The 56,104-nt window shown below is 65.6% G+C and carries 52 protein-coding genes and 1 pseudogene (1 of these 53 cut by a window edge); 24 read left to right on the top strand and 29 right to left on the bottom strand.

Annotated features, from left to right (window positions below; translation table 11 throughout):
- The 5 genes from E8F12_RS10120 to cysB form a co-directional block, all read left to right on the top strand.
- Positions 1-16, top strand: the end of a protein-coding gene (locus E8F12_RS10120) for a thioredoxin family protein (protein WP_280325107.1). Its footprint begins 371 nt before the window's first position; 16 of the gene's 387 nt are visible here — the last part of the coding sequence; its start codon lies beyond the left edge, outside the window; its stop codon occupies positions 14-16.
- Entirely contained in the window at positions 17-970 is a 954-nt protein-coding gene (locus E8F12_RS10115) for a putative 2-dehydropantoate 2-reductase (protein ID WP_280325106.1), read from the top strand. It abuts the gene before it with no gap.
- A gap of 11 nt (positions 971-981) precedes the next feature.
- On the top strand, positions 982-1,887 hold the full coding sequence (locus tag E8F12_RS10110; RefSeq protein WP_280286931.1) for a 5'-nucleotidase: 906 nt from the start codon (positions 982-984) through the stop codon (positions 1,885-1,887).
- A 44-nt stretch (positions 1,888-1,931) separates the two neighbouring features.
- Positions 1,932-2,432 carry a universal stress protein gene (locus tag E8F12_RS10105; protein ID WP_280325105.1) on the top strand — a complete coding sequence of 167 codons (501 nt, stop codon included), beginning with the start codon at positions 1,932-1,934 and terminating at the stop codon, positions 2,430-2,432.
- Positions 2,433-2,551: 119 nt separating this feature from the next.
- The gene (cysB, locus tag E8F12_RS10100) at positions 2,552-3,526 is read left to right on the top strand and encodes an HTH-type transcriptional regulator CysB (protein WP_280286933.1); all 975 of its coding nucleotides are present in this window, start codon (positions 2,552-2,554) and stop codon (positions 3,524-3,526) included.
- 247 nt (positions 3,527-3,773) lie between these two features.
- Here the strand turns inward: cysB and E8F12_RS10095 are convergent, their stop codons facing one another.
- Both E8F12_RS10095 and E8F12_RS10090 read right to left on the bottom strand, forming a co-directional pair.
- A complete protein-coding gene (locus tag E8F12_RS10095; protein ID WP_280325104.1) occupies positions 3,774-4,127 on the bottom strand; it encodes a hypothetical protein in 354 nt (117 codons plus the stop codon).
- A 4-nt stretch (positions 4,128-4,131) separates the two neighbouring features.
- A complete protein-coding gene (locus E8F12_RS10090; RefSeq protein WP_280325103.1) occupies positions 4,132-4,866 on the bottom strand; it encodes a phosphoadenylyl-sulfate reductase in 735 nt (244 codons plus the stop codon).
- A 194-nt stretch (positions 4,867-5,060) separates the two neighbouring features.
- Between E8F12_RS10090 and thrH the strand changes: the two genes are divergently transcribed.
- Positions 5,061-5,678, top strand: a complete 618-nt coding sequence (gene thrH / locus E8F12_RS10085) for a bifunctional phosphoserine phosphatase/homoserine phosphotransferase ThrH (protein WP_280325102.1) — start codon at positions 5,061-5,063, stop codon at positions 5,676-5,678.
- Between the two features lie 184 nt (positions 5,679-5,862).
- Here thrH and pabB read toward each other — a convergent pair whose 3' ends face one another.
- A complete protein-coding gene (pabB, locus tag E8F12_RS10080; protein WP_280325101.1) occupies positions 5,863-7,212 on the bottom strand; it encodes an aminodeoxychorismate synthase component I in 1,350 nt (449 codons plus the stop codon).
- 164 nt (positions 7,213-7,376) lie between these two features.
- On the opposite strand from pabB, the gene E8F12_RS10075 reads away from it, so the two are divergent.
- From E8F12_RS10075 to E8F12_RS10040, 8 genes are all read left to right on the top strand, one after another.
- Complete coding sequence (locus tag E8F12_RS10075; RefSeq protein WP_280325100.1) at positions 7,377-10,091, top strand: LuxR C-terminal-related transcriptional regulator; 2,715 nt, start codon at positions 7,377-7,379, stop codon at positions 10,089-10,091.
- Entirely contained in the window at positions 10,088-12,799 is a 2,712-nt protein-coding gene (locus E8F12_RS10070; RefSeq protein ID WP_280325099.1) for a LuxR C-terminal-related transcriptional regulator, read from the top strand. The genes E8F12_RS10075 and E8F12_RS10070 overlap by 4 nt, the downstream gene beginning before the upstream one ends.
- 232 nt (positions 12,800-13,031) lie before the next feature.
- Entirely contained in the window at positions 13,032-13,484 is a 453-nt protein-coding gene (locus tag E8F12_RS10065) for a DUF6160 family protein (protein WP_280325098.1), read from the top strand.
- A gap of 86 nt (positions 13,485-13,570) precedes the next feature.
- Positions 13,571-14,332: a C39 family peptidase gene (locus tag E8F12_RS10060; RefSeq protein ID WP_280325097.1), complete on the top strand. Its 762-nt coding sequence runs from the start codon at positions 13,571-13,573 to the stop codon at positions 14,330-14,332.
- A 67-nt stretch (positions 14,333-14,399) separates the two neighbouring features.
- Entirely contained in the window at positions 14,400-15,374 is a 975-nt protein-coding gene (locus tag E8F12_RS10055; RefSeq protein ID WP_280325159.1) for a transporter, read from the top strand.
- An 18-nt stretch (positions 15,375-15,392) separates the two neighbouring features.
- Positions 15,393-16,985: an outer membrane protein transport protein gene (locus tag E8F12_RS10050; protein WP_280325096.1), complete on the top strand. Its 1,593-nt coding sequence runs from the start codon at positions 15,393-15,395 to the stop codon at positions 16,983-16,985.
- Positions 16,986-16,987: 2 nt separating this feature from the next.
- Positions 16,988-18,145: a MalM family protein gene (locus E8F12_RS10045; protein ID WP_280325158.1), complete on the top strand. Its 1,158-nt coding sequence runs from the start codon at positions 16,988-16,990 to the stop codon at positions 18,143-18,145.
- Between the two features lie 255 nt (positions 18,146-18,400).
- On the top strand, positions 18,401-19,111 hold the full coding sequence (locus tag E8F12_RS10040) for a lipoate--protein ligase family protein (RefSeq protein WP_280325095.1): 711 nt from the start codon (positions 18,401-18,403) through the stop codon (positions 19,109-19,111).
- Between the two features lie 365 nt (positions 19,112-19,476).
- Here E8F12_RS10040 and E8F12_RS10035 read toward each other — a convergent pair whose 3' ends face one another.
- The 4 genes and pseudogenes from E8F12_RS10035 to E8F12_RS10020 all read right to left on the bottom strand — a co-directional run bounded on the left by E8F12_RS10035 (position 19,477) and on the right by E8F12_RS10020 (position 22,919).
- Complete coding sequence (locus E8F12_RS10035) at positions 19,477-20,706, bottom strand: DUF3422 domain-containing protein (protein WP_280325094.1); 1,230 nt, start codon at positions 20,704-20,706, stop codon at positions 19,477-19,479.
- A 179-nt stretch (positions 20,707-20,885) separates the two neighbouring features.
- A pseudogene (locus tag E8F12_RS10030) lies at positions 20,886-21,083 on the bottom strand (hypothetical protein); the annotation flags it as partial.
- Between the two features lie 49 nt (positions 21,084-21,132).
- The gene (locus E8F12_RS10025; RefSeq protein ID WP_280325093.1) at positions 21,133-22,458 is read right to left on the bottom strand and encodes a hypothetical protein; all 1,326 of its coding nucleotides are present in this window, start codon (positions 22,456-22,458) and stop codon (positions 21,133-21,135) included.
- Between the two features lie 206 nt (positions 22,459-22,664).
- Positions 22,665-22,919 (bottom strand): helix-turn-helix domain-containing protein, encoded by a 255-nt coding sequence (locus E8F12_RS10020; RefSeq protein ID WP_280325092.1) that lies wholly within the window; start codon positions 22,917-22,919, stop codon positions 22,665-22,667.
- 222 nt (positions 22,920-23,141) lie between these two features.
- Here E8F12_RS10020 and E8F12_RS10015 point away from each other — a divergent pair, with 222 nt between their 5' ends.
- Entirely contained in the window at positions 23,142-23,501 is a 360-nt protein-coding gene (locus E8F12_RS10015) for a hypothetical protein (protein WP_280325091.1), read from the top strand.
- Positions 23,502-23,723: 222 nt separating this feature from the next.
- On the opposite strand, the gene paaZ is transcribed toward E8F12_RS10015, so the two are convergent.
- From paaZ to E8F12_RS09965, 10 genes are all read right to left on the bottom strand, one after another.
- Positions 23,724-25,784, bottom strand: coding sequence for a phenylacetic acid degradation bifunctional protein PaaZ (paaZ, locus tag E8F12_RS10010; RefSeq protein ID WP_280325090.1), 2,061 nt, complete (start codon positions 25,782-25,784; stop codon positions 23,724-23,726).
- Between the two features lie 69 nt (positions 25,785-25,853).
- Entirely contained in the window at positions 25,854-27,089 is a 1,236-nt protein-coding gene (locus E8F12_RS10005; RefSeq protein WP_280325089.1) for an OprD family porin, read from the bottom strand.
- A gap of 33 nt (positions 27,090-27,122) precedes the next feature.
- Positions 27,123-28,769 carry a cation acetate symporter gene (locus E8F12_RS10000; RefSeq protein ID WP_280325088.1) on the bottom strand — a complete coding sequence of 549 codons (1,647 nt, stop codon included), beginning with the start codon at positions 28,767-28,769 and terminating at the stop codon, positions 27,123-27,125.
- Positions 28,766-29,074 (bottom strand): DUF485 domain-containing protein, encoded by a 309-nt coding sequence (locus E8F12_RS09995; protein ID WP_280325087.1) that lies wholly within the window; start codon positions 29,072-29,074, stop codon positions 28,766-28,768. Before E8F12_RS09995 ends, E8F12_RS10000 begins: the two co-directional genes overlap by 4 nt.
- A 152-nt stretch (positions 29,075-29,226) precedes the next feature.
- Positions 29,227-30,303 carry a 1,2-phenylacetyl-CoA epoxidase subunit PaaE gene (gene paaE, locus E8F12_RS09990; RefSeq protein WP_280325086.1) on the bottom strand — a complete coding sequence of 359 codons (1,077 nt, stop codon included), beginning with the start codon at positions 30,301-30,303 and terminating at the stop codon, positions 29,227-29,229.
- A gap of 26 nt (positions 30,304-30,329) precedes the next feature.
- Entirely contained in the window at positions 30,330-30,863 is a 534-nt protein-coding gene (paaD, locus tag E8F12_RS09985) for a 1,2-phenylacetyl-CoA epoxidase subunit PaaD (protein ID WP_280325085.1), read from the bottom strand.
- A complete protein-coding gene (paaC, locus tag E8F12_RS09980; protein ID WP_280325084.1) occupies positions 30,850-31,611 on the bottom strand; it encodes a 1,2-phenylacetyl-CoA epoxidase subunit PaaC in 762 nt (253 codons plus the stop codon). Before paaC ends, paaD begins: the two co-directional genes overlap by 14 nt.
- Before the next feature lie 10 nt (positions 31,612-31,621).
- Positions 31,622-31,903, bottom strand: a complete 282-nt coding sequence (gene paaB, locus E8F12_RS09975) for a 1,2-phenylacetyl-CoA epoxidase subunit PaaB (RefSeq protein WP_103102982.1) — start codon at positions 31,901-31,903, stop codon at positions 31,622-31,624.
- Between the two features lie 27 nt (positions 31,904-31,930).
- The gene (gene paaA, locus E8F12_RS09970; protein ID WP_280325083.1) at positions 31,931-32,923 is read right to left on the bottom strand and encodes a 1,2-phenylacetyl-CoA epoxidase subunit PaaA; all 993 of its coding nucleotides are present in this window, start codon (positions 32,921-32,923) and stop codon (positions 31,931-31,933) included.
- Positions 32,924-33,378: 455 nt separating this feature from the next.
- On the bottom strand, positions 33,379-33,768 hold the full coding sequence (locus tag E8F12_RS09965) for a hypothetical protein (protein WP_280325082.1): 390 nt from the start codon (positions 33,766-33,768) through the stop codon (positions 33,379-33,381).
- A 201-nt stretch (positions 33,769-33,969) separates the two neighbouring features.
- Between E8F12_RS09965 and E8F12_RS09960 the strand changes: the two genes are divergently transcribed.
- The gene (locus tag E8F12_RS09960) at positions 33,970-34,317 is read left to right on the top strand and encodes an MTH938/NDUFAF3 family protein (protein ID WP_280325081.1); all 348 of its coding nucleotides are present in this window, start codon (positions 33,970-33,972) and stop codon (positions 34,315-34,317) included.
- A 190-nt stretch (positions 34,318-34,507) separates the two neighbouring features.
- Here the strand turns inward: E8F12_RS09960 and E8F12_RS09955 are convergent, their stop codons facing one another.
- Positions 34,508-34,861, bottom strand: a complete 354-nt coding sequence (locus E8F12_RS09955; protein WP_280325080.1) for a DUF1428 domain-containing protein — start codon at positions 34,859-34,861, stop codon at positions 34,508-34,510.
- Positions 34,862-35,145: 284 nt separating this feature from the next.
- On the opposite strand from E8F12_RS09955, the gene E8F12_RS09950 reads away from it, so the two are divergent.
- Positions 35,146-35,655: an AAA family ATPase gene (locus tag E8F12_RS09950; RefSeq protein ID WP_280325079.1), complete on the top strand. Its 510-nt coding sequence runs from the start codon at positions 35,146-35,148 to the stop codon at positions 35,653-35,655.
- Between the two features lie 60 nt (positions 35,656-35,715).
- Here the strand turns inward: E8F12_RS09950 and paaK are convergent, their stop codons facing one another.
- From paaK to paaF, 6 genes are all read right to left on the bottom strand, one after another.
- Entirely contained in the window at positions 35,716-37,026 is a 1,311-nt protein-coding gene (paaK, locus tag E8F12_RS09945) for a phenylacetate--CoA ligase PaaK (RefSeq protein WP_280325078.1), read from the bottom strand.
- 97 nt (positions 37,027-37,123) lie between these two features.
- The gene (gene pcaF, locus E8F12_RS09940) at positions 37,124-38,329 is read right to left on the bottom strand and encodes a 3-oxoadipyl-CoA thiolase (protein WP_280325077.1); all 1,206 of its coding nucleotides are present in this window, start codon (positions 38,327-38,329) and stop codon (positions 37,124-37,126) included.
- Positions 38,322-38,771, bottom strand: coding sequence for a hydroxyphenylacetyl-CoA thioesterase PaaI (paaI, locus tag E8F12_RS09935; RefSeq protein ID WP_280325076.1), 450 nt, complete (start codon positions 38,769-38,771; stop codon positions 38,322-38,324). Before paaI ends, pcaF begins: the two co-directional genes overlap by 8 nt.
- Entirely contained in the window at positions 38,768-40,282 is a 1,515-nt protein-coding gene (gene paaH / locus E8F12_RS09930; protein ID WP_280325075.1) for a 3-hydroxyacyl-CoA dehydrogenase PaaH, read from the bottom strand. Before paaH ends, paaI begins: the two co-directional genes overlap by 4 nt.
- Positions 40,283-40,286: 4 nt before the next feature.
- On the bottom strand, positions 40,287-41,078 hold the full coding sequence (gene paaG / locus E8F12_RS09925) for a 2-(1,2-epoxy-1,2-dihydrophenyl)acetyl-CoA isomerase PaaG (RefSeq protein ID WP_280325074.1): 792 nt from the start codon (positions 41,076-41,078) through the stop codon (positions 40,287-40,289).
- 43 nt (positions 41,079-41,121) lie between these two features.
- Positions 41,122-41,895, bottom strand: a complete 774-nt coding sequence (paaF, locus tag E8F12_RS09920; protein ID WP_280325073.1) for a 2,3-dehydroadipyl-CoA hydratase PaaF — start codon at positions 41,893-41,895, stop codon at positions 41,122-41,124.
- 407 nt (positions 41,896-42,302) lie between these two features.
- On the opposite strand from paaF, the gene paaN reads away from it, so the two are divergent.
- The 6 genes from paaN (at position 42,303) to E8F12_RS09890 (ending at position 48,921) form a co-directional block, all read left to right on the top strand.
- Positions 42,303-43,985, top strand: a complete 1,683-nt coding sequence (paaN, locus tag E8F12_RS09915) for a phenylacetic acid degradation protein PaaN (RefSeq protein ID WP_280325072.1) — start codon at positions 42,303-42,305, stop codon at positions 43,983-43,985.
- 26 nt (positions 43,986-44,011) lie between these two features.
- Positions 44,012-44,611 carry a phenylacetic acid degradation protein PaaY gene (paaY, locus tag E8F12_RS09910; RefSeq protein WP_280325071.1) on the top strand — a complete coding sequence of 200 codons (600 nt, stop codon included), beginning with the start codon at positions 44,012-44,014 and terminating at the stop codon, positions 44,609-44,611.
- A 91-nt stretch (positions 44,612-44,702) separates the two neighbouring features.
- A complete protein-coding gene (gene paaX, locus E8F12_RS09905; RefSeq protein WP_280325070.1) occupies positions 44,703-45,626 on the top strand; it encodes a phenylacetic acid degradation operon negative regulatory protein PaaX in 924 nt (307 codons plus the stop codon).
- A 107-nt stretch (positions 45,627-45,733) separates the two neighbouring features.
- A complete protein-coding gene (gene feaR / locus E8F12_RS09900; RefSeq protein WP_280325069.1) occupies positions 45,734-46,654 on the top strand; it encodes a transcriptional regulator FeaR in 921 nt (306 codons plus the stop codon).
- A 339-nt stretch (positions 46,655-46,993) separates the two neighbouring features.
- The gene (locus tag E8F12_RS09895; RefSeq protein WP_280325068.1) at positions 46,994-47,386 is read left to right on the top strand and encodes a c-type cytochrome; all 393 of its coding nucleotides are present in this window, start codon (positions 46,994-46,996) and stop codon (positions 47,384-47,386) included.
- A 44-nt stretch (positions 47,387-47,430) separates the two neighbouring features.
- On the top strand, positions 47,431-48,921 hold the full coding sequence (locus E8F12_RS09890) for an aldehyde dehydrogenase family protein (RefSeq protein ID WP_280325066.1): 1,491 nt from the start codon (positions 47,431-47,433) through the stop codon (positions 48,919-48,921).
- A 76-nt stretch (positions 48,922-48,997) separates the two neighbouring features.
- On the opposite strand, the gene E8F12_RS09885 is transcribed toward E8F12_RS09890, so the two are convergent.
- From E8F12_RS09885 to E8F12_RS09870, 4 genes are all read right to left on the bottom strand, one after another.
- The gene (locus E8F12_RS09885; RefSeq protein WP_280325065.1) at positions 48,998-50,809 is read right to left on the bottom strand and encodes a monovalent cation:proton antiporter-2 (CPA2) family protein; all 1,812 of its coding nucleotides are present in this window, start codon (positions 50,807-50,809) and stop codon (positions 48,998-49,000) included.
- A 99-nt stretch (positions 50,810-50,908) separates the two neighbouring features.
- Positions 50,909-51,532, bottom strand: a complete 624-nt coding sequence (gene ycaC, locus E8F12_RS09880) for an isochorismate family cysteine hydrolase YcaC (RefSeq protein ID WP_280288602.1) — start codon at positions 51,530-51,532, stop codon at positions 50,909-50,911.
- A 56-nt stretch (positions 51,533-51,588) separates the two neighbouring features.
- Positions 51,589-52,275, bottom strand: a complete 687-nt coding sequence (locus E8F12_RS09875) for a hydrolase (RefSeq protein WP_280325064.1) — start codon at positions 52,273-52,275, stop codon at positions 51,589-51,591.
- Between the two features lie 119 nt (positions 52,276-52,394).
- Positions 52,395-53,261 carry a pirin family protein gene (locus tag E8F12_RS09870; protein WP_280325063.1) on the bottom strand — a complete coding sequence of 289 codons (867 nt, stop codon included), beginning with the start codon at positions 53,259-53,261 and terminating at the stop codon, positions 52,395-52,397.
- A 96-nt stretch (positions 53,262-53,357) separates the two neighbouring features.
- Here E8F12_RS09870 and E8F12_RS09865 point away from each other — a divergent pair, with 96 nt between their 5' ends.
- Positions 53,358-54,266, top strand: coding sequence for a LysR family transcriptional regulator (locus E8F12_RS09865; protein ID WP_280325157.1), 909 nt, complete (start codon positions 53,358-53,360; stop codon positions 54,264-54,266).
- Between the two features lie 242 nt (positions 54,267-54,508).
- Here the strand turns inward: E8F12_RS09865 and E8F12_RS09860 are convergent.
- Positions 54,509-56,104, bottom strand: a 1,596-nt coding sequence (locus E8F12_RS09860) for an amidohydrolase (protein ID WP_280325061.1), incomplete at its 5' end; no start/stop codon positions are given.

Here is a 56,104-nt window from a genome sequence, read left to right as displayed (position 1 = left end):
AGAGGAGCTTCCCTAGATGAGTTCAAGCAAACCGCGCATCGGCATCATCGGCACCGGCGCCATCGGCGGCTTTTATGGCGTGATGCTGGCCCGTGCCGGCTTCGATGTGCATTTCCTGCTGCGCAGCGAGTTCGACGCCGTGGCCGCCCGTGGCCTGCAGCTGAACAGTATGGTTCATGGCGCCCAGGCGCTGTTCCCGGTGCAGGCCTATCGTGAGGCCGTCGAGATGCCGCCCTGCGACTGGCTGCTGGTGGGCGCCAAGACCACCAGCAACGCCGCCCTGGCGCCGGTCATCGCCCAGGCCGCGGCGCCGGGCGCCAAGGTGGTGCTGCTGCAGAACGGCCTGGCCGTGGAGGACGGGCTGCGTCCGCTGCTGCCCGACTCCCTGCACCTGCTCGGCGGCCTCTGCTACATCTGCGTGCACCGATCGGCGCCCGGGGTCATCGAGCACCAGTCCCTGGGCGCGGTGAACCTCGGTTACCACTCCGGGCCGGCTCGCGACGACGCGGAGCGCCAGGCGCTGGCAGAGGAGGGCTCGGCCCTGTTCAAGGCCGCCGGTATCGACTCGGCGGCCATGGCCAACCTGGAGCAGGCGCGCTGGCAAAAGCTGGTCTGGAACGTGCCCTACAACGGCTTGTCGGTGCTGCTGAATGCCGGCACTACTGCGCTGATGGGCAATCCGGATAGCCGCGAGCTGATCCAGGCGATCATGCAGGAAGTGGTGGACGCCGCCACCGCCTGCGGCCACCGCATCCCGGAAAACTTCGCCGCCAAGCTGCTGAGCTCCACCGACCGCATGCCCGACTACCTGCCGAGCATGTACCACGACTTCGTGCAGAAGCGTCCGCTGGAACTCGGGGCCATCTACGAAGCGCCACTCGCTGCGGCTGCTGCGGCTGGCTTCGAGATGCCGCGCATCCGCGCGCTCTACCAGGCGCTACGCTTCATCGATGCACGCAACCAAGACTGAGGCGGGACTAAATGGGCGCAGGACTGGGTGACAAGCTGGTACTGGCGATTTCGTCGCGGGCGCTGTTCGACCTGGACGAGAGCCACAGGGTCTATGAGGCGGAAGGCATCGAGGCCTACCGCCAGTACCAGATCGACCACGAGGACGAGGTGCTGGCCCCCGGCGATGCCTATCCCCTGGTGGAAAAGCTGCTGCGCCTGAACGAGGCGCTGGACCAGCCGCGGGTGGAAGTCATCCTGGTCTCGCGCAACAGCGCCGACACCGGCCTGCGCGCCTTCAACTCCATCCAGCACTACGGCCTGGGCATCTCCCGCGCGGCCTTTGTCGGCGGCCGCAGCCCGGAGCCCTACCTGCGCGCCTTCGGCTGTCATCTCTTCCTTTCCACTCATGCCGAGGATGTGCGCCGGGCGCTGCAGAGCGGCTATGCCGCCGCGACCATCCTCTCCGGCGGGCCGCGTCGGGCGGCGAGCAATGAGCTGCGCATCGCCTTCGACGGCGACGCCGTGCTCTTCTCCGACCACTCCGAGCGCATCTACCAGAGCGGCGGCCTCGAAGCCTTCCAGGCCCACGAGCGCGATTCCGCTCGCGAACCGCTGGACGGCGGCCCCTTCAAGCCCTTCCTGTCGGCCCTCAACAGGCTGCAGCAGGAGTTCCCGCCGGATGCCTGCCCGATCCGCACGGCGCTGGTCACCGCACGTTCCGCGCCGGCCCACGAGCGGGTCATCCGCACCCTGCGCGACTGGGATATCCGCCTGGACGAGTCCTTCTTCCTCGGCGGGCTGGAAAAGGCCGCCATTCTCGAGACCTTCGGCGCCGACGTGTTCTTCGACGACCAGGCTGGGCACTGCGAAAAAGCCCGCGACGTGGTGGCCACCGGGCACGTTCCCCATGGTGTGAGCAACGAGCCACAGTTCTGACTAAGCTCATTTGAGGCCAGCCAAGCATGGCGGTAGGAGGCCTCATGATCCGCTCCATTCTGTATGCCACGGACCTCGGTCTCTATGCTCCCTATGTATTGCAACACGCCCTTTCCCTCGCCCGGGCCTTCAACGCCCAGCTTTATGTGGTGCACGCGGTCGAGCCCCTCGGCCTGTTCGCCGAGTCGGTGCTGCAGACCTACCTTGATGACGACACGCTGAAGGAGCTGCGCGCCAAGGGCCTTGGCACCGTCATGTCGAGCATCGAACAGCGAGTGCTGGAAGGCTTTCGCGACGAGATGGGCGAAGCTCTCCATGACCTCGACATGATCCGCGCCGTGCGCGTGGTTCAGGGAGATCCACCGCTGGTCATCCTGGAAGAAGTGCAGAAACTCTCGGTGGACCTGCTCGTGGTGGGGAGCCACAGCCATGGCACATCGCTGGACACCCCGCTCGGCCGGACGGCGGCGCGTCTGGTGCAGTTGTCGGAAGTGCCGGTGTACCTGGTCCCCATGCTCCAGCATCGCGGACGTGGCGACTTCTGATCGCCGCTGGTCGTGCCACGTGCAAAGCAGAAAAAAACGTCTAGTTTTATTCAGCAAACCATTAATATGGTTATAAACGCCGTCGACCTCCTGCGGCGTCATTGCTTTGAGGATTGCCTATGAAGCTCCAGCAATTGCGCTACATCTGGGAAGTGGCGCACCACGACCTGAACGTGTCCGCCACTGCACAAAGTCTCTACACCTCGCAGCCGGGCATCAGCAAGCAGATCCGCCTGCTGGAAGACGAACTCGGCGTCGAAGTTTTCGCCCGTAGCGGCAAGCACCTCACTCGCGTGACGCCGGCCGGGGAGCGCATCATCACCACGGCTGGGGAAATCCTGCGCAAGGTCGAAAGCATCAAGCAGATCGCCCAGGAGTTCTCCAACGAGAAGAAGGGCACCCTCTCCATCGCCACCACCCACACCCAGGCGCGCTACGCACTGCCACCGGTGATTGGCGGCTTCATCAAGCAGTACCCGGACGTCTCCCTGCACATGCACCAGGGCACGCCGATGCAGATCGCCGAGATGGCCGCCGACGGCACCGTCGATTTCGCCATCGCCACCGAGGCCCTGGAGCTGTTCGGCGACCTGGTGATGATGCCCTGCTACCGCTGGAACCGCTGCGTGATCGTGCCCCAGGGGCACCCCCTGGCCAAGCTGCCGAAGCTGACCCTCGAAGCCCTGGCCGAACACCCGATTGTGACCTATGTCTTCGGTTTCACCGGCCGCTCCAAACTGGACGAAGCCTTCAGCCATCGAGGCCTGACGCCGAAAGTGGTGTTCACCGCCGCCGACGCCGACGTGATCAAGACCTATGTGCGCCTGGGGCTGGGCGTGGGCATCGTGGCCAAGATGGCAGTGGACGCCAAGCTCGACAGCGACCTCGTGGTGCTGGATGCCAGCGAGCTGTTCGAGGCCAGCGTGACCAAGATCGGTTTCCGCCGCGGCACCTTCCTCCGCGGTTTCATGTGCGACTTCATCGAGAAATTCGCCCCGCACCTGACCCGCGACGTCCAGGCCAAGGCCGTGCAGTGCCACAACAAGGCGGAACTGGACGAGCTCTTTCATGGTGTTGAACTGCCCACGTACTGAGTGCGGTTTGCATAGGAAAGCCCGGCGATTGCCGGGCTTTTTCATTGGGGCCGTTCATAGGATGGGCGGGCGGCGGTCCGCGAGCGGAGCGTTATCCATAGCTCAGGGCTGATGGGATCGCGTTTCGCGGTCCTGCGCACATTCGCTGGGCTTCGCGTAGCTCAGCCACAACCTACGGGGCATACCGGCGCGTCGAAGATTGGTCTGAGTTCGACGAAGCCCCCCGATATCCGTGCCCAGGCGTCAGCTAGAGCCTGTCCAGTCCATCGAGGTTGGCCAGATCCTTGAGTCCTTCGACTTCCTCGGCGCTGGCAGCCGGAGCGGGCGAGGGCGATTGCAGCACCTCGTGGAGAAAGGCGAGGAAGACGGTGTAGACCTGCTCCCGCCCATCGTCATGGCGCACCACGAAGAAGGGTGCGGTATCCACGCCGTAGTGTTGCGCGGCCATCCAGCCGGCGCTGGCCGGGTTGCGCTCGTCGGCCACCAGGATGCGGTCGATCCGTCCTAGGTGGCCGCCGCGCTCCAGGCGCTCCATCACATCCCGGCACTTGCGGCAGTCCTGGCCGTCGGCCAGGACCTTCTTCACCAGGGTGATGCGCATGGCCTCAGGCCTTGCTGATCAGGTTGCCGGCGTGCAGCCCGCATTCCTTCTGGGTGGCTTCCTCCCACCACCAGCGGCCTTCGCGCTCGTGCTGGTTCGGCAGCACTGGGCGGGTGCAGGGCTCGCAGCCGATGCTGACGAAACCGCGCTCGTGCAGCGGGTTGTAGGGAATCTCCAGCATGCGGATATAGGCCCAGACTTCCTCGCTGGTCATCTGCGCCAGGGGGTTGAACTTGTACAGCGGCTTGTCCGGCGTGGAGAAGGCGCCGTCCACTTCCAGCACGGCGACCTGGGAGCGGGTGCCCGGGCTCTGGTCGCGGCGCTGGCCGGTGGCCCAGGCCTTGACCGTGGACAGTTTGCGCCGCAGCGGTTCGATCTTGCGGATGCCGCAGCACTCGCCATGGCCGTCCTTGTAGAAGCTGAACAGGCCCTTTTCCTTGACCAGGGGCTCCAGCAGGCGCGGGTCCGGCGACAGCACCTCGATGGCGATGCCGTAGTGCTCGCGGACCTGCTCGATGAAACGGTAGGTCTCGGGATGCAGGCGGCCGGTGTCGAGGCTGAAGACCTTGACGTTCTTGTTCAGTTTCCAGGCCATGTCCACCAGCACCACGTCCTCGGCGCCGCTGAAGGAGATCCACAGCTCGTCGCCGAAATGCTCGAACGCGAGCTTGAGGATGTCCTGGGGGGACTTGCTGGCGTAGGCCGTCGCCAGTTCGGTGACGTCGAAGGGGTGGCTCATCAGGCAGGCTTCCTATTATGGGATGGCGCTGGGCGCGCTCTATGGCGCGCATCTTAACAAAGGGGAGTTATGCCACTAAATAACCATCAGGAAGTAGCGCTGCCATATTCGGCTATAAGGGCCGCGTTGCGCCGCCAGGGGCGAGCGGATAGAGTGCCGCCTCCAATCAAAAATGCCATGCGGGGAAACTGCTCGTGGAAATCGCCTGTCTCGACCTTGAAGGTGTACTGGTTCCGGAAATCTGGATTGCCTTCGCGGAAAAAACCGGAATCGAAGCGCTCAAGGCGACCACCCGTGACATCCCGGACTACGACGTCCTGATGAAACAGCGCCTGCGCATCCTCGACGAACATGGCCTGAAGCTTTCCGACATCCAGGAAGTGATCGCCACGCTCAAGCCGCTGGAAGGCGCCGTCGAGTTCGTCGACTGGCTGCGTGAGCGCTTCCAGGTGGTCATCCTCTCCGACACCTTCTACGAGTTCTCCCAGCCGCTGATGCGCCAGCTGGGCTTCCCGACGCTGCTCTGCCACCGTCTGATCACCGACGAGACCGATCGTGTCGTCGGCTACCAGCTGCGCCAGAAGGACCCCAAGCGCCAGTCCGTGATCGCCTTCAAGAGCCTCTACTACCGCGTGATCGCGGCCGGCGACTCCTACAACGACACCACCATGCTCAGCGAAGCCCACGCCGGCATCCTCTTCCATGCCCCGGAAAACGTGATTCGCGAGTTCCCACAGTTCCCGGCGGTGCACACCTACGAAGACCTCAAGCGCGAGTTCATCAAGGCCTCCGACCGCCAGCTGAGCCTCTGAGTCACCGCCCATGAAAAAGCCCGCGAAAGCGGGCTTTTTCGTTTCTGGGGGAAGGGTGAGGGGGCAATCCTGTGGGGGCGATTTCAATCGCTAAACAGACCGCAGGTCTGTCCAGCAGAGTCTCCACGGGGGCAGCTGAGCTGCCCTTAGCGAATGAATTCGCCCCCACAAAAGAGGAAACCGCTCAATTCTCAAGACCCTCCAGCGTCTCCATCAACACCTTCACCTTGGTGATGGATTCCCGGTACTCCTCCTGCCAGTCGGAGTCGGCGACTATGCCGCCGCCGCCCCAGCAGCTGGCCTGGCCATCCTTCACCAGCACGGTGCGGATGGCGATGGAGCTGTCCAGTTCGCCACGCACGTCCAGATAGAGCAGGGAGCCGCAGTAGATCGAACGGCGGGTCGGTTCCAGCTCATCGATGATCTGCATGGCGCGGATCTTCGGGGCGCCGGTGATGGAGCCGCCGGGGAAGCTGCCGGTGATCAGGTCCAGGGCGTCCTTGTCCGCGGCCAGGCGGCCGGTGATGGCGCTGACCAGGTGGTGCACGTTGGGGTAGCTCTCCAGGGCGAAGAGCTCAGGCACCCGCACCGAACCTATGGCGCAGCTGCGTCCCAGGTCGTTGCGCAGGAGATCGACGATCATCAGGTTTTCGGCGCGGTCCTTGCGGCTGGCCAGCAGTTCATCCGCCTGGGCGCGGTCTTCCTCCGGCGTGCCCCCGCGTGGCCGGGTGCCCTTGATCGGGCGGGTTTCCACCTGCCCCTGGCTGACCTTGATGAAGCGCTCCGGCGACAGGCTGAGGATCGCGCCACCACCGGCCAGCGCCTGGTAGCCGGCGAAGGGTGTCGGGCAGGCAGTGCGCAGGGCCTGGTAGGCCGTCCAGGGGTCGCCCTCGCAGGGTGCCTGGAAGCGCTGGGTGAAGTTCACCTGATAGCAGTCGCCGGCCTGGATATAGGTTTGTACCCGCTCGATCGCCTTTCGGTAGGTGCTTTCCGCCAGGTTGGCGGCAAAGGGGGCTCGCAGGCGGAAGGGGCCGGCGGGCGCGCTGCCGGGCTCATTGAACAGGGCGATCAGGCGCTGCCGCTCCCCTTCGTCCAGGCTCGGGTGGAACACCAGCTGACTGGTGCGCGCCTGATGGTCGCTGATCAGCGCCCAGGCATAGAGGCCGAGCTGCGCATCCGGCAATTGCAGGTCGTCGATGGCCTGCTCCGGCAGGTGCTCCACGCGGCGACCGAAGTCATAGGCCAGGTAACCGATGAGTCCGCCGACGAACGGTAGCTCGATTCCAGCAGGCAACTCGGCCTTGCCAAGCCCTGCCAGAGCCTCCCGAAGGCGCTGGGCGAAGTCGTTGGCCGATTCGCCCGGCTCCGCCGCAAACGCTGCCAATGGCCAGGCGCTGAATAGGTCATAGCGTCCACGGTTGGCGACCGGGCGGCCGGCATCCAGCAACACGGCGCCGGGCGCCTGGCGGAGCAGGGCGAAGCGTTCGCCGGGAGATTCGTGGTAGGGCAGGGCGTGCAGATGGCAGTCAGGCATAGGGGGACGCGGGCAGGATGCAAGCGCGGATTCTAGTCTGCCGGCAGTGTTGATCCTAGAGCCATTTCCGAAGTTTACTGAGGAAAAGCATTCTGATAATTATGGATAAATCCCACGGAGATGTACCTCCGTTCCACAACGATAACGACATAGGGATTCAGGCAGTGGACGCAGTTCTCAACCCCGCAGCCGGTAGCCGTCAGCGCTCCAAACTCGTAACCCCCCAGGCATCAGCCGATTACTTGCCCAGGCCCCAGGTCCAGGCCGCACTGGCCGCCCATCCCCATGCTCGTCTTCTGCTGTTCTCGGCCCCGGCCGGATTCGGCAAGACCACCGCCCTGGCGGCCCTGGCCGAACAGCGCCGTGCCGCCGGCAGCGCCGTCGCCTGGTTCTCCCTGGAAGCCGAGGACGACGACCCGGCGCGCTTCTTCCAGCAACTGATCAAGACCCTCGGCGAAGCCGTGCCCGGATTGGGCGACTACGCCCGGGGTTACCTGCAGAACACCATGCAGGTGCCGGTCAACGCCGTGCTGGAAAGCCTGCTGGTGGATCTTGCCCGGCACAGCGGCCCGCTCCTGCTGGTGCTGGACGACCTGCACCTGATCAAGGACCCGGAACTCTACGCCGCCCTCGGCCGGCTGGTGCGCCTGGCCCCGGCCAGCTTCAGCCTGGCGGTCGGCAGCCGTTCGTTGCCGCCGCTCAGCCTGGCCACCCTACGGGCCAAGGGCTGGCTGCTGGAGATCGGCCTCGACGAGCTGCGCCTTTCCGCCGAAGAAACCCGTGACTACCTGGCCCGCTCCGGCCTGCAACTGGATGATGCTGTATTGGCGGCGCTGCACAGCCATACCGAAGGGTGGGCGATTGGGGTGCAGTTGGCGAGCCTCTGGTTGCGCCACCAGCCCCAGGCCGCCGAGCAGATGGAACGCCTGGGCTGCGACCAGGCCACGGTCGGCCAGTACCTGCTGGCGAGCGTCTTCGAACAATTGCCCGCCGAACTGCAGGACGCCCTGCTGGCGCTCGGCATCGCCAGCCAGCTCAGCGGCGACCTGGCCAATGCCCTGATCGGCCGCCACGACGGCCAGGCCTTGTTGGAGCAGTTGGAAACCATGCAGCTGTTCCTCCTGCCGCTCGACCGTGAGCGCCAGTGGTACCGCTTCCACCACTTGTTCGCCGACTTCCTCCGCGGCCGCCTCAAGGCCAGCGACCCGGAGCGCCTCAAGCAGCTGCACTTCAACGCCAGCCTGTGGTTCACCAACCACCACATGCAGAACCTCGCCATCGAGCACGCAAGCCTCGCCGAAGACCCGGAGATGCTCGCCGCCCTGGTGGACGGCTGCGGCCTGGACCTGATCAACCGCGGCCAGCTGAACAAGATCTACCGCTGGCGGCAGAAGGTGCCGGACGAGATCGCCGAGCGTTACCCGACCCTGATACTGGCCGATGTCTGGAACCGCGCTACGGAAATGGCCCTGCCGGAAGCCAACCGGATGCTCGACGAGCTGCTGGAGCGCTGGGGCGGGGCCCGTGCCGAAACCCAACTGAGCGACAAGTACCTGGCCACCCTGGCGGTCAAGGCCGCCATCGCCCTGCAGAAGGACGACCTGGACCTCTGCGTGACCATCGCCCGCCGGGTGGAGGCCCAGCTCGGCCGCAACCAGGCCTTCCTCGAAGTGGCCATCCTGGTGATCGGCGCCATGGCCCAGGTGGCCCTTGTCCAGCCGGGGCAAGCCCGACGCCTGCTGGCCCTGGCCCAGCAGCGCAACCACTTTCTCGAAGGCCGCTACCTGGACATGCAACTGGCCAACGTGGAAATCCTCCTGGCGCTGGAGCAGGGGCAGGTCAAGCAGGCGCAGAAGCTCTATGAGCAGATGCGCGCCCAGGTCATGCCTGCACTCGGCGAGAAGTCCCGGGCCATGGCGCTGCCGGTGATAGTCGAATCCCTGATCGCCTACCAGCAGGGCCGCCTCGCCGGCCTGGAAGAACGCCTGGCCGCCGCCCTGACCCATATCGACGTCATCCGTCCCATCGACATCTACGCCCGGGGCATGCTCTTCCTCGCGCGCATCCAGCGCATGCACGACAAGCCCAAGGAAGCCCAGGCCACCCTGGTGCTGATGCAGAATCTCGCCGCGCGCAACCAGTCCTGGCGCTACTACGCGCGGGCGGTGGCCGACGAGATATCGCTGATCCTCCAGGAACCGGGCGCCGATCGCGTCAAGCGCGCCGAGCAGCGTTTCAAGGGCGTGGACTGGAACAAGCTGGCCGGAGGTGGCAGCCAGCACGGCGCCAACTCGGCGCTCTGGGTGCAGGGCTTGATCCGCGTGCGTCTGCAGCAGGCCCGCGGCCATTTCAGCGAAGCGCTGCACGAGATCAGCCAGTTGCGCGGCAAGCTGCAACCCAACTGGCACGGCCTGCTGCGTCTGCGCCTCGACCTGCTGGCGGCCCTCAGCTACCAGCGCCTGGGCTACCAGGAGCGGGCCCAGAGCCTGCTGGTGCAGTGCCTGCTCAGCGCCGAGCGCGAAGGGGTGCGCAGCCTCTTCATCGAAGAGGGCGACGCCATTCGCCAGTTGCTCCAGCAACTGGAGGCGGCCGAGCGGCAGCCGGCGTTGCAGGGTTTCATCCGCGACCTGCTGGCGGCCTGGCCGGGGCAGGACGCGCGCAAGTCCCAGGATGTGCTCGAGGAAGGCCTCACCGACCGCGAGCGCGAGGTGGTCTGCCTCGCCGCCAAGGGGCTGTCCAACGAAGAGATAGGTCACCAGCTCGCCCTGGCGCTGGGGACCGTGAAGTGGCACCTGCACAACATCTACGAAAAGCTCAAGGTACGTAACCGGACCCAGGCGATCCGGCGTGCCCGCGAGCTGGGGCTGCTCGAACCATGACCGATCTCTGCCTGTCCCGTCCGCACCAGATTCCCTTGCTGCGCACCAAACTGTTCCCGGCCGATGCAGGGGGCCGCCCGCTGCTGCCGCGCCGCGCCCTGATCGAGCGCCTGCTCGCCGCCCGTGACCGCCGCGTGCTGATCCTCAGCGCCCCGGCCGGCTTCGGCAAGAGCACGGTGCTCAGTCTGTTCCGCCAGCACCTGCAGGCCGAGGGCGCGCACGTCGCCTGGCTGTCCTGCGACGAGGCCGACAGCGAGCCGCAGCGCCTGCTGCAGTACCTGGTGGCCGCGGTGGATGCGGCCCTGCCGGGGTTCGGCGGGAATACCGTGGGGCTGTTGCAGGGCGATGTGAACTGGCCCATCGAAGCCGTGATCGATGCCTTCGTCGGCGACCTCAAGCGCATCGAGGGCGAGCTCTACCTGATGCTCGACGACTTCCACCGCATCCGCCATGTCGCCCTGGACCAGGGCGCGCGCTACCTGATCGAGAACCTGCCGCCGCGGGTGCACCTGGTCAGCAGCACGCGCTACACCCCCCGTCTGCTGTTCAGCGAGGCCGAGTCGCTGCTGTTCAAGGCCGAAGACCTGCGTCTGACCCTGGAGGAAGCCGAAGCCTACTTCCGCGAGGTCCGCCAGTTGCAGCTGTCCGCTGGCGAGATTCGCCAGTTGCACACCCGTACCGAGGGCTGGATCACCGCCCTGCACCTGGCCAGCCTGGCGCTGGCGCGACATCCCGACCGCGCGGCGTTCCTCGCCAGCCTCAGCGGCACCGAGCGCGACATCGCCGACTACCTGACCGAGGACGTGCTCGACAGCCTGCCGCAACCGCTGCAGCAGTTCCTCGAGCAGACCTCGGTGCTGGACGAGTTTTGCGCCGACCTGTGCAATGCCCTGACCGGCCGCCGCGATGGCCTCGACATGCTGATGCGCCTGCAGCGCGAGCAGCTCTTTGTCATTCCCCTGGACGAGCAGGGCGACTGGTTCCGTTACCACCACCTGTTCGCCGAATTCCTCCAGGGTCGGTTGCTGCGCCGGACCGACGCGACGCCGCTGCTGCATGCCGCCGCGCGCTGGTGCGAAGGCCGCGACCTGCCGGACCGTGCCATCAAGTACGCCCTGCGCGGCCGCGACTTTGCCTTCGCCGCCGAGCTGCTGGAGCGCCAGGGCGCGCGGCTGATCGCCGGCAACCGGGTCTACGGCATCCTCTCCATGCTCAAGGCGGTACCGGCCGAGGTTATCCGCGAGCATCCGGTGTTCCAGATCTTCTATGCCTGGCAGCTGGCCTTCGAGCAGCGCTTCGCTGAGTCCGAGGCGCTGATCGAGGAAGTCAATACGCGCCTCCTGCAGGGACGCGGCAAAGTGATCCATTTCGGCCTCGGCGAACTGCTGGCCGCGTCCCAGGTGCTCAAGGCGCTGGTGATGCTCTACCAGGACAAGCTGGAGGCCTGCCTCAAGGTCGCCCGCCAGTGGCTCGGCATGGTGCCGGACAGCCAGCCGGTGTTCCGTGCCAGCCTGGCCTGCGTGCAGGCCGCGGCCTATGCGCTGATGGGCGAATTCGGCGAAGCGGCCAAGGCCATAGCCGTGGCCCGCGACAACCTCAAGCTGGTGGACAGCGAATACCTGCACGTAATGACCAGCCTGATCGAGGCGCTGATCTGCAAGGAAAGCGGCGAGCTGGAGCGCGGCCGTGCCATCGCCGAAACCGCGCGGGCGCGGGTCGAGCGGGTGTTCGGCCGGCGCAGCCGGGTGGGCGGGCCCTTGGCCCTGGCCTATGCCGACCTGCTCTACGAACAGGATCGCCACGCGGCGATTCTCGCCGAGCTGCCCTTGGCCACCACCTGGCGCGATGTGGCGACGCCGGTAGAGCTGATCAGCCGCGGCCAGCTGGTGATGGCGCGGGCGCGCTTCTTCGCCGGCGAGCCGGAGCAGGCCCTGGCCCAGCTCGACGAATGGTTGGCTGGCTTGCAGGGTGCCGGCTACGAACGGGTGTTCGCCCATGGCATGGCCTGCAAGGTGCAGTTCCTGCTCTGGCTGCGGCGGCCCAACGAGGCCGAGCGCATCTGCCTGCAATTGCAGCAGCACCTGGCCGTGTTGCCGCTGGCGCGCTACGCCGATGCCCATACCGCCTTGGCCCTGACCGAAGCCCACCTGGCCCTCAGCGAGCGGCGCCCGGAGCGGGCCCAGGCCAGTCTGGAAAACTGCCTGGCGCGACAGCAGGACGAGCATCAACGCGACCGGCGGCTACGCCTGTCGCTGTTACTTTCTGTGGCGTATTGGCGCAGAGGTAACAGCGAGAAAGCCTTCGCCTTGTTCCAGAACACCCTGGAAGAAGCCTGGAACCGTGGTTACCGCCGGCTGTTCCAGGACGACGCACTTTGGCTGCTGCCGTTTTGGGACGCCTGGCGCGCCGCCGAGCCGAAGCGCGCCAGCGCCTGGCAGGGGGTGGCCGAAAGCCTTCGCGAACAGTGCCGCCGGCTCTCGGTTGATCCGGATACTTTCGATGAAAATCAAGACGTTAGCCATCGTGAGCGGGAGATCCTGCGCTATGTCGCAGCCGGTCTTTCCAACCGCGATATCGCCCAGGCGGTGCACCTGTCGGAAGCCACCATCAAGTGGCACCTGCACAACCTGTTCGCCAAGCTCGGCGTGCGCAGCCGCACCCAGGCGGTACTGAAAGGGAAGAGCCTGGGTCTTCTGAGTGAGGCCTGAGGTGGGGTGACCCCGCTGGCCTCCATCCCTTGGATGGGCTGGCAGGCGGGGAGGGGGTCAGTAGCTTTGTTCCCAGGTCGAGAAGCCCGGTGCTTCACGAATCCTCGCCGGATGCGCCTAGGGAAGCAGTGTCCGGCCTGGAGATCGGCGTCAGCCGGTCCGACTGCCACTGACAGGAGTCGACGGCAGGCCCTGGGGCAACCCTCCTGTGAACTTTGGAGATAAGAAAAATATGAAAAGCTTCAAACAACTGGCTCTGGCTGCTGCTGTACTCGCTGCTCCCTTCATGGCCCAGGCCGACCTTCGGGCCATGGACGATTCCGCGCTGTCCGGTGTGACCGGCCAGGACGGCATCAGCATCTCCGGCAGCTTCAACGGCAGCATCGGCAGCGTGGTCTACACCGACTCCGAAACCACCGGTGGCACCACCACCTCCGGCACCTTGCGCCTGGAAACCATTTCCTTCACCGGCTTCGACATCCTCGACAGCGACCCGCTGAAGATCGACGTCATCGACGGTGGCGCCGGCGGCAACGACAAGCTGCAGATCAGTTTGCCGGCCATCACCGGCCAGCTCGCCGTCGGCGCCATCCGCGTCGGCGACGCGAGCGCCGCCAGCATCGGTTCCCTGGCCGTCAACAACATGAACATGTCCGGTTCCACCATCAAGGTCTGGGGCCACTGATAGCCGCGTTCATCCTGTAACCCGGAAAACCTCGTCGGCTCCTGCCGACGGGGTCTTTCCCCGCAAGCCCTGTAGTCGGAACGGCAATGATCGAAATCCTGGTTGGCAGTTTGCTGGGTCTGTTCGGCTTCACCCAGGCGGTGGATACCAAGCCGCAGCCGCAAGGCGCGGTGAATATCAGCCAGCCGCTTTCACCCAACGGGCCCTATCGCGAAACGGCGGTGGTCGAGCCCATGAGCCAGTTGCAATTCCGCAACGTCATCCGCCAGGCCTATGACTACAGCTGTGGCTCCGCCGCGCTGACCACGATGCTGGACTACTACCTGGGCCGCAACCTGGAAGAGCGCCAGGTGATGGAAGGCCTGCTGCGTTACGGCGAGGCCGACAAGATCGTCGAGCGCCGTGGTTTCTCGCTGCTCGACATGAAGCGCTTCGTCAGTGCCCTGGGCTACAAGAGCGGCGGCTTCCGTGCCGAGTTCGGCGACCTCGACGCCCTGGAGCACCCGGCCATCGTTCCGATCCACTATGGCGGCTTCAAACATTTCGTGGTGGTGCGCGATGTCTACAACGACCATGTGTTCGTCGCCGACCCCGCCCTTGGCAACATCAGTTTCACCCGTGCCCGTTTCGGGGAAATCTGGGACCAGAACGTCCTCTTCGTGATCTTCCCTTCGGGCAACGAACCACAGAACGCCATGGCCCTGACCGAGCGCGACCTGCGCCTGGTGGACGATCGCACCGTCAGCCTGCTGGCGTTCCAGACATTTCCGCAGATCACCAAATTCACCGAGAACGAAATCGATGAACTCGGCTCGGGGGGCGATATCCGCTACATCCGCCGCAAGTGACACCCGCACATAACAAGAAAGGCCTGGGGATAGCACCATGGGACCAAGGGAATACGCATGGCTGGCCATGCTGGTGCTCTGTACCAGTCTGCCGCTGCAAGCCGAGGAAGCCTCGGTGGAAGACGCGCGTGACGCGCTGAGCAAGAAGGAGGACGACGCCGACAGCGCCAAGGCGTTGGAGGAAGTCTTCCAGGCATCGGAGAAGAGCTACACGCTGCTGAAGAAGGGCGAGCGCACGCTCACCTACGGCTTCGACTACTCGCAGGTGCGCGACACCCAGATCGAGACCTTCCGCACCGGCAGCAACGTCTACAGCGTGCTCAGCCAAAGTGAGGCCCAGCACACCTTCACCAACTCCTTCACCTTCGACTACGGGGTGTGGGACAACCTGACCTTCAGCGTGCGCCTGCCCTTCGTCGCCAAGTACGACACCGAGCGCGACCTCAACGTCTACAGCCTCGGCGACATCTCCGCCTCCCTGCGCTGGCAGCCCTGGTCCTCCACCCGCGGGCGCCCGGTCACCACGCTCTTCGCCACCCTCGGTCTGCCCACCGGCGAGAGCCCGTACGACATCAACTCCGAGAATGACCTGTCCACCGGCAGCGGCTATTACAGCCTGGGCGTCGGCGCCAACATGTCCTACGTGATCGACCCGGTCGTGCTGTTCGGCTCGGTCGGGTACACCTACAACATGCCGGTGCACGACATCCACCAGATGCGCGGCGGGCGCATCCTGGAAGACGTGGAGCCGGGCGACACGATCAACTTCAGCATGGGCTTCGCTTACGCGCTGTCCTACGACGTGTCCCTGGCCACCTCCTACCAGATGGCCTACAGCATGGCGCCTACCTACAGGTTCGAGAACGACAACCTGGAGGGCACCGAACAGACCAGTTCGATCATGAACTTCTCCCTCGGCCTGCGGACGTCGCCTGACTACATCGTCAACGTCAACGCCGGCTTCGGCATGACCGAGGATTCACCGGACGTACTCCTGGGGCTCTCCGTGCCTCTCGACATCAAGGGCCTCAAGGCCCAGTAACCGGCGAGCGAGTACCTCATGAGCATGCAACTGTCGCCGCTTGCGCGGGCGATTGCCGGGGTCGGCTTGTGCTGGGCGGGCCTGGCCCAGGCGCAACTGGCCAACGACCTGACCATCGGCAACCCCAAGGCCATGGCAATGGCCAACGCCGTCACGGCAGATTCCTCCGGGATCGACGCCGTGCACTACAACCCGGCCGCCCTGACCAAGCTCAAGGGTCGCCAGAGCACGGTGAAGCTCCTCACCGGGGTGATGGATATCCGCGCCCGATTCGAGGCGCCGGAGGACTACGGCTTCCTCGGCTACGACGACGATCCGGTGAAGAACTCCAGCAGCCGCACCATGACCCCGGCCATGTACCTGCCCGGCATGGGCGGCATGACCGAGGTGCCGGTGCTCTTCGCGCCGCTGGCCGGGCTCTCGATCAACCCGCCGGGCTCCAAGTTCACCTTCGCCACCAACGTCTACGCGCCCATGGCCCTGGGCTACTCGCGGGACTCGGACAGCGACCCGGCGCGTTACCAGGGACGTGAAGTGGCCCTGCAGCGCATCACCTACTTCTCGCCCTCGGTGGGCTACCAGATGAACGACGAGCTGGCGCTGGGCCTGTCGATCGGTTTCTCCCACCAGGCCATGGCGCTCAACCAGGACTTCCGCAACCCGGGCTTCCTCACCGGCCTGACCCGGCTATTCAACGAGTTCCTCTGCCTGCCGGGGATGGGCGAAGTAGTGTCCGGCCTGATCAACGTCTGCGGCGGCAAGATCGGCCCCTTCGACAGCCTCGCCAATATGGATCTCGACCTGCAGCAGTCGCTGTCGCCTACCTACAACATCGGCGTGCTCTGGGAGCCCACCGACTGGTTCGCCTGGGGCGCCACCTACCAGAGCGAGGCGCGCATGCACCTGCAGGGCAAGTACCGGGTCGACTACAGCCAGCAATGGCAGGGCTTCTGGTCCGGCCTGCAATCCTCGTTGTTCGGCCAGGTGCTGAGCCCGATATTCCCTTACGGCAATGTCGACGAAGAATCTGGCAACGCCTCCCTCGACATGACCTATCCGGACAACTTCTCCACCGGCATCAAGCTCAAGCCTTCCGAACGCTGGCAGGTCAACGTCGACCTGAAGTGGAGCGGCTACAGCGACTGGAACGAGTTCGAGATCGAGTTCGACCGCGAGCTGGACCTGCTGCGCATCGCCAAGACCTTCGGTGGCGGCAAGGCCACCGATACCAGCATCATCCTCGACCGTGGCTACCGCGATACCTGGAGTTGGGCCCTGGGCGTGCAGTACCAGTGGAACGACCGGCTGGCCCTGCGCGCCGGCTACGAATGGCGCCCCTCGGCCATCCCCGACGACAAGGCCGATGTGCTCGCGCCCATAGGCGATGCCCACCTCTACGGCCTGGGTCTCGGTTACCGCTGGGACAAGGACACCAACATCGACATCGGCTTCAACTACTTCACCTCCAGGCAGAGCACCAAGGCCGACAGCAGCTGCAACCTCAACTGCACCGGCATCGACAACCTGGTCTACAACCCCTACGCGGGCCAGAACGTCGAGACCTCGGTGAAGGCCTACATCCTCGCCCTGACCTACCAGACGACCTTCTGATGATGAAAGCGCCCATCCTGCTCATCGCCCTGACCCTTACCGGCGCCGCCCAGGCCACCAGCGGTCGCTACCTGACCTGGATCGACGACCAGGGCCGGGTACACAACACCTTCGTCGACGGCCGCTACAGCGAGCAGCAGCGCCAGGCCGCCAAGCGCATCGCGCAGAGCGACCAGGCGCGCCTGCAGGATGACGACGGCACCCGCTGGCCCGGCAGCCAAACCAGTGGCGAGAGCAAGCGGCGCTACTTCACCTGGGTGGACGCCAGCGGCAACCTGCAGAACAGCTTCTACGCCGCCGGCCAGGTGGAGTCGGGCCAGCGCGATTTCGTCCTGCCCAATGGCCAGCGTTCGGCCGAGTACATAGACGCCGACGTGCTGGAAGGGCGCGGCTATTCCCGACCGGAACAGGGGCCGGCCTATTTCACCTGGGTCGATGAACAGGGCCGCACCCACAACTCACCGGTGCCGGCGCGTGGCCGGGAGCAGGGCAGCGACGCTCAAGGACCGGGCCCCATCGCCTACACCGAGAGCCGCGAACTGGAGTTCAAGCGCAAGGCCGCACTGCTGCCTTCCCTGGACGGCCAACCCAGCGCCGCCATGAAGGCTTTGCTCGAAGGCAGCGAGGAGCGTGGCGAGGCCCTCTACCAGAGCCTGGTGGACCGCTGCTGCGGCCAACTGGCGGACGACGCCTTCACTGAGGTCTCGGCCGAGGAGCCGCGCTTCGAGGAGTTGAACAACCTGTCCCCCAGCTTCGATTTCCCCATGGGCCGGAGTTACTACAGCGCCCTCAAGCTGCCGCGCTCGCAGCATAGCTACGGCTTGCGCATTCGCAGCTTCGCCAACCGCCAGGTGGTTTATCCCTCGCTGCTGTTCCTCGACGACGCCAAGCGCCCGACCCGCCTGGTGAGCGACGCCGTCTACCAACTGCACGGCGAAACCTGGTATCGCTACGCCTATATCGAAGGCACGGTGCAGGTCCGCGCCAACCAGGGCGAACGCTATGTGCTGCTGCTCACCACCAACGAGGACCGCAGCCTGCAGACCCTGGACAACAAGCCCTTCAAACGCCCCCTGCAGGACCTGGCCCTGAGCGAGTCGGGCATGCAGGTGCACGAGCACGCCGACCAGGGTTCCTTCGAGCTGGCCATCGTGAAGTAGGTGTAGGGGCGAATTCATTTGCCAAGGGCGGCGAAGCCGCCCCCTGACAGTCCGATGGGTAAACTCTCGGTCTGCCAGGCTGCTACGCTCGCCCAGCAGGAAGGGCAGGACGCCGGCGGCGGCGGACCATGTTAGGAAGGAGCGCCGATGGTTGTCGTCGAGGGAACGTGGCCTTCTGGGTATCGGGTATCGCCGGCGCCGCAAAGCCTTTTCGATTGCAAGCCGCTGTAAATTTGACGGAACTGGAGAGCACTCATGCAGCAGATTTCACGCTTCGCCGTGATCGAAGGCCTGGACGCGGAGCGCCACTTGCTGGACCGCGTCCAGCAGGGCGAATTGGAATGCGGGCTGCTGCTCTGGCGGCCTACCGAGGCGGCACTGGTGATGCCGCAGCGGATGAGCCGGCTGGCCGGTTTCGCCGCCGCCGAAGCCGAATGCGTGGCCCTCGGCTGGCCGATTGCGCTGCGAGACAGCGGCGGCGAGCCCGTGCCCCAGTCACCCGCGGTGCTCAACGTGGCCCTGGCTTATGCCTTGCCTCCCCACGAAGGGGAACTGACCCGCATCGAAACCGCCTACCTGCGTCTTTGCCAGCCCATGCTCAACTGGCTCGCCGACCTGGACCTGGAAGGTGGGCTGGGCGAGGTAGACGGCGCCTTCTGCGATGGTCGCTACAACGTCAACCTGGAGGCGCGCAAGCTGGTGGGCACCGCCCAGCGCTGGCGGCGCCGCCGCGCGGACAGCCGGCACGTGGTGCTGGCCCACGCCGCGGTGCTGATGGAGAACCAGCGCGAGCCCATGGTCGAGGTGGTGAACGCCTTCTATCAGGGCTGCGGCCTGGAGGCCCGCTGCCGCGCCAGCAGCCATATCGCCTTGGATGAATGCGCGGGGCAGGTCTGGAGTCGCGTGGACTCATTGTACGAGTGCTATCGCCGCACTCTGGCCGAGGCGGGGATGACGCTGGATTGAGTGGGCTGGAGGAGAGCAGGTGAGGTTGAGCGACAGGCGAATGCCATTGATTTCTCAGAATCTGCAAAATCGCGCTTGACTAAGAAATGAGAATCGTTATTATTCAAATCACTGGCCTCGCGGCCAGCTGGATAAGCTGACAAGCCCAGATTTCGGACTCATCAGATTATCTCCTCATCAGGCTAATCACGGTTATTGACCCGGCACTTTGCCGGGTCTTTTTTTGCCTGGGATTTGTCGAATTGCGGGCGCAGGAAACTTGTGGGGGCGAATTCATTCGCTATGGGCAGCGAAGCTGCCCCTGTGATCAAGGCAGGTCTGCGACCTGCTCAGCGATTGAAATCGCCCCCACAGGAAAAGCGCGATCAATGCCGCTTCGCCTTCCTGATGCGCAGGAAGATCCCGCCAAGAATCAGCACCACCACAGGCGTCATCACCAGGATCGCGGTCTTCGCCGAGACATCCAGCCCGAGGGTGTGCAGGCCACCGTAGAACAGCTTGAACAGGCTCAGCAGGTAGTAGCTGATGGCGATGATGGACAGGCCTTCCACCGCCTTCTGGATCTTGATCTGGGTGTCGGCGCGGGCATTCAGGCTGCGCAGGATCTCGGAGTTCTGCTCCTCCACTTCCACCTGCACCCGCGCCTGCAGCAGGTCGCCCAGGTTGGCGACGCTCTGGCCCAGACGCACCAGGCGCTGGTCGGTGGCGGCGCAGTAACGCACGGTGGGACGGAAGCGCCGTTCGATGAACACACCTAGGCGCTGGCAGTCGCCAACATGGGATTCGCGCAACTCGTTGATGCGTTCGAAGACGATCTGCGCATAGGCCTCGGTGGCGCTGAAACGCTGCCGGGTGCGAGCGGTGCTGCGCACGATGCGCGCAGAAAGCGCGGCGATATCGGCCGAGACTGCCTTGGCGCTGCTCTTGCCCTCGGCATTGCGGTCGGAAAGCTGGGTCAGTTCCTTGTCGTAGTCCTTCAGTTGCACGCTCACCGCCTGGGCCACCGGCAGGGTGAGGGAGGCCATCATCCGGTAGGTCTCGATCTCCAGCAGGCGACGGATCATCCGGCCGAGGCGGTACGCATTGAGCCGGCGGTTGACCAGGAGGATGCGGTTCACCCCTTCCTCGGTCAGGCGGAAGTCCGACCAGGCGGCGGCATCGCCACCGCCCAGGTTGGAGCCTGAAGGGTCCTTGAAGCCATAGGCGCTGGGGTCACCGGTCCAGTCCGCTTCGGATTCCACCAGCACCTGGTCGGCGTTGATCAGCAGATGGCGATGGTCGGTCACCAGGCTTTCCAGCGCGGGGGGCAGAGGCGGCCAGTATTCGCCGCCGGCATTGCGTGGCACCACCAGGGTGAGGGTGAAGAACTCGGTATGGCGTTCCCATTTCAGGGTGTTCTCGCCAAGGCGTAACAGACCCTGGGAGCCGTTGGTGGCCAGGGGCGCATCGGCGGCCTGGTTGAGGCGATCGACCAGGGCATCGCAGACGTCTTCGGTATCGGCGAAGGCGAAGTGGTAGACGTGGGCCGGATCGCGGAAATAGATCGACGGGCGCGAGTGAAGCTCGTTGTGCAGGGCTTTGCGAAGTGTATGCATGGAGGCTTCTGCGAACAGGGAGGTTTTTCTGGATGACGCGGCCTGCCCGGGCGTCGGTCACACCTTTGTGGCGGAAGGCTGGGGTGCCACCGATCAGTCGGGGCGGGTAACCCTTCAGATCGGTGGCGACGGGGAGTGGCAGCGAGGCTGCCCTTGGACACGACGAGACCTTGTGGGTCTCAGACGCGAAACTGCTGCATCAGCCCTTGCTGATGGTTGGCCAGCTCATTGAGTTGGCGACTGGCCCGGGCCGACTGCTCGGCCTGGCCGGAGAGCGACCCGGTGACGTCGCGGATGGCCTCGACATTTCGATTGATCTCTTCTGCGACGCTGCTTTGCTCCTCGGCGGCACTGGCAATCTGCAAATTCATTTCGCTGGTCTGGCGGGCGATCAGCGCCGACTGGTCGGCGCCGCCCCGGGCAGGGTTAGAACATGCTGACGAACACCAGCTGGCTATAGAGGTTGCTGTCGTCGCCACCGATCTGGGTGCCGCCTTCGTCCGCGCTCCTGTCCGGCTGGTAGAGGCCGACCACAGGCATGACGATCAGGTGGTCGCTCACCGCCCATTCGGCGTAGAGGTCCAGCTCGCGGCCATCGAAGTTGCCGAGGTCGCGGTCCAGGGTGTTGAAGTCGAACCAGAGCGCGCCGACGCTGAGGTTCTCCAGCGGCGAGACCTTGAAGGCGACGTGGTGGACCTGGGTATTGGTGTTGAAGGGGCCGGCGTAGTTGGCCGCCACCTCACCTTGGAACCAGGTGCCGTAGCCACGGCTGAAACCGGTGAACAGCGGGTCGAAACCTTCCGAGAAGCGGCTGTAGCGGTAGCTGAGGTTCGGGCTCCAGGCCACGTCGGCAAAGGTCCAGCCGGCTTCCAGGTACCAGGCGTTCTCGTCGTCGACGTCCTTCTTGTCCTGCCAGGCGTATTCGCCGGAGAGGAACAGGTTCTCCACGCCGGCATTGCCCTGGCCGCGCACGCTGTAGGTCTTCATGCCGTCGCGCTCGGCCTGGAAGGGCGAGGCGAACTCTTCGTCGATGTCGCGAATGTCGATGGCGGTCAGGCCCAGGGTGCCGGCCTCGGAGACGTGCTCCAGGTTGCCCACCAGCAGCTCGGGCTTGGCCTGGGCGCGGTTGTCGGACTTCAGCCACATCAGGTCGCCGCGCAGGCCGTCCTTGCCACCCAGGCGCAGCACGGCGGTCTGGTCGAACGCCTTGCGCGCGGCCAGCCAGTAGGCGCCGCCACGGTTGAATTCGCCGTCGGCGAGGCCCTTGCCGAGGTTCAGGGCGTCGCCGTTGATGAGGAAACCGTCGCCGATCATGACGTTCTGCCGGCCGAAGGAGACGTCCACGCCATCTTCGCCCAGGGCCTCGACCAGACTGCCGGAGCGCCAGCCGAGGTAGGCGTCCTCGATCTTGGTGGTGCGCTCGGAACCGTCGGTGAAGCCCGCCGCGTCGCCATCGCCCCAGGTGCCGGAGCTGAGCAGGTTGAACTTGCCGTAGCCGGTGCCGGCACCCGCCAGGCCCTGGTCGAAGCTGATGCCGTACTTGGCGTAGCCCTCGCGCCAGGACGACGAGCCCTCGCTCTTGGAACCGGTGATGGCGTAGTTCTCCTCGCTGTGGAAGAAGCCGAACACGGCCTCCAGGTCAGCGTTCAGATGGGTGTCGTCATCGGCGTAAAGCTCGAAGGCACCGACCTGCGCGGTGGCGCCGATCAGTAGCGCGAGGGTGGAAAGACGAAACAGCGGGGACCGGAGCATGCGTGGCTTCCTTCTTGTAGGTATTGGCTGCGGAGCGTTTCTGCGTCCGGATACTAAGGAGTTGCAGGCAGCTGGCCTTGTGCCTGCTTGCCAACGCCTTGATGCTGCGTGCCAGATTCGCGGGGTGCGGAAAGCCCGGCGTGCTGGCGGGTTCCAGGGCTTTCGGAGGGAGAAGGAAGGTGCGGTTGGAACCCTAGCGTTCCGGCCTAGCTGCGGCGGTTGATCAGCGAGGGCTGTTCGGCATACAGCCGTTTGTACAGCGAGGAGAAGTGGCTGGAACTGGCGAAGCCGAGGTCGAGCGCCAGGGTGGTGATGCTCTGCTGCGGGGCGAGCTTCAGGCGCCGTCTTGCCTCGGCCAGGCGCAGCGAGAGGAAAAACTGCATCGGCGTGGCCTGGCAGATCTGTCGGAAGCAGTACTGCAGGGTGCGATGGCTGGTGTTGAGGACCTGGCAGAGCTCCATGATGGACAGCGGTCTGGCCAGCCGAGAACGCCTTGTTTGAGCATATTTGTTTCCTCGCCTTTTCTTGTTGTTGGGTGCACCCACCGGCATGGCTGCCAGGCAAGGCGACGTTACGGCGGGGAGGAGGGGGTGATAAGCGGCGTGCCGGTCAGGCGCGGAGGTTCAATACTGGTGGAGCGGGCAATCTTAACGGCGGTACTTCGGGCGAAGGATTCTCAGCGCATGCGTACATTCCCAATCAAGAATGAGGCCGACACGACCTATGCCTTCGAGATAGAGAATGCCTACATCTCGGTTACGGACGTTGTTTCCACCCTGGCGCGGGTCGACGGTGTGTCGGAGGTATTGCGCCGGAATCCCTCCGGCTCCGCGAAATACCTGGTTTCCTTTCAATTCAGGGGTAAGGGCTGCGTGGTTTGGGAGCCCTTCGGCCTCAAAAGCCGTTACTGGTTCGGTCCGCAGGAAGCGGAGCGGGATATGGACTTCGCGGATGTTGAAAGGGCATTCAAGCAGTACCAGCCAGCTTTTCTGAGACGGTTGCTGGGGGACCTTCGCAGCTTGAGGTTTCTGCGGCGACCGTAGCCGGGATGAAGTTGCCTCCGGGCGCCCCCATGGATTGGGCGCCTACTTCGTAGGTTGGGCAGAGCGCAGCGAAGCCCAACGACCATGGCTCGTGCGCTCGGGTTTGTTGGGCTTCGCTGTGCTCAGCGCCAACCTACGGGAGCCTGGGGTGAGTGCCGCCGTGCCGCGAGGCAAAAAAAGACCGGCCCAAGGGCCGGTCGAAAACTCACGCAGCGACTCGGTTCACACGGTTTCCGGGCGTTTCAGCACCAGGGTGAGGATGTCGTAGCTGGCCACCAGTTCGCCGTGCTGGTTGGTGACTTCCACGTCCCACGCCACCACGCCTTGCGGCTCGCCCTTCGGGCTCTTCTTGCCCTGGTCGATCTTGCGCTTGCAGGTCAGGCGCGCCTGGATGGTGTCGCCGATGCCCACCGGGGTGATGAAGCGCAGGGTGTCCAGGCCGTAGTTGGCCAGTACCGGGCCGACGCCCGGGGAAACGAACAGGCCGGCGGCGGCCGAGAGCACGAAGTAGCCGTGGGCGATGCGCTTGCCAAACTGCGAGTCGCGGGCGGCCTGCTCATCGAAGTGCATGTAGAAGTGGTCGCCCGACAGGCAACCGAAGTTGACGATGTCGGCCTCGGTGACGGTGCGACGGTGGGTCAGCAGGGATTCGCCGATCTGCAGCTCGTCGAAGTAGCGGCGGAACGGGTGTACCTCGGTCTCGATCACCTTGGCGCCGCGCACGTGCTCGCGGGTCACCGCGGCCAGCATGGTGGGCGAACCCTGCACGGCGGCGCGCTGCAGGTAGTGCTTCACGGCGCGCAGGCCACCCAGCTCTTCGCCACCACCGGCGCGGCCGGGGCCGCCGTGCTTGAGCACCGGCAGCGGCGAGCCGTGGCCAGTGGATTCGGCGGCGGATTCGCGATCCAGGATGTGCAGACGGCCGTGCAGGGCGGCGGCTTGCGGCACCACGCGGGCGGCCACCTGCGGGTCCTTGGTGACCAGGCTGGCTACCAGGCTGCCCTTGCCACGGGCGGCCAGGGCGATGGCTTCGTCGATGTCGTCGTAGGCCATCAGGGTGCTGACCGGGCCGAAGGCCTCGATATCGTGGGCGCCGCCCTCGGCATGCGGGTCGCGGGCACGCAGCAGGGTGGGGGCGAAGAAGGCGCCTTCGTTGACGCCTTCGCCGCGTGGGGCGAAACCGTCGCGGGCGCCGAACAGCAGCTCGCTGCTCGCCAGCAGGGCGTCGAGGCGCTCGGCCACGTCGGCCTGCTGGGCGTGGGAAGCCAGGGCGCCCATCTTCACGCCTTCTACGGCCGGATCACCGACCACCACCTTGGAGAGGCGCTCGCGCAGGCGCTCGGCCACGGCGTCGATGTGTTTCGCCGGGACGATGGCACGGCGGATGGCGGTGCACTTCTGCCCGGCCTTGACTGTCATCTCGCGGGCGACTTCCTTGACGAAGAGGTCGAACTCCGGATCGTCCGGCGTGATTTCCGGGGCGAGGATGGCGCAGTTCAGCGAGTCCGCCTCGGCATTGAAGGGGATGGAGTTGCGCACCAGATTGGCGTTCACCCGAAGCTTGGCGGCGGTGTCGGCGGAGCCGGTGAAGGTCACCACGTCCTGGCCCTGCAGGCGGTCCAGCAGGTCGCCGGTGCCGCCGATGATCAGCTGCAGGCTGCCCTCGGGTAGCAGGCCGGATTCGTGCATCAGGCGCACGGCGGCCTCGGTCAGGTAGCTGGTGGCGGTGGCCGGTTTGACGATGCAGGGCATGCCGGCGAGGAAGCTCGGGGCGAACTTCTCCAGCATTCCCCAGATGGGGAAGTTGAAGGCGTTGATGTGCACCGCCAGGCCTCCGCGCGGCACCAGGATATGGGTGCCGGCGAAGGTGCCCTGCTTGCCCAGCGGCATGGCCGGGCCTTCATGGACGATGTTGCCGGACGGCAGTTCGCGGGCGCCGAGGCCGGCGTAGCTGAACAGGGTGCTGCTGCCGCCTTCGATGTCGATCCAGCTGTCGGCGCGGGTGGCGCCGCTGTGGCGGGACAGGGTGTAGAGCTGCTCCTTGTGCTCGTTCAGGTAGAGCGCCAGGGCCTTGAGGCGCGCCGCACGCTGCTGGAAGTCCAGGGCCATGAGGCTGGCGATGCCACGTTTGCGGCCGTGTTCGACCGCTTCGGAGAAGTCCAGGGCTTCCTCGTGGGCGCGGAAGAGGGGGCTGCCGTCGATGGCGCTGCGCAGTGCCTGGGCGCCTTGCTGGCCGATCCAGCGACCGCCGATGAAGCTTTGCAGCGTGAGGGCATTGTTCATGAGGATTTCTCCGTGAAGGGTTGGGGCCGGCGCCGCCTTCGCGACGGCCGGCCTGTGGTTTCGTCTGCCTTACCAGAGGGCCAGGGTGTAGCCGAGGATGAGGCGGTTCTCGTCGAGGTCGGTGGTCAGGCCATTGCCGGAACGGAAGGTGACGTTGCGCCAGCGCAGGCTCAGGCCCTTGAGGGTGCCGCTCTGGATCACGTAGGCGAGGTCGCTGTCGCGCTCCCATTCCTCGCCGTCGTCGCCGGTCGCGGTCTTGACGTTACGGCCGTCGACATAGCGGGTCATGAAGGTCAGGCCGGGGATGCCGAGGGCAGCGAAGTCGTAGTCGTAGCGCAGTTGCCAGGAGTCCTCTTCGGCGCGGGTGAAGGTGTTGAAGGTCACCAGGTTGACCACGTAGGGGTCGCCGCCATTGAGGAAGGGGAAGGCGCTGTCGCCCGATAGCTGCTGCCAGGCCGCGCTGACGCGGTGCGGCCCCTTGGTCAGGCTGAACATGCCGTTGAAGTTGCGGTTGTCGATCTTGCCGGCGCGCTCCACGCCGTCGCCGCGGCTATCGAAGTAGCGGACGTCGCTCTTCAGGCTGAAGCCGCCAGGCAGCGGCAGCGTGTGCAGCAGCCCGGCGAACTGCTGGCGGTAGATCTCGTCCAGCGTGCCGTAGTAGTAACTGAGCGCCAGTTGCGGGTTGATCGCGTAGGTGCCACCGGCGAAGTCGAAGGCATCGCTGGTGGCGGCGCCCAGGCCGATATCGTCGCGGCCGGAGGAGTCGCGCAGGTTGGTCCGCGTCAGGCGGCCGCCGTTGAAGGTCAGGCCGTCCAGTTCCTGGCTGGTCAGCATGCCGCCCTGGAAGGTGGAGGAGAGCAGCCGGGTGTCGTTGTAGGTGGCCACTGGCAGCAGCGGCTGCAGGGTGCCGAGGCGCAGCACGCTCTTCGACGCGCGCAGCTTGGCGGTCACGCCCAGCTCGCTGTAGTCGTCCACCGGCTCCTTGCTGGTGGGGCCGAAGGGCAGCAGGCCGGTGCCGCGACGGTCGCGGCTGGAGTCGAGCTTCACGCCCAGCTCGCCGATGGCGTCCAGGCCGACGCCGACCGTGCCTTCGGTGAAGCCGGACTCGATCCGCGCGGTAAAGCCCTGGCCCCATTCCTCGGCCTTGGACTGGGGCGCTCCGTCCTGGCGGAAGTCGCGGTTGATGTAGTGGTTGCGCAGCTCCAGGCTGCCCTTGCTGTCTTCGATGAAACCCGCCAGGGCCGAGGTGGCGAAGGGCAGGGTGAGCGCCGCAAGGAGCGGCGCGCAGGTACGGCTGTGGGTCATTGTTCTTGTATCCATCATCCGGTTCGTCTGGGCTCAGTGGCGGCTGGCAGCGGCTGCGCCGATGCCGGTCATGGAGCGAATGAACTGCGCCAGGTAGCGGCCGCGTTCTTCCTTGGCACGCTCGGAGGCGTCGGTCACCGAGAACAGCCAGGCACTGAAGAAGGCCAGGCCCATGGAGAACAGCGCCGGGTTGGAGTAGGGGAAGAGCGCCTTGTCGTGGTGCAGCACGTTGACCCAGACCGCCGGGCTCAGCACCAGCAGGACGATGGCCGAGAGCAGGCCCATCACGCTGCCGGCCACGGCGCCCCGGGTGGTCAGGCCTTTCCAGAACATGGAGAGGAACAGCACCGGGAAGTTGACCGAGGCGGCGATGGCCAGCACCAGGCCGGAGAGGAAGGCGATGTTCTGCGACTCGAACAGCAGGCCGAGGATCACCGCCAGCACGCCGATGCCGAGGGTGGCGATGCGCGACACGCGCATTTCCTCGCGCTCGGTCGCCTTTCCCTTGCGGATCACGCAGGCATAGAGGTCGTGGGACACCGCCGAAGCGCCGGAGAGTGCCAGGCCCGCGACCACGGCGAGGATGGTGGCGAAGGCCACGGCGGAGATGAAGCCGAGGAACAGGCTGCCGCCCACGGCGTGGGACAGGTGCACGGCGACCATGTTGCCGCCGCCGATGATGGCGCCGGCCGCGTCGCGGAAGTCCGGGTTGGTGCCGACCATGACGATGGAACCGAAGCCGACCACGATCAGCAGCAGGTAGAAGTAGCCGATGAAACCGGTGGCGTAGAACACGCTCTTGCGCGCTTCCTTGGCGTTGCTGACGGTGAAGAAGCGCATCAGGATGTGCGGCAGGCCGGCGGTGCCGAACATCATGCCCAGCCCCAGGGAAATCGCATCGATGGGGTTCGACAGCAGGCCGCCAGGCGCCATGATGGCGGTGCCCTTGGCATGCACCGAGGTGGCGGCGACGAACATGGCTTCGGTGCTGAAGCCGAAATGCTTGAGCACCATGAAGGCCATGAAGGTGGTGCCGGACAGCAGCAGGATCGCCTTGATGATCTGCACCCAGGTGGTGGCCAGCATGCCGCCGAAGGTCACGTAGCAGACCATCAGCGCGCCCACCAGCATGACGGCCTGGAAGTAGGAGAGGCCGAACAGCAGCTCGATCAGCTTGCCGGCGCCGACCATCTGCGCCACCAGGTACATCAGCGCCACGGTCAGGGTGCCGAAGGCCGCGGTGATGCGGATCGGGCTCTGTTCCAGGCGATAGGAGACCACGTCGGCGAAGGTGTACTTGCCGAGGTTGCGCAGGCGTTCGGCGATCAGGAACAGGATGATCGGCCAGCCGGCGAGCACGCCCAGGGCGTAGAGCAGGCCGTCGTAGCCGTTCATGAACATCATCGCGGAGATGCCGAGGAAGGAGGCCGCGCTGATCATGTCGCCGGCGATAGCCAGGCCGTTCTGGAAGCCGGTGAGGCCGCCGCCGGCGGTGTAGAAGTCGGCGGCCGAGCGGGTGCGCAGGGCGGCCCAGCGGGTGATGCCGAGGGTGAAGAGTACGAACAGCAGGAACATGCCGATGGCGTTCCAGTTCAGCGGGCGCGCGGCGGCGTCGGCGGCCAGGGCGTTTTCGGCGGCCAGCAGGCCGGCGGCGAGGAGCAGATTGCGCAGGGTCTTCATTGGCCGCACTCCTGCTTCAGTTTGTCATTCAGCGGGTCGAGCACGGCGTTGGTGCGTTGCACGTAGAGGCCGGTCAGGGCGAAGGAAAGCAGGACGATGACCACGCCCACCAGCATGCCGACGCTGGTGACACCACCGTTCAGGGTCTGGCCGAGCACGCCGGGGGCGAAGGCCACCAGCAGCACGAAGCCGTAGTAGATCACCAGCATGGCCAGGGTCAGGGACCAGGTCAGGCGCTGCTTGCGCCGGACCAGCTGGATGAAGTCCGGGTGTTGCCGGATGCGATCGAGGTCTTGCGGGGTCATGGTTGCTCTCTCTTTTTGTGATTGTCGAGGCGGTGCTTCAAGGGGCCGACGGCAAGGCCCGGGTGTTGCTCTGGTTTTTGTAGGAGCCAGCTTGCTGGCGAACGGGGTCTGTCAAACAGCTTCGCGAGCAAGCTTGCTCCTACGGGTTTTGCTTAGAGCTGGTCGAAATCGAGGACCACTTTTTCGCTGATGGGGAAGGTCTGGCAGGACAGCACGTACCCGGCGGCCACTTCGTAGTCCTCCAGGGCGAAGTTGCTGTCCATCTCCACCTCGCCTTCGATCACCTTGCATTTGCAGGTGGAGCAGACGCCGGCCTTGCAGGAGTAGGGCAGCTCGAGGCCCTGGGCGTTGCCGGCGTCGAGCACGCTCTGGCTGTTGCGCGGCAGCTCGAAGGACAGTTCGCGGCCATCGCTGATCACGGTGACCTGGCTCACGGCGCTGTCGGTTTCACGGGCGGCCTCGCGGGCTTCGCGCTTCTGGGCGCTGCCGGCGGCGGCGAACAGCTCGAAGTGGATGCGCTCGGCGGCCATGCCGTTGGCTTTCAACTGGTCACGTACGGTCTCGGTCATGGCCTGGGGGCCGCAGATGAAGGCGGCGTCCAGGGACTTCACATCGATCCAGCGGGAGAACAGCTGGCCGCACTTGTCGGCGTCGATACGGCCGTTGTAGAGGTCCACGTCCTGCTGTTCGCGGCTGAACACGAAGATCAGGTTGAGGCGCTGCAGGTAGCGGTTCTTCAGGTCTTCCAGCTGCTCGCGGAACAGCGCCGAGCCGCTGGAACGGTTGCCGTAGAGCAGGGTGACGCTGCTGTGGGGCTCGGCTTCCAGGGTGGTCTTGATGATCGACAGGATCGGCGTGATGCCGCTGCCGGCGGCCACAGCCAGGTAGTTGCCGTGGCGCGCGGCATCCAGCTCCACGAAGAAGTGGCCGGACGGCGGCATGACTTCGAGGCTCTGGCCGGCCTTCAGGCTGTCGTTGGCATAGGCGGAGAAACGGCCGCCGGCCACGCGCTTGATCGCCACGCGCAGTTCGCCGTCGTTGACGCCGGTGCAGATGGAATAGGAGCGGCGCACTTCCTCGCCGTCCAACTGGGTGCGCATCACCAGGTGCTGGCCCTGGGTGAAGCGGAAGCTGTCGGCGAGATCAGCGGGAATGTCGAAGGCGATGGACACCGCGTCACGGGTTTCCGGGCGCACTTCCTTGATCGTCAGGCTATGGAATTTGCTCATTGTCGTCGTCTCCGGTGGCAAGCCACTCAGATGCACTTGAAATAGTCGAAAGGTTCCAGGCAGTCGCGGCAGCGGTACAGCGCCTTGCAGGCCGTGGAGCCGAACTGGCTGAGCAGCTCGGTGTGCGCGCTGCCGCATTGCGGGCAGCAGACATCACCGGAGTCGCCCAGCAGGCTGCGCTTGCTGGTGCTGCCGGCCGGCGGGGCGATGCCGTAGGCGCGCAGGCGTTCGCGGCCGTCCTCGCTGATCCAGTCGGTGGTCCAGGCCGGGGTCAGGCGGCGCTCCAGCTGCGGCGCGGCGAAACCGGCGCCTTGCAGGGCCTGCTCGATGTCGTGCTCGATCACCTCGGTGGCCGGGCAGCCGGAGTAGGTCGGGGTGACCACCACGTGGAGGTGCCCGTCCTGCCAGTCGAGGCCGCGGACGATGCCGAGGTCGACCACGCTGACCACCGGCACTTCCGGGTCCATCACCTCGCCCAGCACCGACCAGGCGTGCGCCAGATCATCCGGCGCGCCGGGCCTGGCGCCGCGGTCGCTGGCGATCAGCTCACCAGGACGCATCGGGGTAGGCCCGCTGGAGGAACTGCATTTCGGCCAGCAGCAGACCGAGGTGCTCGGTGTGCAGGCCCTTGCGGCCGGACAGGTAGAAGTAGCTGGCCGGCTCCGGCAGCGGCAGGGTCGCGCTGGCGAAGATGTCGGCGACCTTGGCCTTCCAGGCCGCGGCGATGTCTGCCGGGTTCGGCGCGATGCCGGCCTCGAACAGGCGCTGTTCCACCTCGTCGCCGTTCACCAGCTCGACGGTGAAGCGCCAGAGGTCGCGAACGGCCGCCAGCATGCGCTGGTGGCTTTCCTCGGTGCCGTCGCCGAGGCGCTCGACCCACTCGCCGGAGCGACGCAGGTGGTAGGTGACTTCCTTCAGGGCCTTGGCGGCAATGCCGGCCACGCGCTCGTCGCTCGACTGGCTCAGGCCGTGCAGCACCTGGAAGTGCCAGGCGTCGAAGAAAAACTGCTTGGTGATGGTCACGGCGTAGTCGCCGTTGGGCTGCTCCACCAGCAGCAGGTTGCGGTAGGCACGTTCGTCACGGCGGAAGGCCAGGTGATCGGCGTCACGGCCGTCGGCAATCAGCTCGGCGGCGTATTCCAGCCAGTTGCGGGCCTGGCCGACCAGGTCGAGGCCGACGTTCATCAGCGCCAGTTCTTCCTCGATGGCGGGCGCGTGGCCACACCATTCGCAGAGGCGCTGGCCCTGGATCAGGGCACTGTCGCCCAGATGCAGCAAGTATTGGATGAGGTCTTCGCGTTGGGTCATGGCAGCGGCCTCACATGTGGCCGACTTCGGCCGGCAGCTCGTAGAAGCTGGCGTGGCGGTAGACCTTGTCCTGGGCCGGGTCGAACAGCGGCTCTTTCTCGTCCGGGGAGGAGGCCGTGATCAGCGCCGAGGGCACCACCCACAGGCTCACGCCTTCGTTGCGACGGGTGTAGAGCTCGCGGGCGTTCTCGATGGCCATGCGCGCGTCGGCGGCATGCACGCTGCCGACGTGCTTGTGATTCAGGCCGTGCTTGCTGCGCACGAAGACTTCGAAAAGGGTCCATTCGGACATGGCGGGAATCTCCAGATCAGGGGCAGGTCAAGCGGCGTCCGCTTTGCGTTGTTGTTTGCGGGCGTGGGCCACCGCGGCTTCGCGGACCCAGGCGCCGTCTTCGATGGCCTTGCGACGGGTGGCGACGCGTTCGACGTTGCAGGGGCCGTTGCCCTTGAGCACTTCGTAGAACTCGCTCCAGTCGATGTCGCCGAAGTCGTAGTGGCCGCGTTCCTCGTTCCATTTCAGGTGCGGGTCCGGGGCGGTGCAGCCGAGCAGCTCCAGTTGCGGCACGGTCTGGTCGATGAAGCGCTGGCGCAGCTCGTCGTTGCTCTGGCGCTTGATCTTCCAGGCCATGGACTGGGCGCTGTTGGGGGAGTCGGCGTCGCTCGGGCCGAACATCATCAGGGATGGCCACCAGAGGCGGTTGATGGCGTCCTGGACCATGTCCTTCTGCGCCTGGGTGCCGTGACGCATCATGGTCAGGAGGATTTCGTAGCCCTGGCGCTGGTGGAAGCTCTCTTCCTTGCAGATGCGGATCATGGCGCGGGAGTAGGGGCCGTAGGAGGTGCGCTGCAGCACCACCTGGTTGACGATGGCGGCGCCATCCACCAGCCAGCCCACCGCGCCCATGTCGGCCCAGTTCAGGGTCGGGTAATTGAAGATGCTCGAGTACTTGGCGCGGCCGCTGTGCAGCTTGGCGATTTCCTCGTCACGGTCGGCGCCGAGGGTTTCCATGGCGCTGTAGAGGTAGAGGCCGTGGCCGGCCTCGTCCTGGATCTTGGCCATCAGCTGCAGCTTGCGCTTGAGCGTCGGGGCGCGGGTCACCCAGTTGCCTTCCGGCAGCATGCCGACGATCTCGGAGTGGGCGTGTTGGGAAATCTGGCGGATCAGGGTCTGCCGGTAAGCTTCCGGCATCCAGTTCTTCGCCTCGATCTTGATTTCCGCGTCGATCTTTTCCTGGAAGGCGCGTTCCTCGGAGGACATCTCCTCCAGCGCCTTCACGCGCTTCACGCCGGTCTCAACCAATTGTGCGTACATGCCGTTCTCCAGCCATGCAGGGTTCGTGGGGTGGCTTGGCCATGGCGCTATTTTTAAATGATACAAAAACAAATATCAAACAATAAAACGTGTGTCGTAAGAGTTTTTGTATCGGATTGACGAGTGGCAGGGCGGGGATCCGGGCATAAGGCACGGGCAAGGCGTGCAAGGACCTCTGTATTTAAGGGCTTGGCTGGGTCAAGGCGAGGGGTTCGAAGCAGAGGGACGGCTGGCGAAGGACTGTGTTTTGTGGTGGCTCACAAAGCGATACACGTATTTAGATGTATTGCCTGATTGGTGTTCTGTTTGTGATGTCTGGGGTGAGCGCGACTTGCGGTGGCGCTTGTGCTGATCGAAGGCACAAGAAATGACTCCCTGTCATCCGAGGCTCAATGCATCCTCCGACCTGGACCGGAGTCGAAGCTGGCGCTGGTCGGCAGCCGGGCTCATCGGCTTTAGAAATCGGAACCCTTGAACATCCGCGAGCGCGAATCGTGGAATCGGATCACGATCCCGTCGCTACGGTCGTGAATGCTATGAACGCGGTGGGAGTGGTGGTGCCGAACGAAACGCGGATCCTCCACCACGAAGATGCGGTGATGCTTGTGATGGAACCGATGCGAATGGCCAATGAACCCGCGTTTGAACCCATGGGAATGAAACTTGAAGCCATGATGATGATGTTTCATGAAACCGTGGCTGTGCCGGTGGTGGCCCTTGAAGTGGCTGCCGCCGGCCAGTGTCATGGCACCGCTGGTGTCAATGCCGGGCCAGGGTGTTTCGGCCATCACCTGGCCCCCGCCGAGGCAGGCGAAAAACACCAGTAAAAGCTTGAGGATACGCATGGCGAACCCTCCTGAATCTAATCCTCCCCGAGGATGTTGCCCCCATACGAAGCAGTATAGTTTTTGACCAATCGTGTCTTGGGCGGGATGGTTCTTGGCCTATGTCGCCTCCGCTGGGGGCCATACTTAACGGGTCGAGTGCCGGCTCCGGTGGATGCGACCCAATCTACCGCTGGCCATGAAAAGCGGAGGGCGGTGGCTATGCGCTTCGATGCATTTTCCTTCGGCTCCATCAGCATCGACGGGGTCACCTACCCCCATGACGTAGTGATTGATCATGGCGAGGTCCGCAAGCGCAGGAAGAAACCGTCCAAAAGGTTCCGCGATGCCTACGGCCATACGCCATTGTCGATCGAGGAGGAGATTCCCTGGGACTGCCGGCGTCTGGTGATCGGGACCGGCGCCGGGGCCTTGCCGGTCATGTCGGAGGTCAGGCGCGAGGCCGAGCGGCGCGGCATCGAGTTGATCGTGAGGCCGACGGCGGAGGCCATCGAGATGCTGCAGGAGGGGCAGAAGCACACCAACGCGATCCTGCATCTCACCTGCTAGGTCGCACCGGGACTGTTTGTTTGGTGGGGCGAATTCATTCGTCAATGGCAGTGGAGCCATCCCTCTTCAAGGCCGAAGGGCGAACCTGCGGTCCGCTTGGCGATTGAAATCGCCCTCACAGGGAGCGGGCCAGGCATCAGGCTTCCTTGTGGGGGCGAATTCATTTGCTGAGGGCAGCGCAGCTGCCCTCTCAAGCACTCACCAGCACCTCGAACCCGCCATAGATCATCCGCTGCCCATCGAAGGGCATATTGCTCGGGTTGGGTTGCATCCGCGGGTCTTCCATCGCCTTCTTCATGCCCTCATCCCGCACCTGCTTCGAGGGCCAGGTGATCCATGAGAGCACCACCGTTTCGTCGTCCTTGCGTTTCACCGCCATCGGGAAGGAGGTCACCTTCCCCTCGGGCACATCGTCGCCCCAGCACTCGACGACGCTCAAGGCGCCGCATTCCTTGAAGACCCCCGCGGCCATCTCGGCTACCTTGCGGTAGGCCTCACGGTTGGCGGTGGGGACGGGGACTACGAAGCCATCTACATAGGTCATGATCGATCTCCTGTCTGGATTCCGTGCTGTCGATTGGAGTCGGCCAGACAGATCCTTCCGGCCGATCTACCTAAGAGTCGATAGTGGTAGTCGCCATTCGACAGGCTCGCTCGCAAGGAGGCATCCGACCCGACCGACGGTCGAGCGCCACAGCCTCGCTTTCATTGGGCCGCAGGATGAGGCGAGCGCAACGATATCCATCGATGGCATGGGCTCAGGCTCGCTCAACATGCCCGTTGGAAATTAGGATAGAGCCCCTCACAACCGTCTTTTCGGGAAATGAAATGCTCATTGTCTTCAGCGGGCTGCCCGGCACAGGGAAAACAACGATCGCGCGTCGATTGGCATCCCGGCTGGACGCGACCTACCTGAGAGTGGATGCCATCGAACAGGCTCTACGTGATGCCGAGGTCCTTGCCCATGATGTCGGTCGTAGCGGATATCTGGTCGCTATCGCCCTGGCTCAATCGAATCTCGGCTTTGGCCGCGTGGTGATCGTCGACTGCGTCAATCCGGTCGCTGAAAGTCGCGAGGCATGGCGCGAAATTGCGACACGGGCCGGCGTGCCCTTGCTGGATATCGAGGTGGTTTGCTCTGACGCGCGAGTACATCGACTCAGGGTGGAAACCCGGTCGGTCGATGTGCCTGGCCTGAAACCTCCGACCTGGAAATCGGTTCTGGAACATGACTATGAAGCATGGGGCGAAGGGCCGTTGCGGCTGGATTCCGCCGTGATCTCGCCGGATGAGGCGGTGGAGGCAATCATCGAGCACTTGTCCCGCGCTACCTTCTAGCCAATTGCCCTGCCCATGAAAAAGCCCCGCATACGCGGGGCTTTTCTTCAGCTCTGGCGATTACTTGTTGCGATTGTCGTAAACGTGGCAGGCCTTGCCCTCGGAGCGCTTCAGCGAGAAGCAGGGACGCAGGACGATGCGCGAGCTGATACCGATGTAGGTCTTGATGTACTTGCCCAGCTCGCTGCACAGCGCTTGTTGCTGCTGCTCGCCGAGGCCTTCGTGCTCGTGCTTGAGTTCGACGTGGACTTCGATGCTGTCCAGGTTGCCGCTGCGGGACAGGTGGATCTCGTAGTTCTCGGACAGCTGTCGGATCTTCAGCACCTGCTCCTCGATCTGGGTCGGGAACACGTTCACGCCACGGATGATCAGCATGTCGTCGCTACGGCCGGTGATCTTGTCCATGCGCCGCATCGGCCGCGCGGTGCCCGGCAGCAGGCGGGTCAGGTCGCGGGTGCGGTAGCGGATCATCGGCAGGGCTTCCTTGGACAGCGAGGTGAATACCAGCTCGCCCAGTTGGCCGTCCGGCAGCACTTCGCCGGTCACCGGGTCGATGATCTCGGGGTAGAAGTGGTCTTCCCAGATGGTCGGGCCGTCCTTGGTCTCGGCGCATTCCATGGCGACGCCCGGTCCCATGATTTCCGACAGGCCGTAGATATCCAGGGCGGTGATGCCCATGCGCTCCTCGATGGCGCGGCGCAGTTCGGCGGTCCAGGGCTCGGCGCCGAAGATGCCGAGGCGCAGAGCCAGCTTGTGCGGGTCGATGCCCTGGCGCTCGATCTCGTCAGCCAGGTTCAGCATGTAGGACGGGGTGACCATGATGATGTCCGGCTGGAAGTCGCGGATCAGCTGGACCTGCTTCTCGGTCTGGCCGCCGGACATCGGGATCACGGTGCAGCCCAGGCGCTCGGCGCCGTAGTGGGCGCCCAGGCCGCCGGTGAACAGGCCGTAGCCATAGGAGATGTGCACCTTGTCGCCCTTGCGGCCGCCGGCGGCGCGGATCGAGCGCGCTACCACGTTGGCCCAGGTGTCGATGTCGTTCTGCGTGTAGCCGACCACGGTGGGTTTGCCGGTGGTGCCGCTGGAAGCATGGATGCGCACGATTTCGCTCTGGGGCACGGCGAACATGCCGAACGGGTAGTTGTCGCGCAGGTCGTTCTTTCCGGTGAAGGGGAACTTGGCCAGGTCTTCGAGGGATTTCAGATCATCCGGATGCACGCCTGCCTCGTCGAAGCGCTGGCGGTACAGCGGGACGTTCTCGTAGGCGTGCTTCAGGCTCCAGCGCAGACGCTCCAGCTGGTGCTGGCGCAGTTCGTCGACGCTGGCGGTTTCCATCGGGTCAAGCAAGGCGGTATTGGCAATCATGTTCATGGTTTCACTCAAATTGTTTTTGTGGGGGCCCTTGGGCCCCTGAGTGCTGAGGAAGAGGATACTCCTCACCCCTTTCGTCGATCTCGGTTCTTGCGTTTCAGAGCCTTTCAATGACCAGGGCGATGCCTTGGCCAACGCCTATGCACATGGTGCAGAGGGCGTAGCGGCCCTGGCGCTCTTCCAGTTCGTGCAGCGCGGTGGTGACCAGCCGCGCGCCGCTCATGCCCAGCGGGTGGCCGAGGGCGATGGCGCCGCCATTGGGATTCACGCGAGGGTCTTCGTCGGCGAGACCCAGTTCGCGCAGGACGGCCAGGCCCTGGGCGGCGAAGGCTTCGTTGAGTTCGATGACGTCCATGTCGGCCAGGGACAGGCCGGTCAGCTCCAGCACCTTGCGGGTTGCCGGCACCGGGCCGATGCCCATGATGCGCGGCTCGACGCCGGCGGTGGCCATGCCGACCACCCGCGCGCGGGCCTTCAGACCGTGGCGCTTGGCGGCTTCGCTGCTGGCCAGCAACAAGGCGCAGGCGCCGTCGTTGACACCCGAGGCGTTGCCGGCGGTGACGCTGCCACCCTGGCGGAACGGCGTGCCCAGTTTGGCCAGCTGTTCCAGGGTGGTGTCGCCGCGCGGGTGCTCGTCGTGCTCGACCAGCTTGGGCGCGCCTTTACGCTGGGGAATCTCCACCGGGACGATTTCCTTGGCCAGGCGGCCATTGGCCTGTGCGGTGGCGGCGCGCTGCTGGCTGCGCAGGGCGAAGGCGTCCTGGTCCTCGCGGGAAACATTGAACTGCTCGGCCACGTTCTCGGCGGTTTCCGGCATGGAGTCGATGCCGAACTGCGCCTTCAGCAGCGGGTTGACGAAGCGCCAGCCGATGGTTGTGTCGAAGATTTCGGCCTGGCGGGAGAAAGCAGTCTCCGCCTTGCCCATCACGAGCGGCGCGCGAGACATGGACTCCACGCCGCCGGCGAGCATCAGCCCCGCCTCGCCGCAGCGTAGGGCACGGGCGGCGTTGCCGATGGCGTCCAGGCCGGAGCCGCAGAGGCGGTTGAGTGTGGTGCCCGGCACGCTCAGCGGCAGGCCGGCCAACAGGGAAGACATGCGCGCGACGTTGCGGTTGTCTTCGCCGGCCTGGTTGGCGCAGCCGTAGATCACGTCGTCGATGGCGCTCCAGTCCAGCTCCGGATGGCGGGCCATCAGGGCGCGGATCGGCACGGCGCCGAGATCGTCGGCGCGCACGCCGGACAGCGCACCGGCGTAGCGGCCGATGGGCGTGCGCACGGCGTCGATTATCAGGGCGTCATTCATCAGGGTTCTCCTGCGCGAGTACCGGGCCGCGCACTTTGTAGGACTTGCCGTGGAAGAGGGCGATCAGTTGCCCGTTCTGGTTCTCGATGCGCACGTCGTAGTTGCCGGTGCGGCCGCTGCGGCTCTGCTCGGTGGCCTGGGCGGTGAGGGTGTCACCCAGGCGCGCTGGCGCCACGTAGTCGATGCTGCAGCCGATGGCCACGGTGGCCTCGTTGTAGCTGTTACAGGCGAAGGCAAAGGCGGAGTCCGCCAGGGCGAACAGGTAGCCGCCGTGGCAGGTGCCGTGGCCCTGGACCATGTCCGAACGCACGGTCATGCCGACCCGGGCCTGCCCCGGTGCCACGGAGAGCAGGCGCATGCCCATGGCCTGGCTGGCGGCGTCGCGCTCGAACAGGGCGCTGCCGCAGGCTTCGGCGAGGGAAAGGGCTTCGTGGTTGGTCATCGGAAGTTCCTCCCTTCGGCCACCTGGCGGCGCAGCAGCAGGGAAGGGCGGTAGCGCTCTTCGCCATAGCTGGCCTGGAGGTTTTCCAGGGTGCGCAACACGGCCGGCAGGCCAATGGCGTCGGCCCAGGCCAGCGGGCCCTGCGGGTAATTCACGCCTGCGCGCATGGCGAGGTCGATGTCGCCGGCCGAGCCGACACCCTGCAGCACCGCGTCGGCGCCTTCGTTGGCCAGCATGGCCACGGTACGCAGCACAGCGAGGCCGGGAATGTCGGCCAGGGGGCTGACCTTGAGGCCGGCGCGTTGCAGCAGCGCCACTGCCTGGTCCAGTGCGCCTTCGGCGGTGCCCGCTGCCCAGCTGATGCCCAGGCGAGTGGCCTTGGCGTAGTCGAGGGCGAGGTCCAGCAGCACGAGGTTGGCGAGGCCGTCTTCGCCGGCGCGCTGGCTGGCCAGGCGGCCGTCGGACAGGGAAAGCACCGCGTCACCGACGCGCAGCAGACCGTTGCCATCGCGGCGCACGATCGTCACGCCGGCATCCGCCAGGCGCTGCACCAGGGGTTCGGCCACGCCGAGGTTGCCTTCCACCACGCAGGCGTCCACGGCGGCGGTACCGGCCAGCTCGGCCGGCTGCGGGCGCTCGGCGCGTTCGGCGTAGTCATAGAAGCCGCGACCGGTCTTGCGGCCCAGACGGCCGGCGTCCACCAGTTCCTTCTGGATCAGCGAGGGCTGGAAGCGGAAGTCGCCGTAGTAGGCGTCGAACACCGAGCAGGTGACGGCGTAGTTGACGTCATGGCCAATCAGGTCGGTGAGCTCGAAGGCGCCCATGCGGAAACCGCCGGCGTCACGCATCAGCGCGTCGAGGGTGGCGCAGTCGGCGGCGCCTTCCTGCAGCAGGCGCAGGCTTTCGGCATAGAAGGGGCGCGCCACGCGGTTGACGATGAAGCCCGGCGTGGACTTCGTGTGCACCGGCTGCTTGCCCCAGGCCTTCGCGGTTTCGTAGAGGCACTGGGCGAGCGCGGGATCGCTGGCCAGACCGGAGACGATTTCCACCAGGGCCATCAGCGGCGCCGGGTTGAAGAAGTGCATGCCGATCACCCGGCCCGGATGTTCGAGGCCGGCCGCCAGGCTGGTAATGGACAGCGACGAGGTATTGCTGGCAAGGATGCAGTCTTTACCGCACAGCGCTTCCAGCTGGCGCAGCAGGCCGCGCTTGACCTCAAGGTTCTCGACGATGGCCTCGATCACCAGGCCGGAGTCGGCCAGGGCGTCGATGGACTCCGCCGGTTGCAAGCGGGCGACGATGGCGGCGCGGGTTTCGGCGGAGAGTTTGCCTTTCTCCACCACGCGGCCGAGCTGGCGGTCGATACCGTCGATGGCCTGGGCGGCCGCGCCGGGGCGGTTGTCATAAAGCCTGACCGGATGACCTGCCTGGGCGGCCACCTGGGCGATGCCGGCACCCATGGCGCCGGCGCCGATCACGGCAACGGGGACGCAAATATTCAGGGCGGGCATGGGATCAGCGTCCTTTGAAGGCTGGGGTGCGCTTTTCCATGAAGGCGCTTACGCCCTCGCGGTAATCCTCGCTGCGCCCGGCCAGGCGCTGCAGGTCGCGCTCCATATCCAGCTGCTCGTCGAAGCTGTTGTTCAGGCTGGCGTTGAGGCTGCGCTTGATCAGGGCCAGGCCGTAGGTGGGCTGGGTGGCCAGGTGGCGGGCGAGCTTCAGGGACTCCTCGCGCAGGGCGGCATCATCCACCACGCGGTAGATCAGACCCCATTGCTCGGCCTGTTCGGCGGTCAGACGGTCACCCAGCAGGGTCAGGGCCTTGGCGCGGGCCATGCCGACCAGGCGGGGGAGGGTCCAGGTGCCGCCTGAGTCCGGGATCAGACCGATCTTGCAGAAGGCCTGGATGAAGCTGGCGGAGCGGGCGGCCAGGACCAGGTCGCAGGCCAGCGGGATATTGGCGCCGGCACCGGCGGCCACGCCGTTCACTGCGCAGATTACCGGCAGCGGCAGGTCGCGCAGCGCGCGGATCAGCGGGTTGTAGAACTTCTCGATGGACTCGCCGAGATCCGGGGCGGCGGCGCCCGGGGCGACATTGCGGTCGCCCAGGTCCTGGCCCGCGCAGAAGCCGCGGCCCTCGGCGGTGAGCAGCAGCACGCGCGCCTCGGGGTTCTGCCGCACCAGCTTGAGGGCTTCGCGGACCTCACCATGCATCTTGGCGTTGAAGCTGTTCAGCTGCTCCGGACGGTTGAGGCTGAGGGTGGCGACGCCAGCCTCGATGGAAAACAGGATGTGCTCGAAATTCATGGGCAAAGGCGCTCCAGGTCTGTCGAAAGAGGGCGGTCAGCGATTACTGGCCGGTGAATTCGGGGCGGCGCTTTTCCTGGAAGGCCTGGATGCCTTCCGCGCGGTCGCGGGTGCCGGCCAGCAGGGTGAAAGCGTGGCGCTCGAAGCGCAGCCCGCTGGCGAGGTCGGTGTCCTCGGCCTTGAGCAGCGCTTCCTTGGCCAGGCGCACGGCCAGCGGCGCCTTTTGCGCGATGACGCGGGCGATGGCGATGGCGCGCTCGACGGTGAACTCGGGCTGGGTCACTTCGCTGACCAGACCGGCGCGCAGGGCATGGCGGGCGCCGATGGCTTCGCCGGTAAGCACCATCTGCATGGCCAGGGACTTGCCCACGGCGCGCAGCAGGCGCTGGGTGCCGCCAGCGCCGGGCATGATCCCGAGGTTTATTTCCGGCTGGCCGAAGCGGGCGTCTTCGCCAGCGATGAGGATGTCGGCGTGCATGGCCAGTTCGCAGCCGCCGCCCAGGCAGAAGCCATTGATGGCAGCGATCAGCGGTTTGCCGAAGCGGGTGATGCGCTGCCAGTGGGCCAGGCGCGGGTCATTGAGGATGCCCACCAGGTCGCGCTCGGCCATTTCCTTGATATCCGCGCCGGCGGCGAAGGCCTTGCGGCTGCCGGTGATGACCACGACGCGGGTCTCGGCGTCCTGCTCGGCGGCGTCTAGTTCGGCGGCCAGCTCGCCCAGCAGTTCGGTATTGAGGGCATTGAGCGCCTCCGGACGCTGCAGGGTGATCAGGCGGACACCCTGCTCGGGCGGCAGGACGGCAAGGGTACGAGGCATGTCGACTGTCCTCAGGTGCGCGCGCGGCCTCGATGGCCACTCTTATTAGTGGGTTCGGGGTGGGCCCCTTCCTGTGTCCCCCTGACGCAATGGCCGGGGCGACTTTGGCTGGAGTATATCCATAAAGCGATACAAAACAATAACTGAACATATTATTTATGTGTCTAAAGTGTGGCGCCTTTACTACCTTAGGGCAGGTTGCTGGTATTCGCCGGTGGCGCGCGCTGCCTGTGTTTTATGGGTTTGCGTGCCTTTGGATGGCCTGAAAAGTTCGCCGATGACCGGTCGTCATCTGATACAGCTGCCTGAGCTTTTATGTTTCAGATTGATGTGATACAAAATCCATCATCGAGCGAATCGCTTTGTGCCATCTTGTGGCCCCATCCGCCTTGTTGAGGAGTTTCCCCATGTCGACCACCGCCCGTGCTGCCGCCCTCGAACTGTTCGAGCACCACCGTGGCACCCTCGAGCGCGCCGTTCAGGCGATCAGCGAGCGCGGCTACTGGTCGCCCTTCCCGGAAAGCCTCAAGCAGTACCCGGAAGAGGCGGTGAAGGGCGCCCAGGCGGCCTTCGAGGCGCTGCTCGGCCAGCATTTCGTCCTGGCCGGCCCGCAGCCGGTGGGCCGCGCCGGCGCCGAGCGCTCGCCCTACGGCTTCGACCTGAATGTGAGCTATGACCAGTACGATGCGGATCAACTGCTGTCGCGCCTGCAGGCGGCGTTGCCGGCCTGGCGCGACGCTGGCCCCAAGGCGCGGGTCGGCGCCTGCCTGGAAATCCTCCAGCGTCTCAACGCCCTCAGCCCGACCCTGGCCCATGCGGTGATGCACACCAGCGGCCAGGCCTACATGATGGCGTTCCAGGCTGGTGGCCCCCATGCCCAGGACCGGGGTCTGGAAGTACTGGCCTATGCCTGGCGCGCCATGAACGAGGTGCCGGAAGTGGCGCGCTGGAGCAAACCCCAGGGCAAGCAGGACCCGCTGGTGCTGGACAAGCGCTGGCACATCGTCCCGCGCGGCCTGTCGCTGGTGATCGCCTGCTCCACCTTCCCCACCTGGAACACCTATCCCGGCCTGTTCGCCAGCCTGGCCACCGGCAACCCGGTACTGGTCAAGGCGCATCCGGGCGCGATCCTGCCGGTGGCCATGAGCGTCAAGGTCGCCCAGGAGGTCCTGGCCGAACTCGGTTTCGATCCGGCGCTGGTGAGCCTGGTGGTGGACAGTCCTGACGCCCCGGTCAGCCAGCGCCTGGCCCTGGACCCGCGGGTGAAGCTGGTGGACTTCACCGGTTCCACCGCCTTCGGCAATTGGCTGGAGGACAACGCCCGCCAGGCGCAGGTCTTCACCGAGAAGGCCGGCATCAATAGCGTCATCATCGACAGCGTGCGCGACCTCAAGGCCGTGGCGCGCAACCTGGCGTTCTCCCTCAGCCTCTATTCCGGGCAGATGTGCACCACTACCCAAGCTATCTATGTGCCGCGCGGGGGCATCCGCAACGGCGACGAGCAGATGAGCTTCGACGATGTCGCCCAGGCGCTGGCCGGCGCGATCCGTAGCTTCCTCGCCGATAACGAGCGCGCCTGCGCGGTGATCGGTGCCATCCAGTCCGAGGCCACCGCCCAGCGTATCCAGGCCTGTCGCCAGCTGGGTGAGGTGCTGCTGGACAGCGAGGCCCGCGAGCATCCGCAGTTCCCCGGTGCGCGCATCCACACGCCGCTACTGCTGAAGGTGGATGCAGCCGATCGGGACGCCTATTCCGAGGAGCGCTTCGGCCCCATTGCCTTCGTCATTGCCACCGACGACACCGAGCACAGCCTGCGTCTGGCCGGTGAGGTGATTGCCGATAAGGGCGCCCTGACCCTGGGCGTGTACTCCACCGACGACAGCGTGCTGGACCGCGCCGAGCGGCTGTCCTTTGATGCAGCCGTGGCCCTGTCGATCAACTTCGACGGTGGCGTCTTCGTCAACCAGTCCGCCGCCTTCAGCGACTTCCACGCCAGCGGCGGCAACCCGGCGGCCAATGCCTCCATCACCGATGGTGCCTTCGTCGCTCGTCGCTTCGTCACCGTGCAGAGCCGCCGACACGGCGCATAAGCCCCTATAAGAAGAAGGAATCCGCGATGACCTGCTACAGCCTCGATGGCCTGACCCCGGTGGTCCATCCCACCGCCTACGTGCACCCGACCGCCGTGCTGATCGGCGACGTGATCATCGGTCCGGGCTGCTATGTCGGCCCGCTGGCCAGCCTGCGCGGCGATTTCGGCCGGATCGTCCTGGAGGAGGGCGCCAACATCCAGGACACCTGCGTGATGCATGGATTCCCAGAGAGCGACACGGTGGTCGAACGCAATGGTCATATCGGCCACGGTGCCGTCCTGCACGGCTGCCGAATCGGCGAAGACGCGCTGGTAGGCATGAACGCGGTGGTGATGGACGGCGCGCGCATCGGTGCGCGCTCCTTCGTTTCCGCCACCGCCTTCGTCAAGGCCGGTTTCAGCTGCGAGGAACAATCGCTGGTGATGGGGGCCCCGGCGCAGGCCAAGCGCCGCCTGAGCGACGAGGAAGTGGCCTGGAAGCAGGCCGGCACCCGCGAGTACCAGGTATTGGCCCAGCGCTGCCTGGAGAGCCTGGTGGCGTGCGAGCCGCTGGCGGAGGTGGAATCCGACCGGCCACGTATAGCCGACCGCGGCCTGCGTCCGAAGGGTACTTCGTCGCAATGAGGGCGGTCTTCGCACACCCGGGGCTTTCCCCAATGGTCATGCCGAGGAGCCTGCGGGTATATTCGGCATCTTTTCCGTTTCCAGTATGCCCATGACTTCGCTCGTGCCCTTGGACCAACTCGTCACCCGCTTCCAGCAGCAGACGCCGATCCGCGCCAGTTCGCTCATCATCACCCTCTATGGCGATGCCATCGAACCCCACGGCGGTACTGTCTGGCTGGGCAGCCTGATCCAGCTGCTGGAACCCATGGGCATCAATGAGCGGTTGATCCGCACCTCCATCTTCCGCCTCACCAAGGAAGGTTGGCTGAGTGCGGAAAAGGTCGGCCGGCGCAGCTACTACAGCTTGACCGGCGCCGGCCGGCGGCGTTTCGAGAAGGCGTTCAAGCGGGTCTACAGCTCCAATGTACCGGCCTGGGACGGCGCCTGGTCCCTGGTGGTGCTCTCGCAGCTGCCCCAGGACAAGCGCAAACAGGTGCGCGAGGAACTGGAATGGCAAGGTTTTGGCGCAATCTCGCCCACCGTGCTGGCCAATCCGCGCTGCGACCGGGTGGACCTGAGCGCCACCCTGCAGGAGCTGGACGCCCTGGAGGACAGCATCCTGTTCGAGACCCGTTCCCAGGACGTGCTCGCCTCCAAGGCCCTGCGCATGCAGGTTCGCGAGAGCTGGAACATCGATGAACTGGGTACCCACTACAGCGAGTTCATCCAGCTGTTCCGTCCGCTCTGGCAGGCGCTGCGCGAGCAGGAGAGCCTGCAACCGGCCGATTGCTTCCTGGCCCGGACCTTGCTCATCCACGAATACCGCAAATTGCTGCTGCGCGACCCGCAACTCCCCGACGAACTGCTGCCGGGAGATTGGGAAGGCCGCGCGGCGCGCCAGTTGTGCCGCAATATCTACCGACTCATCTTTGCCAAGGCAGAGGAATGGCTGAACGCGGCGTTGGAAACCGCGGATGGTCCGTTGCCGGATGCCGGCGAGAGCTTTTATCAGCGTTTCGGTGGGTTGAAGTAGCCACGCCGCTTTTTCGGCGACTCATCACGGACGAGGTAAACCCGGCCTGCCACGACGTCAGGCCGGATAACGACAAGAACAATGCCTAGCGTGAGGCTGAGAAAGCCATGACGACTGCACAAGCACTGAGGGCAGACCACTTCGACGAGTGGCTGCAAGGTATCAACCAGGTCTGCGGGCGCTTCGGCGCCAAGCTGCTGGGCTCGGAGTTCTCCGGAGCCATCCGCGAATACAAGGCCGGCGCCATCAAGCTGAGCTTCGTGGACGTGGCCCAGGCGCGTCTGTTCCGCACTCAGAAGGAGGTGGCGCAGAGCGACGGCAAGCACTTCTACCTGGCACTCCAGCTCAATGGTCATTCGGGCATGGAGCAGGGCGGCAACAGCATCGAGATGGGGCCCGGCGACATCACCCTGATCGACTCCACCCAGCCCAGCGACTTCGTCTACCGCGAGAATTCCTGCCAGCTGTCGCTGATCCTGCCGCGCCATATGGTGGAGCAGCGCCTGCGCTTCTCCGGCGTACGCTGTGCCCAGCGCATCCCGGCCAGCTCGCCGGTCGCGATGCTGGCCAACCGGCTGATCCTCGAATCCACCCGCCAGGACAGCCTCAGCCTGCCGGAAAGCGAAGCCACGCTGGAGGCGGTGGTCAGCCTGCTGCGTCCGGCCATCAGCGCCGCCGAGGCTGAGCAGGATGTGCACGAACGCATGTTCCGCAAGACCCTGCGCTTTATCGACGAGAACATCTGCGCCGAGGAGCTCTGCCCCGAGACCATCGCCCGTGAAGTGGGGGTATCGGTGCGCGGCCTGTACCGCATGTTCGCCAGGAAGGGCCTGGTGGTGGCCCAGTACATCAAGAACCGCCGCCTCGACTTCTGCGCCGAAAGCCTGCGCCACGCCACCGCCGAGCAGAAGCTCTCGGCCCTGGGCTATGCCTGGGGCTTCACCGATTCCAGCTACTTCTCCACCGCCTTCAAGGGCCGCTTCGGCGTATCACCCAGCGAGTACCGCAGGCAGTACGGCAAGGGCTGAGGCTCGCCCCTCCAGGGAAACCCTGACGGGCGCGAACCTTCGTAGGTTTTGGCTGAGGCCACGAAGCCCAACGCGCGGATTCGAACGCCGCCACGTTGGGCTTCGCTTCGCTCTGCACCAACCTACGGCAGGACTGCGTCCTGCTTGGCGAATGAATTCGCCCCTACAGGTGTTCTTCGCCCCCATGCCGCTTTGTCTGGCAGCCCTGCCAACACGTCTGGCACAGACAAAAAAACCTCGATTCTCTCCAGCACCGAGAATCCGGACATCGGCCCTGATTCCGCGTACGCCGTTGCGACTGCGCGGGGCGGGCTTGTGGACGATCGAGGTGGTGAGTTGATGTTCAAACGCAATACGGGGCCGCTGTTCGCCGTGCTGGCGCTGATGGCAACTCAGTCGGTGCTGGCGGCGGACTGCGTTCCGGAGCAGGTACAGAAGGGGGCGGCGCTGTTCGGCAGCGACTGCTCCGTGTGCCATTCGGCCAAGACCGGCGGCCCGACCATGATGGGTCCGAACCTGCACGGCCTGTACGGGCGAAAGTCCGGCAGCCTGGCCGGCTTCAGCTACTCCCAGGCGATGAAGGACAAGGCAGTCGAATGGCAGCTGGACAGCCTGGAGCAGTTCATCGCCCAGCCCCAGGCCTTCGTCACCGGGACCTACATGCCCTATGCCGGAATGGCCGGCGCCGATGACCGTCGCGCGGTGGGCTGTTTCCTGGGCGCACAGAAATGATGGCGCCGGGCAGGCGCCCGGCTTTCGGATGAAGAGGATCGAGAATGAGCAAGGTTGAAATCCTGCCGCAGGTCGCGGCATTCCTGGAGCGCCGCCACGGCTGCTTCATCGATGGTCAGTGGGTGCTGCCGGAAGGCCCGACCACCCCGGTGCTGAACCCGGCCACGGGCGAGACCATCGCCGCCGTGCCGGACGTGCCGCTGGAGTATCTGGAGCGCGCCGTGCAGTCCGCCCACCAGGCATTCAAGTCTCGCGTCTGGTCCGGCCTGCGCCCGGCCGACCGCGAGCGCATCCTGCTGCGCTTCACCGCGCTGGTGGAGGAGCACGCCGAGGAACTGGCCCAGCTGGAAACCCTGAGCCAGGGCAAGTCGATCAACATCTCGCGCATGCTGGATGTCGGCGCCACCGTGGAGTTCATGCGCTACATGTCCGGCTGGGCGACCAAGATCGAAGGCCAGACCCTGGACGTGTCCATCCCGATTCCGCCGGGCTCGCGCTTCACCGCCTTCGCCCGCCGAGAGCCGGTGGGTGTGGTGGCCGGCATCGTGCCGTGGAACTTCCCGCTGATGATCACCACCTGGAAGCTCATGCCAGCCCTGGCCTGCGGCTGCACCGTGGTCATCAAGCCGGCCAGCGAGACCCCGCTGACCGCCCTGCGCCTGGCCGAGCTGGCCTTCGAGGCAGGCATTCCGGCCGGCGTGTTCAACGTCATCACCGGCGGCGGCGGCACTGTGGGCAACGCCCTGGCCTCGCACCCGCTGATCAGCAAGGTGTCCTTCACCGGCTCCACCGCCGTGGGCAAGAGCGTCGGCGTGGCTTGCATGGAGAACATGACCCGCTTCGCCCTGGAGCTGGGCGGCAAGAACCCGATGATCCTGCTGGAAGACGCCGACGTGGAGAAGGCGGTGCAGGGCGCGCTGCTCGGCGGCCTGCTGAACCAGGGCCAGGTCTGCGCGGCGGCATCGCGCTTTTATGTGCACCAGTCTCGCTACGAGGAATTCGTCCAGGGCCTGGCGGCTGCCGTGAAGGGGCTGTCCATCGGTCCGGGCATGGACCAGGAGGCGGCGATCAACCCGCTGGTGTCCTACAAGCAGCAGCAGAGCGTGCTCAAGCACATCGACCTGGCCCGCCAGGAAGGCGCCCGCGTGGTGGCCGGCGGCGAGCGCCTGGAAGGCGAGGGTTTCTTCGTCCAGCCCACCGTGCTGGCGGACGTGAACCACGACATGACCGTGGCCCGTGAGGAAGTCTTCGGCCCGGTGCTGTCGGTGATCCCCTTCACCGACGAGGACGCCATGATCGAACTGGCCAACGACAGCCCCTACGGCCTGGCGGCCAGCCTCTGGACCAATGACCTGTCCAAGGCGATGAACCTGGTGCCGCGAATCGAGGCCGGCACCGTCTGGGTCAACGCCCATGTGCTGCTGGACCCGAACATGCCCTTCGGCGGCGTCAAGCAATCCGGTATGGGCCGTGAATTCGGCCGTGCAGTGATCGAGGCTTACACCGAGCTGAAATCGGTCTGCATCGCCCACTGAGCAAGACCCTCGATTTCCGGCAGGCGCTTCACGCCTGCCGGTTTTTTTGTGGGCGGTAGTTCGGGGGTGCGGGCCGTTACTTCACTCCCTTGTTCTCGATCAGGTCGGCATCGAACAGGTGTTCCAGTTCGGCGCGGGCTTCGCGAGCGGTCTGGATCACCGCGGCATCGTCGTCATAGACCTTGTGCTGGGCTGCCAGCACTTCCTCGTCATGGCGCTGGAAGCGCCTGATCCGCGCCGCAGCCTGTTCTTCGTTCAGGCCAAGGCCGAGCAGTGCCTGGTGGCTCATCTCCAGTGCGGAGTGGAAGGTCTCGCGCACCGGTACGGCGCCCAGGTCCAGCAGGCGGTGCACATGCTGGCGGTTGCGCGCGCGGGCGATGACCTTGATATGGGGATACAGCTGCTTCACCAGTTCGGCGGTCTTGAGGTTGGTGTCCGGGTCGTCCGTGGCAATGATCAGGAACTCGGCCTTGTCCACCTTGGCCGCCCGGAGGATTTCCGGTCGCAGCGGGTCGCCGTAGAAGATCGGCATGTGGCCCAGGCTCAGGCTGCGGCCGTAGTCGATCATCTCCACTGCCGTATCGAGGGCCACATAGGGCACCCGCTGGGCGCGCAGCACCCGCGCGATGATCTGGCCCATGCGCCCCATGCCGGCGATCACCACGCGCGGCGCATCGCTGTCGATGCGGGCATATTCATCCGGCACGGAAACGGGTGACGGTTTGGCCTTGAACAGCCGGAACAGGCCCAGTACCAGCAGCGGCGTGACGGCCATGGAGAGGGTGATGCTGAGCACCAGCAGGCCGTGCAGGCGGGTGTCGACCAGGCCCTGTTCGTGGGCCAGCTTGAACACGACGAAGGCGAACTCGCCGCCAGCGGCCAGGATGATGCCCAGGCGCAGCGCATGAACGCGGTCCAGCCCACCGGCGAGGTGCCCCACCAGATAGAGCAAGGGCAGCTTCAGCAGCATCAGCAGTACGGTCAGGACCAGCACCGCGAAGGGCTCGTTCAGCAGCAGGCTGAGGTCGGCGCTCATGCCCACGCTCATGAAGAACAGGCCCAGCAGCAGGCCCTTGAACGGTTCGATCTGGGCCTCCAGCTCGTGGCGGTACTCCGAGTCCGCCAGCAGCAGGCCGGCGATGAAGGCGCCGAGGGCCATGGACATGCCGGCCAGCTCCATCAGCCAGGCCGTACCGATCACCACCAGCAGCGACGTGGCGGTTGCGACTTCCTTCAACCCCGCCTTCAGCACGATGCGGAACACCGGCCGCAGCAGGTAACGCCCGCCGACGATCACCGCGCCGATGCTGCCCACCGCCAGGAGGATGTCCCGCAGTTCGACCTCCCCGGCGTCCAGGTGGCGGGCACCGGCGAGCAGCGGCAGCAGGGCGATCAAGGGAATGGCGGCGATGTCCTGGAACAGCAGGATGGCGAAGGCCAGCCGGCCGTGGGGGCTGGTGAGTTCCTTGCGTTCGGCGAGTATCTGCAGGCCGAATGCGGTGGATGAGAGCGCCAGGCCGAAGCCCAGCACGGCCGCAGTGTTCAGGGGACGGGAGAACACCAGCCAGGCTACCGAGCCAATGGCCAGCGCGGTCAGCAGCACTTGCGCCAGGCCCACGCCGAATACCGAACGGCGCATCACCCAGAGACGCCTGGGCGAGAGTTCCAGGCCGATGATGAAGAGCAGCAGCACCACGCCCAGTTCGGAGACTCGGGCCACGCTTTCGGGGTCGGTGACCAGGCGCAGCACCGACGGGCCGATCAGCACCCCGGCCAGCAGGTAGCCCAGCACCGCACCCAGTTGCAGGCGCTTGGCCAGGGGGACGGTGATAACGGCTGCGAACAGGAACACCACCGCTGCCTGCAACAGGCCGCCGTCATGGGGCATGAGTCACTCCTTGGTCCATTGCGTGAGGGGCGACATCTTAGAGCAGGGAGAGGCGTTGGGGCAGGGCGCCGCGCCGATACGACGCGGCGCCCGTGCGGCTCACTTGGCGGTGAGGGTGCTGTAGCTGGTGATGAGGTTGCGATAGTCGGGGATGTGGTTGGAGAACAACGCGGCCAGGCCTTCGATGTCGTTGCGCCAGTCACGGTGCAGTTCGCAGGCCACGCCGAACCAGGTCATCAGCTGGGCGCCGGCGGCTTCCATCCGGCGCCAGGCGGCGTCACGGGTGACTTCGTTGAAAGTGCCGGAAGCGTCGGCGACCACGAACACCTCAAAGCCTTCCTCGAGGGCCGACAGCGCCGGGAAGGCCACGCAGACCTCGGTGACTACACCGGCGATGATCAGCTGCTTCTTGCCGGTGGCCTTCACCGCCTTGACGAAGTCTTCGTTGTCCCAGGCGTTGATGTTGCCGGGGCGTGCGATGTAGGGCGCGTCGGGGAACTGCTCCTTGAGCTCCGGCACCAGGGGGCCGTTAGGGCCGGTCTCGAAGCTGGTGGTGAGGATGGTGGGCAACTTGAAGTACTTGGCCAGGTCGCCCAGGGCCAGGACGTTGTTCTTGAACTTGTCGGGCTCGATGTCCCGTACCAGTGAGAGCAGGCCGGCCTGGTGATCGACCAGGAGCACGGCGGCGTTGTTCTTGTCCAGACGCTTGTATTGGAAAGCCATGGTGAATCTCCTTGCTGCGGTTGGTCGTCCGCCCTTGTGGGGCGGACAGCTCGGGGTCAGCGCTGTGAATCCAGCACTTCGTTGTCCTTGGCCACCTGCTGCGCCTTCATGTAGCTCTCGATCAGCAGTTGGTAGTGCGGGAACACTTGACTATAGGCGGCCGCCCACTCGGCAGCGTCCGGACGGTTCCAGGTCTGCTGCACTTCGGCGCAGACGGCGGCGGTATCCATGGGCACCACACCGGCCTGGACGACGCGCGCCAGAGTGATTTCCTGGGCCATCTTCGAGTAGGTGCCTGACGCGTCGATGACAGCGAACACCTGGTAGCCGGCATTCACCGCGCTGATGCTGGGGAAGGCCATGCACACGCTGGTGATGGTGCCGGCGATGATCAGTTGCTTGCGCCCGGTCTTTTCCACCGCGGCGACGAATTCGGGATTGTCCCAGGCGTTGATCTCGCCCTTGCGCGCCACGTACTGGGCATGGGGAGCGGCTTCGTGGATTTCGGGGATCAGCGGGCCGTTGGGGCCTTGCGGCACCGACGCGGTGGTGATGACCGGCATCCTGGCCAGGGTAGCGAGCTTCGCCAGGGTGATGGCGTTGGCCCGCAGCTCGGTCATGGGCATGTCCTTGACCGTCTGGAACAGCCCGCTCTGATGGTCGATCAGCAGCATCGCGGCGTTATTCGGGTCGATCTTCGGGATCTTGCCGTTGAAATTCGCGACTTGGGCAAAGTTGTTCATGGCTTCTTACCTCTTTTTCGGGGTGATGGCCGTCCTGGCCGGGGCGGTCGCCCGCCGGCCCACGAATCCGTCGTGGGGGTTAACCAGACTAGGCAACGGCCAAGTCCAGCGTGTGACCGTCAGTCGTCCATGCGACCGAACTCGCCGGCCTGGAAGGCCTGGATCGCCTGGCGTATCTCGGCTTGGCTGTTCATCACGAAGGGTCCGTAGCCGACGATCGGCTCGTCGATGGGCTCGCCGGAGAGCAGCAGCACCAGGGCCTCGTTGTTGGCTTCCAGTAGCAGCTCGTCGCCTTCGGGCTCGAACAGGACCATCTGGCCTTCGCGCACCAGTTCCGTGCCATTCACCTGCAGGGTGCCGCGCAGCACCACCAGCGCCGTGTTGCGACCGGGCTCGAGGCCGAGGTTCACCGGCTTGCCGGGGTTCAGGCGGATATCCCAGACGTCCATGTCCGTGAAAGTGCGCGCCGGGCCCTGCTGGCCGGCGAACTCGCCGGCGATCAGGCGCAGGCTGCCGGCCTTGTCCGGCAGCGGCAGAGTAGGGATATCGGCGTCGAGGAGGGTCTGGTAGCCGGGCGCGGCCAGCTTGTCGCGGGCCGGCAGGTTGACCCAGAGCTGGACCATCTCCAGGGTCCCGCCGCTGCGGGTGAAGGCTTCGGAATGGAACTCCTCGTGGAGGATGCCCGAGGCCGCCGTCATCCACTGCACGTCGCCGGGGCCGATGCGCCCGCCGGCGCCGGTGGAGTCGCGGTGTTCCAGCTCGCCCTGGTAGACGATGGTGACCGTCTCGAAACCCCGGTGCGGGTGCTGGCCGACGCCACGGGGACGCTCGGCGGGCTCGAAGTCGGCGGGACCTGCGTAGTCCAGCAGCAGGAAGGGGCTGATGTGCTTGCCCAGGCTGTCGTAGGAAAACAGCGTGCGAACCGGGAAGCCGTCGCCGACCCAATGCGGCCGGGGGCTGGTGTAGATACCGAGGATCTTTTTCATGGTGTGCCTCCTGAAATCCATGGAGCACACCTTAGAATTGCAACGCTGGTCGCAGTAGACCGACTAAATTGGTCTCAGAGTCCTATTTGGAGAACGCTGTTGGAAGACCTCAACGACCTCTATTACTTCGCCCAGGTGGTGGAGCATGGTGGCTTCGCCCCGGCCGGGCGCGCCCTGGACATGCCCAAGTCCAAGCTCAGCCGGCGCATCGCCAACCTGGAGGAGCGCCTCGGCGTGCGCCTGATCCAGCGCTCCACGCGGCACTTCTCGGTCACCGAGATCGGCCAGGAGTATTACCGCCATTGCGTGGCCATGATGGTGGAGGCCGAGGGCGCTGCGGAGGTGATCGAACGCAACCGTTCCGAGCCCCAGGGCGTGGTGCGCATCAGCTGCCCCACGGCGCTGCTGGACTTCTGGGTGGGGCCGATGCTGACCCGCTTCATGGTGGAGTACCCACTGGTGGAGCTGCACATCGAGAGCACCAACCGCCAGGTGGACCTGATCCAGGAGGGCATCGACGTTGCTCTGCGCGTGCGCTTCCCGCCCCTGGAGGACACCGACCTGGTGATGAAGGTGCTGGCCAACAGCACCCAGTGCCTGGTGGCCAGCCCGGTGTTGCTGGAGGGCTTGCCGCAGCCGCTGGTGCCGGCGGACCTGGCCAGCCTGCCGAGCCTGCACTGGGGTGCGGCCCTGCGCGAGTACATCTGGCAGCTGGAAGGCCCGGACGGCGCCAGCGCCGCCGTACGCCACCATCCGCGACTGGTCACCGACGACCTGCTGGTGCTGCGCCAGGCCGCCGAGGCGGGAGTGGGCGTGGTGCACATGCCCTGGGTGGTGGCGCGGGACGAGCTGGCCAGCGGCAAGCTGGTGCAGGTGACGCCAGACTGGGCGCCGCGGACCGGCATCGTGCATGCCGCGTTCCCATCCCGGCGCGGGTTGCTGCCGTCGGTCAGGACCCTGATCGATTTCCTGGCGGAGGCGTTCAGGGGGAGTGATATGAGGTGAGGGGAATATGCACAACGGCACGGGGCGCTTTTCCTGTGGGGGCGAATTCATTCGCCAAGCAGGCCGAAGGTCTGCCCTTCGTGTCCGCAGGGGGCAGCGTGGCTGCCCTTGGCGAATGAATTCGCCCCTACAAGGTAACGGTGCCGCCGATTGGACTTGTGCGGTGCTCGGCCCGCGTTTCCTGTAGGGGCGATTTCAATCGCCAAGCAGAACGTAGTTCTGCCGTTGGTTGGCAGCTGCCGTCAGAACGCGAAGCAGGAACAGCCCAGCGCGCCCCAGAAGCCCTGGTAGTCACTCACCGGCACATTCGACTGGCGCGCCCGCTCGTGGCTGTGGGCATGCACGGCGCAGGCGCCGACGCACTGATGGACCTGGGCGGCGAGCGGCGCGGCGGGCTTCCAGTGGCCGGGGACCTTGGCTACCGGCGACCACTCGGGCAACACCGGCAGCTGCGGCGGGCCGAGCTTGTCGAACTCGGCGGCGGCATAGACCACCTTGCCGTCGACCACGGTCAGCACCGACTCGATCCACTTGATGGCCTCCTCCTCGACGCTGAAGAAATCCGCCGACAGCGCCGCGAGATCGGCCAACTGGCCCACCTTGATCTGGCCCTTCTTGCCCTGCTCGCTGGAGAACCAGGCGCTGCCGTGGGTGAACAGCTGCAGCGCGGTCTCGCGGGAAAGGCCCTGGGGGTACAGCTCCATCCCGCCGACAGTGCGGCCGCTGACCAGCCAGTAGAGCGAGGTCCAGGGGTTGTAGCTGGACACCCGGGTGGCGTCGGTGCCGGCGCCCACCGGCACGCCTTCGGCCAACATGCGCTGGATCGGCGGGGTCTGCTCGGCGGCCTTGGCGCCGTAGCGGTCGACGAAGTACTCGCCCTGGAAGGCCATGCGGTCCTGGATGGCGATGCCGCCGCCGAGGGCGCGAACGCGCTCGATGTTCTTCGGCGAGATGGTTTCGGCATGGTCGAAGAACCAGGGCAGGCCGTTGAACGGGATGTCGCGGTTGACCTTCTCGAACACGTCCAGCATGCGCGAGATGGATTCGTCGTAGGTGGCGTGCAGGCGGAAGGGCCAGCGCTGCTCCACCAGGTGACGCACCACCGGCTCCAGTTCCTGCTCCATGGTCTGCGGCAGGTCCGGGCGCGGTTCGAGGAAGTCCTCGAAGTCGGCGGCGGAGAACACCAGCATCTCGCCGGCGCCGTTGTGGCGCAGGAAGTCGTCGCCCTGGCCGGGCTTGACCAACTTGCTCCAGGCCTGGAAGTCGGCCAGCTCTTCCTTGGGCTTCTGGGTGAACAGGTTGTAGGCGATGCGCACGCTGAGCTGGCCCTGCTTGGCCAGTTCCTCGATCACCTGGTAGTCGTCCGGGTAGTTCTGGTAGCCGCCGCCGGCATCGATGGCGCTGGTGAGGCCCAGGCGATTGAGCTCGCGCATGAACTGGCGAGTGGAGTTGACCTGGTACTCCAGCGGCAGCTTCGGCCCCTTGCTCAGCGTCGAGTAGAGGATCATCGCGTTGGGCCGGGCGACCAGCATGCCGGTGGGCTCGCCATTGGCGTCGCGCTGGATCTCGCCGCCGGGCGGATTGGGGGTGTCCTTGGTGTAGCCGACCACCTTGAGTGCGGCGCGGTTGAGCAGGGCGCGGTCGTAGAGGTGGAGGACGAACACCGGAGTGTCCGGCGCGGCCTTGTTGAGCTCGTCCAGCGTGGGCATGCGTTTCTCGGCGAACTGGAACTCGTTCCAGCCGCCGACCACCCGCACCCACTGCGGCGAGGGTGTGCGCTCGGCCTGCGCCTTGAGCATGCGCAGGGCGTCGGCCAGGGAGGGCACGCCTTCCCAGCG

Origin of the sequence: Pseudomonas sp. BN102, assembly GCF_029871245.1 — a bacterium.
Classification (GTDB): Bacteria; Pseudomonadota; Gammaproteobacteria; order Pseudomonadales; family Pseudomonadaceae; genus Metapseudomonas.
This window is presented reverse-complemented; position numbering and strand designations above follow the sequence as displayed.

Coding starts and splice junctions, on each gene's coding strand:
- E8F12_RS10115 (WP_280325106.1), top strand. CDS start 17: ATGAGTTCAAGCAAACCGCGCATCGGCATCATCGGCACCGGCGCCATC.
- E8F12_RS10110 (WP_280286931.1), top strand. CDS start 982: ATGGGCGCAGGACTGGGTGACAAGCTGGTACTGGCGATTTCGTCGCGG.
- E8F12_RS10105 (WP_280325105.1), top strand. CDS start 1,932: ATGATCCGCTCCATTCTGTATGCCACGGACCTCGGTCTCTATGCTCCC.
- cysB (WP_280286933.1), top strand. CDS start 2,552: ATGAAGCTCCAGCAATTGCGCTACATCTGGGAAGTGGCGCACCACGAC.
- E8F12_RS10095 (WP_280325104.1), bottom strand. CDS start 4,127: ATGCGCATCACCCTGGTGAAGAAGGTCCTGGCCGACGGCCAGGACTGC.
- E8F12_RS10090 (WP_280325103.1), bottom strand. CDS start 4,866: ATGAGCCACCCCTTCGACGTCACCGAACTGGCGACGGCCTACGCCAGC.
- pabB (WP_280325101.1), bottom strand. CDS start 7,212: ATGCCTGACTGCCATCTGCACGCCCTGCCCTACCACGAATCTCCCGGC.
- E8F12_RS10070 (WP_280325099.1), top strand. CDS start 10,088: ATGACCGATCTCTGCCTGTCCCGTCCGCACCAGATTCCCTTGCTGCGC.
- E8F12_RS10065 (WP_280325098.1), top strand. CDS start 13,032: ATGAAAAGCTTCAAACAACTGGCTCTGGCTGCTGCTGTACTCGCTGCT.
- E8F12_RS10060 (WP_280325097.1), top strand. CDS start 13,571: ATGATCGAAATCCTGGTTGGCAGTTTGCTGGGTCTGTTCGGCTTCACC.
- E8F12_RS10055 (WP_280325159.1), top strand. CDS start 14,400: ATGCTGGTGCTCTGTACCAGTCTGCCGCTGCAAGCCGAGGAAGCCTCG.
- E8F12_RS10050 (WP_280325096.1), top strand. CDS start 15,393: ATGAGCATGCAACTGTCGCCGCTTGCGCGGGCGATTGCCGGGGTCGGC.
- E8F12_RS10045 (WP_280325158.1), top strand. CDS start 16,988: ATGAAAGCGCCCATCCTGCTCATCGCCCTGACCCTTACCGGCGCCGCC.
- E8F12_RS10040 (WP_280325095.1), top strand. CDS start 18,401: ATGCAGCAGATTTCACGCTTCGCCGTGATCGAAGGCCTGGACGCGGAG.
- E8F12_RS10035 (WP_280325094.1), bottom strand. CDS start 20,706: ATGCATACACTTCGCAAAGCCCTGCACAACGAGCTTCACTCGCGCCCG.
- E8F12_RS10025 (WP_280325093.1), bottom strand. CDS start 22,458: ATGCTCCGGTCCCCGCTGTTTCGTCTTTCCACCCTCGCGCTACTGATC.
- E8F12_RS10020 (WP_280325092.1), bottom strand. CDS start 22,919: ATGGAGCTCTGCCAGGTCCTCAACACCAGCCATCGCACCCTGCAGTAC.
- E8F12_RS10015 (WP_280325091.1), top strand. CDS start 23,142: ATGCGTACATTCCCAATCAAGAATGAGGCCGACACGACCTATGCCTTC.
- paaZ (WP_280325090.1), bottom strand. CDS start 25,784: ATGAACAATGCCCTCACGCTGCAAAGCTTCATCGGCGGTCGCTGGATC.
- E8F12_RS10005 (WP_280325089.1), bottom strand. CDS start 27,089: ATGACCCACAGCCGTACCTGCGCGCCGCTCCTTGCGGCGCTCACCCTG.
- E8F12_RS10000 (WP_280325088.1), bottom strand. CDS start 28,769: ATGAAGACCCTGCGCAATCTGCTCCTCGCCGCCGGCCTGCTGGCCGCC.
- E8F12_RS09995 (WP_280325087.1), bottom strand. CDS start 29,074: ATGACCCCGCAAGACCTCGATCGCATCCGGCAACACCCGGACTTCATC.
- paaE (WP_280325086.1), bottom strand. CDS start 30,303: ATGAGCAAATTCCATAGCCTGACGATCAAGGAAGTGCGCCCGGAAACC.
- paaD (WP_280325085.1), bottom strand. CDS start 30,863: ATGCGTCCTGGTGAGCTGATCGCCAGCGACCGCGGCGCCAGGCCCGGC.
- paaC (WP_280325084.1), bottom strand. CDS start 31,611: ATGACCCAACGCGAAGACCTCATCCAATACTTGCTGCATCTGGGCGAC.
- paaB (WP_103102982.1), bottom strand. CDS start 31,903: ATGTCCGAATGGACCCTTTTCGAAGTCTTCGTGCGCAGCAAGCACGGC.
- paaA (WP_280325083.1), bottom strand. CDS start 32,923: ATGTACGCACAATTGGTTGAGACCGGCGTGAAGCGCGTGAAGGCGCTG.
- E8F12_RS09965 (WP_280325082.1), bottom strand. CDS start 33,768: ATGCGTATCCTCAAGCTTTTACTGGTGTTTTTCGCCTGCCTCGGCGGG.
- E8F12_RS09960 (WP_280325081.1), top strand. CDS start 33,970: ATGCGCTTCGATGCATTTTCCTTCGGCTCCATCAGCATCGACGGGGTC.
- E8F12_RS09955 (WP_280325080.1), bottom strand. CDS start 34,861: ATGACCTATGTAGATGGCTTCGTAGTCCCCGTCCCCACCGCCAACCGT.
- E8F12_RS09950 (WP_280325079.1), top strand. CDS start 35,146: ATGCTCATTGTCTTCAGCGGGCTGCCCGGCACAGGGAAAACAACGATC.
- paaK (WP_280325078.1), bottom strand. CDS start 37,026: ATGAACATGATTGCCAATACCGCCTTGCTTGACCCGATGGAAACCGCC.
- pcaF (WP_280325077.1), bottom strand. CDS start 38,329: ATGAATGACGCCCTGATAATCGACGCCGTGCGCACGCCCATCGGCCGC.
- paaI (WP_280325076.1), bottom strand. CDS start 38,771: ATGACCAACCACGAAGCCCTTTCCCTCGCCGAAGCCTGCGGCAGCGCC.
- paaH (WP_280325075.1), bottom strand. CDS start 40,282: ATGCCCGCCCTGAATATTTGCGTCCCCGTTGCCGTGATCGGCGCCGGC.
- paaG (WP_280325074.1), bottom strand. CDS start 41,078: ATGAATTTCGAGCACATCCTGTTTTCCATCGAGGCTGGCGTCGCCACC.
- paaF (WP_280325073.1), bottom strand. CDS start 41,895: ATGCCTCGTACCCTTGCCGTCCTGCCGCCCGAGCAGGGTGTCCGCCTG.
- paaN (WP_280325072.1), top strand. CDS start 42,303: ATGTCGACCACCGCCCGTGCTGCCGCCCTCGAACTGTTCGAGCACCAC.
- paaY (WP_280325071.1), top strand. CDS start 44,012: ATGACCTGCTACAGCCTCGATGGCCTGACCCCGGTGGTCCATCCCACC.
- paaX (WP_280325070.1), top strand. CDS start 44,703: ATGACTTCGCTCGTGCCCTTGGACCAACTCGTCACCCGCTTCCAGCAG.
- feaR (WP_280325069.1), top strand. CDS start 45,734: ATGACGACTGCACAAGCACTGAGGGCAGACCACTTCGACGAGTGGCTG.
- E8F12_RS09895 (WP_280325068.1), top strand. CDS start 46,994: ATGTTCAAACGCAATACGGGGCCGCTGTTCGCCGTGCTGGCGCTGATG.
- E8F12_RS09890 (WP_280325066.1), top strand. CDS start 47,431: ATGAGCAAGGTTGAAATCCTGCCGCAGGTCGCGGCATTCCTGGAGCGC.
- E8F12_RS09885 (WP_280325065.1), bottom strand. CDS start 50,809: ATGCCCCATGACGGCGGCCTGTTGCAGGCAGCGGTGGTGTTCCTGTTC.
- ycaC (WP_280288602.1), bottom strand. CDS start 51,532: ATGGCTTTCCAATACAAGCGTCTGGACAAGAACAACGCCGCCGTGCTC.
- E8F12_RS09875 (WP_280325064.1), bottom strand. CDS start 52,275: ATGAACAACTTTGCCCAAGTCGCGAATTTCAACGGCAAGATCCCGAAG.
- E8F12_RS09870 (WP_280325063.1), bottom strand. CDS start 53,261: ATGAAAAAGATCCTCGGTATCTACACCAGCCCCCGGCCGCATTGGGTC.